This is a genomic window from Streptomyces sp. A1277 (assembly GCF_004795015.1).
GTDB lineage: Bacteria > Actinomycetota > Actinomycetes > Streptomycetales > Streptomycetaceae > Streptomyces.
The window spans coordinates 1-57145 of the sequence record NZ_SSBI01000032.1 but is presented as its reverse complement, the minus strand read 5'-3'; the positions used below and the strand labels follow the sequence as shown (position 1 = coordinate 57145).

Genomic DNA, 57145 nt, shown 5'->3' with positions numbered 1-57145 from the left:
CACAGCAGCGGGGTCGCCTTCAGCAGCTGGATCAGCAGGTTGGTGAACGAGGGGATCATCTGCACCCACGCCTGCGGCAGGATCACCTTGCGCATCCGGTGCAGCGGCGACATGTTCAGCGCGAGCGCCGCCTCGTACTGCCCGCGCGGTACGGAGTTGATCGCGCCGCGCACCACTTCGGCGCCGTACGCCCCGTAGTTGAGACCGAACGCCAGCACCCCGCAGACGACCGGCGTCAGTTCGTACCCGGTCAGCTGCGGCATCGCGTAGTACAGCCAGAACAGCTGCACGTACAGCGAGGTGCCGCGGAAGAACTCCACGACCACGCGGGAGACCCCGCGCGACAGCAGGAGCCGGCTGAGCGACATCAGGCCGAGGACGAACGACAGGAGCAGCGCCACCAGGGCGCCGAACACCGTGGCCTCCAGGGTCACCCACAGGCCGGACCGCAACTGCGGCAGATCGTCGGCGAAGGCCGAGAAGAAATCATTCATGCGGTGGGTACCGTCCCTGTCAGCCCTTGCACAGATCGGCCGTCTTCAAGGTCGCCGGCGGAATCTCGGTCGCCCCGAAGCCGTAGTCCCGCAGCAGCTGCACGTAGCGCGACTTGTCCGAGACGATCTTCTTCAGCTCGCGGTTGAAGGCGTCGCGCAGCTCCTCGTTGCCCTTGCGGAAGACGGCGCCGCCGGGGCTGTACTGCTTCGTGCCGTCCAGCTCGGGCAGGAACGCCTCGGTGACCTCGGTGCCCGCGTTGGTCTTGGCGAGCCAGCGCAGCGAGATGCCGGTCAGCAGGAACGCGTCGACCCGGCCGCCCTTGACCGCGTCCGCCCCGTCCTGCGGCTTCTGGAGCGTCTTGATCTTGCTCTCGGGGATGCCGGCGCCCTTGGCGTACGAGCCCTCGACCGCGCCCGCCATCACACCGATGGTGATCCCGGCCTCCTTCGCGGAGGCGAGGTCGGTGACCTTCTTCGGGTTGCCCTTCTTGACCATCAGCGCGGTCGGCGAGATGAACTCGGGCTCCGAGAACAGGGCGTTGGCGCAACGCTCCGGGGTGATCGCCATGCCGGCGCTGACCACGTCGTACTTGCCGGCCTGGAGGCCGGGGATCAGGCCGTCCCACTCGGAGAGGGTGGGCTTCAGCTCGTCGACGCCCAACGCCTTGAAGATCTCCCGGTGCAGCGCGGGGGCCTCGCCCTTGAGCTCCTTGCCCTCCATGTAGCCGTACGGGGCCTCGTCCGCGTACGCGACCCGCACGAACCCCTGCTTGCGGAGCTTTTCGAGCGCACCCTCGCCGTCGGCGGAGTCGGAGCCGGTCTTGCTGCACGCGGCGAGCAGGCCGGGGACGACGAGCAGACCGCCCACCGCTGCCGATCGGTTGAGGAATCCCCGGCGGGACAGGTTCGGGAAGTCAGCCATGGTTCGCAATCTCCTGAAGGGGTCGAACAGTCCGGACAGGCTTGGCGCCTGCCCGATCCCCTGTGTCTATTCAGGAAGAAGGCGCATGTAATCGAACGGTGGCCGGAGGGTGACCTTCCCGTGTCCGGTGGCAGGCCGATAGGCGGGGTTTACGCCGGATGTCCGCTACCCCGCCCCCGTACCGCGACGGCTTCCCTCCGGGCCGCCGTTCATGCGCCCGGCCGCGTGTCCAACTGCCGGCCGGTCCTGCCCGAGGCGATAACCGGGGCGGATGGCGGAATACTGGAACAGGAGCGGGGAAACCGGTCAGTGCCGCCGCGGGTTCACGCGGCGGGCGCGACGGCGGACCCGCCGCAGCGCAGGACCAGGTGCAGAGAAAGGGTGGACATGACGACCGTCGGATTCCTCTACCCGGGCCACTTCGCCGAGGACGACTACCCGCGCATGGAGGTCCTTCTCGACAGCACCATCAGACTCGTCGTCCACCACACCGAGAGCCCGGACGCCGCCTACCGCGAGGAGGCCCTGCGCGCCCTGGGCACCTCCGGCCGGCTCGCCGCCGGGATCGAGGAGTTGCAGCGCTCCGGGGTCCAGTCCATCGTCTGGGCCTGCGACGGAGGCAGCTTCCTGTACGGGTGGCAGGGCGCCCACGACCAGGTCGCGGGCCTCGCCCGCGCGGCGGGCGTGCCCGCCTCCAGCACCTCCATCGGCTTCGTCCACGCGGTACGCAAGCTGGGCGCCGAGCGCGTCGCGGTGGCCGCGACCTACCCCGAGGCCGTCGCCGCGCACTTCACGGCCTTCCTCCGGGAGACCGGCATGGAGGTGGTCGCCACGCACGCGGCGGGCGTCACCGATGCCGCCGAGGCCGCCGCATGGGGCCCGGAACAGGTGCGGGAGCTCGCCGAGGCGGCCGACAGCCCCGAGGCGCAGGCGATCCTGCTGCCCGACACGGCCCTGCACACCATCGCCGACCTGCCCGAACTGGAGGAGGCGCTCGGCAAGCCCGTCCTCACCGCCAACCAGGTGGCGGTCCGCGAGGCCCTGCGCCTGGCCGACCGCCCCGCCTGGGCCCCGAGGCTCGGCACGCTCTTCGCCCACCGCGAGCAGCCGCCGGCCCCGGTGACCTGGGGCAGCGGACGGGCGTACGCGCACGGGAAGAAGAGCTGAGGGGATGGGGGCCGGAATAAGCGGAGCCATCCTCCTGTTCTTCCTCTCCGGACATACGAGCCGCTGAGCGCACCACCGGAGAGGCCAGGACGTGGACGAGATTCGAGGCGACGAGATCCAGGGCGACGAGATCCGCGGCGACGAGATTCGCGGCGACGAGATCCAGGGCGACGAGATCCGCGGCACGGCCCGGGGCACCGCCCCCGTGCCGCTGTCCGTGCTGGACCTGGTGACCGTGGGCCAGGGCCGCACGGCGGGCCAGGCCCTGCGCACCGGCGTGGAGATCGCCCAGCTCGCCGAGCGCAGGGGCTTCGACCGCTACTGGGTCGCCGAGCACCACTCGATGCCCGGCGTCGCCTCCTCCTCGCCGGCCGTGATCCTCGCGCACATCGCCGCCCACACCGAGCGCATCCGGCTCGGCTCGGGCGGCGTCATGCTGCCCAACCACGCCCCGCTCGTCATCGCCGAGCAGTTCGGAACGCTGGAGGCGATGGCCCCCGGCCGCATCGACCTGGGCCTGGGCCGCGCCCCGGGCACGGACGGCGCCACGGCCGCCGCCCTGCGCCGCACCGACCGGCTCAACGAGGGCGCAGCGGGGTCTCCCCTGGCCGAGCGAAGCCGAGACCTTGGGGATGACTTTCCGCAGCAGCTCATGGAGCTGACCCGCTTCCTGGACGACGACTTCCCCGACGGCCACCCCTACGCCCGCATCCACGCGGTCCCCGGACCCGTCCAGGCCACCTCCGAGGGCGGCGTCCAGTCCCCGGCGCGCCCGCCCCTGTGGCTCCTCGGCTCCTCCGGCTTCAGCGCCCGGCTGGCCGGCGTGCTCGGGCTGCCCTTCGCCTTCGCCCACCACTTCTCGGCCCAGAACACCGTGCCGGCGCTTGAGCTGTACCGCGACTCCTTCAAGCCGTCCACGGTCCTGGACGCCCCGTACGCCCTGATCGGGGTCGCCGCCCTGGCCGCCGACGACGAGCGCGAGGCCCGCCGCCAGGTGCTGACCGGAGCCCTGTCGATGCTCCGGCTGCGCTCCGGGCGCCCCGGTCTGGTACCGACGCCCGAGGAGGCGGAGGCGTACGCCTTCTCCCCGATGGAGCGCGAATTCGTGGACAGCTGGCTGGTCAACATCGTCCACGGCACCGCCGACGAGGTCCGCACCGGCCTGGACGACCTGGCCAAGCGCACCGGCGCCGATGAGCTGATGATCACAGCCAACGCCCACAGCGGCGAGGCCCGGCTGCGCAGCTACGGCCTCATCGCGGACGCGTACGGGCTGCCGGGCGCCTGAGCCGGGGACGCGTGAGCCGGGCGCGCTCGTGAGGTGGGGCGCTCGTGAGGCGGGATGCTCGTGAGCCGGCGCGCTCGTGAGCCGGGATGCTCGTGAGGCGGCGCGCTCGTGAGGCGGGGAAGCGTTACGCCTCCAGCGTGCGCGTCCCGATCAGCTCGGCGATGCGCTCCGGGGCGACCGCGCGCGAGTAGAGCCAGCCCTGCCCGGTGTCGCAGCCGATCCGGCGCAGCCGCTCCGCCTGGCCGGCCGTCTCCACGCACTCCGCGGTGACGGTCAGGCCCAGCCGGTGCGCCAGCTGGACCATGGCCTCGACGATCGTCTCGTCGGCGGGGCTGGGGTGCGTGCCGTCCTCGTAGCGGAAGCCGCGTACGAACGCGCCGTCCAGCTTCAGCACGGACACCGGCAGGCGGCTCAGGTAGGCGAGGTTGGAGTAGCCGGTGCCGAAGTCGTCGATGGCGATGCGCACGCCCATGTCGCTGAGGGCCTGAAGCGCCCGCAGCGGCCGGCCCGCCGAGCCCATCACCGCGGACTCGGTCAGCTCCAGTTGCAGCAGCGCCGGGTCGAGCCCGGTCTCGGCCAGGATCTCCGCGACATCGGTGACCAGGTCGGAGTCCCAGACCTGGCGCACGGCGACGTTGACGCTGATGAACAGCGGCGGCTTCGCCGGGTGGTCGAGCTGCCAGCGCCTGGCCTGCCGGCAGGCCGAGCGCAGCACCCACCGGCCCAGCTGCACGATCGAGCCGTCCTCCTCGGCGATCGCGACGAACCGATTCGGCGAGAGCAGGCCGAACTGCGGGTGGTTCCAGCGCACCAGCGCCTCCACCCCGCGCACCATCCCGTCGGCCATGCCGACCAGCGGCTGGTACTCGATGGTGAACTCGCCGCGCTCCACGGCCGGGCGGAGGTTGGACGACAGGGCCTGGCGGGTCATCCGGTGGGCGTTGCGCTCCGGGTCGAAGAGCGTCCAGCGGGCCTTGCCGTCGGCCTTCGCCCAGTACAGCGTCGTATCGGCGGCCTGCATCAGCCCGGTGGCCGTCGTGCCCGCGACGGGCCGCTCCACCACCCCGATCGACGCCGAGACCGAGAGCCGCTGACCGGCCAGGTCGAAGGGCTGCTGGAGCGCGCCCAGCACCGTGCGCGCCAGGTCGGTCAGCTGCTCGGTGCCGGTGGACTCCTCCACCAGGATCGCGAACTCGTCGCCGCCGAGCCGCGCCACCAGCGGGGCTCCGGCCGGGTACGCGCCCTCCTGCTCGGCGCAGTCCGTGAGCCGGGCGGCGACGGCCGCGAGCAGCCGGTCGCCGATCCGGTGGCCCAGGGTGTCGTTGACGGCCTTGAAACCGTCCAGGTCCAGGTAGCAGAGCCCGATCCGGCCCCGCTCGGGCACGTCGTCGTCCTGGTGCGGCGGGGTGCGCAGCACCGTCGAGAGCCGTTCGAAGAAGAGGGCGCGGTTGGGCAGCCGGGTCACCGGGTCGTGCATCTGGAGGTGGTGCAGCCGCTTCTGCAGCTCACGCCGGTCGCTGACGTCCGCGACCGAGAGCAGCACCTGCCCGGGCGCCCCGCCGCCCTCCGGCTCCGGGCCGCCGGGCATCGGTACGACGGTGATCTCGGCCCACAGCGCGCGCCCGTCCGGGTGCTTGAGCCGACGGGTGCAGCGGAAGCGGGAGCGCCGGCCGTGCAGCACCTCGCGGTACGCGTGCCAGGCGCGGGCGTCCGCCGCGAGGTCGACCAGATCGGACGCCGACTGTGCGGTGAGCGCCGCCGCGCCGACGCCCGTCAGGGCGCCCAGTGCCTCGTTGGCCGTGACGATCAGGCCCTCGTGGTCGACCACGGCCATCGGCAGGGTGGCGGCCCGGAACGCGGCGCGGTAGTCGTGCGCCTCGGTCGGCGAGGCACCGGGCGGCCACATCTCGTGACCCTTTGTGACCGTGGATCGCGGTGCAGAGGGTGCTGTGCCTGCCGTGGGCCTCGGCCCCTCGGAGGTTGAGCTCACCGTTCGCTCCCGCCCTGCAGTTCTGTCCCGGACACATCTGGTCGGACTGGCCCGCCGCGCGGAGTGCCGTGTCAGAGGCGGAAACCGCGCAGGAAAGCGAGGTGAAGCATAGAGGCTGCGGCCTCGGCCGTTCCAGCGCCCCGCCTCTCGCGCACCGCGCTTCCGACACGCTTGGGCCATTCGCGCACCGATCCGGTTTGTCCCTGCCTGATTGTTTCTGCGCGCCTCTGTTCTCTCTCGTTGCGCGGGTGATCGATTGTGACTGTCCGTGAAGGGTGTGGGTGGTGCGGCGGCTGACCCGAGTGGCACAGCCCGATGTGACGAACCGGACGGAACGTCACAAAGTAGACGGAGGGTTCCGGAGTCCGCACCCGCACCGGAGGTATCCGCACCCCGCGCCGGAGGTATCCGCTCCCGTACCGGAGGTAGATGTGCCGCGTCGTCAGCCCGGACCCGGAGGGGTGGAGAGGCCGAGTCCGCGCGGACTGACGGCCGGGCTGATCTCCCTGCTGGCGCTCGTCGCCACCTCCCTCGTCACCGGGCCCGCCGCGGCCGCCCCCGGCGACGCCGCGCCCTGCGCGCTGCCCCGGACCGCGGCCCACCACTCGCTCGGCGTCGACCGGTGGAACGGCGCCTACCCGCGCCCCGACCACCCCCTGGACGCGGTGATGGTGTTCCTCTCGTTCCCCGACGCCCAGCCGGTCACGACTCCGGCCGAACTCACCGCCGACTACTTCCCGGCCACCACCGAGTTCTTCGAGCGCGCCTCGTACGGCAAGTTCACCCTGCGCCCGCACCCGCAGCGGCACTGGGTCCGGATGCCCGAGCCGTCCTCCTGGTACGGCATAAAGCGCGACTGGGCCAACGACCGGCGCAGCGCCTACCTGCGCGACGCGATCCGGGTGGCCGACCCCCAGGTGGACTTCTCGCGGTACGACATCGTCTACCTCGTCGCGGACCCGGACGCCCCCGGCGTCGACTCCGACGCCACCAAGGTCGTCAACTTCGAGCGGCCCCTGCACGCCGACGGTACGGACATCAGGCGCGTCGTCACCGTCTTCGAGCAGCACCCGCCGGACCACAACGTCCTGGCCCACGAGACCGGACACGTCTTCGACCTGCCCGACCTCTACCACCGGCCGTCCGACGGCAAGGGCGACTGGGACACCTACGTCGGCGACTGGGACGTCATGGGCAGCCAGTTCGGGCTCGCCCCCGACCTCTTCGGCTGGCACAAGTGGAAGCTGGGCTGGCTGGACGACCGGCAGGTGGTCTGCGTCCAGAGCGACCGGGTCGTCACCCTCGAACCGATGGCCGCCGTGCCCGTGCCCGGCGCCTCCCTCGGCACCCGGCTCGCCGTGATCAGGACCGGCGAGGGCAGCGCGGTCGCCGTCGAGGCCCGCAGCTCCACCGGCCACGACCGCTCGACCTGCGCCGAAGGCGTCCTGCTCTACCGGGTCCGCAACGAGACCCCGTCCGGCGGCGGCCCGGTCGACGTCCTCGACACACATCCCGAGACCGACGCCTGCTGGGACCGGTCGGTCTACCCGCCGCTCGCGGACGCACCGCTGCGCGTCGGCGAGACGTACACCGTCCCCGGCGCGCACACCACGATCGAGGTCGCCGACCGCACCCCCTCGGGAGCCTGGACGGTCCGCATCACCACGGGCACATGACACAGGGGCCGCCCCCTCGCACACGAAGAAGCCCCCTCGCTCTCGCGAGGGGGCTTCTCCCGTCTGTGCGCCGCCAGGGACTCGAACCCCGGACCCGCTGATTAAGAGTCAGCTGCTCTAACCAACTGAGCTAGCGGCGCCTGCTGACGTCGTAGACCTTAGCACCCGGATCGGTGAGAGGAAAAATCGAAATACGAGGAGTCGGAGCGGGCGCCGAGCGGGCCACCCGGACACACGCCCAGAGCAGCACGTCGGGCCCCGGCAGCCACGGGCTGCGCGTGTCCGGGGCCACCAGCCAGCGGGGCCCGGAGTAGTTCGCGCCACAGGTCAGGGGCGGGACCGTCACCGCGTCGCCGGTGCCGTGGCAGAGCAGCGGGGGCACCTTCGCGGCCCCGCCGTCCGGGCTCTGCGGTCCGGCGCCCCACTCCTCCCAGCCGAGGAGCGAGGGCAGCCGCTGGGCCGTGCCGGGGGAGGCGAACAGCAGCATCCGGCCCCGGTGCGAGGCGACCGGACCCGAGCCCGGGCCGTCCGCCCACAGGTGCTCCAGCATCCGGCGCCCGAACAGCGTGGGCACGTTCACCACGTCGAAGGCCGAACCGCACGGCAGCACCCCGGGCGCGGTCGGGCGCGACTCCCACTGGGCCAGGGTGCTGCGCGGATACGCCGTCGCCCCGGCCAGCCACGCGGCACCGGCCGCGGTGACCTGAGCCGTCTGATGCCTCGCCTGCTCGCGCAGGACGGAGAAGAGATCGGCTTCGTGGCCGGCGCGGAGGCAGGGTCCGTCGCCGTGGTGCAGGGTCGTTTCGTCGGGCAGCCATGCGGTCATGCAGACAGGTCTACCCGGAGTGATCAAGCGGATTCCGAGAGTTGCCGGAAATCGGGACAGGCGAGGGCCGCAAGGCGTAAGGTGCACCCGGGCATATGCCAGTGGTTGTACCGGGAGTCACGACCCGGCCCGGCGAGCCCCGGAACCCCTAGGTCTGGGGGGTGTTCAACAGCGTCCGGCCGAACTCCACCATCTTCTTCGCGTAGTCCTCGGTCCACTCCGCGCGCCGCGCGATGTCCGCGGTCGTGAGCCGGTCGAACCGGCGCGGATCGGCCAGCTGGGCCGCCGCCATCGCCTGGAACTCCACCGCGCGGTCCGTCGCGGCGCGGAAGGCCAGCGCCAGTTCCGTGGCCCGGCCCAGCAGCTCCTTCGGGTCCTCCACCGACTCCAGGTCGAAGAAGTGCTCCGGGTCCGCGACCGCCGCCGACGGCTCGAAGAGCAGGGGTGCGGGACGCAGCCGCTGCTGCTCGCTCCGCTCGGGTTGTGCCATGTGGTCTTCCTCCTCCGGTGGACCGCCAGACGGCCACCCTCCATTCTCCAGCCCCCCGCAAGGGCGCCAGGAGCGCGAACCCGCCGGGGCGCACCGCGCCCCGGCGCACTCAACAAGCCCAGCGCACCCGGTGTTCCGCCAGATGCGCCAGCACCGCGTGGTTCGCTTCCCAGCCGTCCGGGAACTTCACCGTGACGCCCAGCTGGACCGGCTCCGTCGAGGGGTGCTCGTCCAGCAGGTCGGTGACGCCCTCGCGGCAGACCACGATGCAGGCGTGCCGGTGCCGGGAGGCCAGGACGCAGAGCCGGCCCGTCTCCAGGTGGAACGCGGTGGCGTCCGGGCGGCCCGACAGCGGGTGGAGTACCACCGTCACGTCGAACTCGCGGCCCTGGAGCCGGTTCGCCGTGTCCACCGCGACCCCCGTCACGCCCAGCTCCGCCAGCGCCGCGCGGACCGCCGCCGCCTGGTCGCGGTGGGCCGTGCCGACCGCGACCCGGTCCGCCGTGACCGGGGCCGGCTCCGGGGCCCGCTCGCTGGTGGCCGCGCCGCCCCGGTCCAGGAGCCGGCGCACCACCAGGGCGACCGCCCGCACCGCCTCCGGGTCGGTGCGCGGGGTGCGCCGGGCCGGCAGTTCGAGGAGCCCCCAGCCCGACTCCGCCGCCTCGTCCAGCACCCGGTCCGCCGCCGAACCGTCCGACGCGACCCCGAACGACAGCCGCCGGTCGCCGTGGCCCGTACCGCTGCGGAATGGCGTGTACGGGTAGAACGCGTCCGACACCAGCGGCGCCGCCGAGGCCGGGAGCCGCCAGGAGACCGGCAGCCGGTGCTGCGGCAGCTCCGGATTGTGCGCGAGCAGCGTGCTCACCGCACTGGCCGACGGGTCGTAGCTCAGCCCCGCCCACTGGTCCGCGCCGACGATCGAGAACGGGTCCAGCTGGCCCGGATCACCGACGAACAGCGCCCGCTCGAAGAGCCCGGCCACCGCCAGCAGAGCGTCCGAGCGCATCTGGTACGCCTCGTCCACGATCGCGTGCCCCCACGGCTCCACGTTCTTCACATGGGCCCATTTCGCCGCCGTCGAGATGACGACGTCAAGACCCGCCAGGTCCGCCGCCTTCGCCGACTTGCGCACGTTCTCCAGGCCGTCCAGCACCTTGTCGTAGGGGTCGGAGTCGCTGCTGTGCAGCCGGCCGACCGGCAGGCCGGGGTCCTTCTCGGCGAGCCGCACCACCAGGTCGTCCACCTGCGCGTTCGTCTGGGCGACCACCATCAGCGGGCGGCCCGCCGCGGCCAGCTCCAGCGCGGCGCGCACCACCAGCGTCGACTTGCCCGCGCCCGGCGGGGAGTCCACCACGACGCCCCGGGCCGTGCCGTTCAGCGTGTCGTCCAGGATCTTCGCGGTCGCCAGGCCCGCCGCCGCGCCCGGGTCGAATACGGCCGTCACAGCAGGTCCTCCGAGGTCACGGGGTCGGGGCGCTCGGCCGCTTCGACGGCGCCCGGCGGGCCGCCGTGGGTCCACGGCGTCTCCTCCGCGTCCGGCAGCTGCGGCCCGCCGCGCTGGTCGTGCTCGAACAGGGTCCAGGCGATCCGGTCGCCCGGCTCCGGGACCGACCCCGGGGCCGGCTCCTTGCCGCGCCCCATCCGGTCGGTGATCCGCAGCACCAGCGAGGGCGCGCCGCCCTCCTCGTCCGCCGGGCCGTGGCGCACGAACTGGGCGGTCTGCGGCTTGCCGTCCAGCGAGCGGTAGACCTTCACCCGCTCGCCCAGCTGCGGCCGCTCGTCGGTGCGGACCGTGACCAGCGGGCGCGGCGAGGGCCGCTTCGACTCGCTGTACGCCATCTCCACCGCGCTCACCTCCCCGATGAACGCCTCACCGGCCAGCCGGCGGCCCGCCAGCACCAGCGGGTCGTCCAGCGCCTCCTGGGCCTCCAGCTGTGCCTGGGCCGTCTCCCGCGCGGCCAGCTTGCGGGCGGCCGTCACCGCGTCGTCCCGGCGCGGCTGGGGCGGCTCACCGGCCCGGACCCGGTCGCGGTGGGCGGTGAACGACCAGCGGTCCCGGGTCCAGCGGTCCTCGGTCCTGGCCCCTTCGGGCAGCTCCCGCAGCAGGTCCAGGCCCCGCCACACCGCGTCCCAGGTCGGCCGCAGCACCCCGGCCAGCAGCGCCCTGATCTCCCGCTCGGCGCCGGTCAGCTCGGCGAGCCGGGCGTCCGCCGCGAGCCCGTCCTGCGCCGCCGCGAGCGAGGAGCGCGCCCGGTCGTACTTCTCGATCGCCGGGGCCAGCAGCCGGTTGTCGAAGTCCGGGTCGGTGGCGGGACCGGCCGGCGGGCACAGCAGCTGGCCCGCCGCGTCCCGGGCCAGCTCGGCGCGGAGCGCCGCCTCGGCGCCCGATTCACCGGCCGGCGGGTCGATCCAGGCGAGCAGGGCCCCCAGGTGCTGGTCCTCAAGCGTGGACTGGCCGGTCGCCCAGTGCCGGTTGAGGAGATCGGTGCAGGCGAGCAGGAGCGAGGAGCCGGGGACCCGGGCCCGCTCGCCGTAGTGCGTCAGCCAGCGCCCCAGCAGCGGGACCCGGGCGGGCGCCGGATACGGGGTGTCGGGGTCGTCCTCGGCGGTGCGCCGGAACCGCATGGAACGTCCCAGCAGCCGGACGAACTCGATGCCCGCCCGGCTCGGCACCACGATCTGCGCCGCGTCCACGCACAGCTCGGTCTCGACCTTGACCCGCTTCCCGGTCGCGGGGTCGGTCTCGTTGCGCTCGGCCGGCTCGATGACGTCGGCGTACGCCTCGATGTGCGGCAGGACCGCCTCGGCCAGCTCGGCGAGGAAGGCGAAGCGCAGGTCGCGGTCGCGCGGCTGGGGCACGGCCAGCAGCCGGGGCGCCTCGCGGTCGGTGCCGACGAGGGCGCCGAGCGGGGCGCCCGCCTCGCCCGCGGTGGTCAGCGGCACCAGGACGAGCGGCCGGTCGGTCAGCCGGCGGTGGCGGACGGTGGCCGTGGGCCGGGCCCGGCCGCTCTCCACGGCCTCCAGCCGGGCCAGTGTGCTGATCAGTGACATGTGACGCGGCCCTCCAGTGCCTCGGCGCGCAGGGCCGCCGCGCGGCGCAGGGCCGCGACCGCGGGATCGGCCGGGTCACCCTCCTTGCCGGCGGCCGCCGCCAGCACGTCGCCGACCGTCCTCAGCCCGCCCAGCTCCCCGCGCACGCCGCGCCCGAGCGACTCCACGGCCCCCTCGGCGCGGGCCCGGGACCGGCAGTGGAACGCCAGCTCGCAGGAGGACAGGCACTCCGGCGCGTAGGCCGCGGTGACCGACTCGACGGCCGTCTCCAGGTCCTCGGGGGAGCGCTCCGGGTCGAACGTGGTGCCCTCGGGCAGGGCCGCCGCGATCTCCTCGATGCGGGTGAGCCTGGTCAGCTGCCGGCGGGTCACCGCGCGCTGCTTGCGTACGTCGACGACGGAGGCGGCCGGCAGGTTGGAGAAGTCCTTCGGGCACACCAGCAGCACCCGGTGGCCGACCCGCGCCCCGTCCGTGACCTCAGCGACCCGCTCAAGCGCCAGCGCGTACACCGCGGACTGGCGGGCCGCCGCGCCCACCTTCGCGGCGTCGGCCGAGCCGTCGATCATCGGGAACGACTTGATCTCCACCACGGTCCAGGTGCCGTCGGGGTGCACCACCACCGCGTCCGGCTCCAGGTAGGCCGGGGAGCCCGCCACCTCCAGGGCCAGCATCGGGTGGTCGAGCAGCGCCCAGCCGCCCGCCTCCGTCGCCTCCCGCAGCGCCAGCGCGGTCCTGGCCGCGCGGCCCTCCGGCCCGGCGGCCGTCAGATCGGGCACCCGGACATCGCGCGGCGGCTCGCCGGGGCCGCCGAGCCGCTCGTACAGCAGGCGCATCAGCTCCGTACCGCCGTCGCCCTTGACCCTGGCCTCGAAGGCGTTGCCCCGCATGAAGGCGAACTGGGACTGCCCGAAGGGTGCCGGGGAGCCCAGCGCGGTGGCGAGCGCCCCCTTGTCGACGCCCGCCCCGTCGAGCAGGGCGCGGCGCTTGCAGCCGGGGTTGGCGGCGAGGGCCGCGAGCGCGCGGGCGTCCAGCGGGCGCGGGAGCGCCGGGCCCCTCAGCTCAGCGAGCCGCCGTCGCAGGGTCCGCGTCGGGGGCCCGTCCGGCCGGGGCGGCGGCGTCTGCCCGGGCAGGCGGGCCGGACGCGGCTGCCGCGTCGGATGGTTCTGCGGAGGAGGTCCGCTGGCCGGGGATTCGCTCACCCGCCGAAGTCTTGCACCCGGCACTGACATCCGGGGACCCCGCGGTCGCGGACATCCGGGCGAAGCGGGCGAGTACCGCCTGCTTGACCCGGTCGGCCAGGCGCATCACGGGCCGGGCCAGCAGGGCCCCGACGCCCATCACGGCGGCGCCGGCGACGGCGTCGAGCAGGTAGTGGTTGGCGGTGCCCATCACCACGAACGTCGTGATCAGCGGGTAGGCGACACCCGCCGCCCTCACCAGCGGGTGCTTGGCGTGGCGCCACAGCAGGATGCCGCACCACAGCGCCCAGCCGACGTGCAGGCTCGGCATCGCCGCGTACTGGTTGGTCATGCCGCCCATGCCGCGCGGGGCGCTCGCCTCCGTGCCCCACCACCCGTACGAGCTGTACTGGGCCATCGTGTCGACGAAGCCGTGCCCCGCGGCCAGCAGCCGCGGCGGGCAGGTCGGCATCAGCGTGAAGCCGATCAGCCCGAGCATGGTCGAGGTCATCAGCCAGGTGCGCGCCCTGCGGTACGCGGCCGAGTGGCGCCGGAACATCCAGATCAGGACGGCCGGGGTGACCACGTAGTGCAGGGACGCGTACGCGAAGTCCGCGGGTACGCCCAGGGAGGCGTGCGCCGTGAAGAGGCGGTTGAGCGGGTGCTCGGCGTTGAGGAACAGGGCCTTTTCCACGCGCAGGATGCTCAGCCCGTGGTCGACGGCCGTCGACACGTCGCCGCGCGCCAGCAGCCGGCCGCCGGAGTACGCCGCGTACACCAGGGCCAGGAGCGGCAGCTCGGTCCACCAGCGGGGCCGGTGGCGCGGCGCGGGCGCGGTGGTGGCATGCGGCATCCGGAACTTCTCCATCACGTGTTCATGCGGCCGACTGCGGGCGTTCAACCGTACGGTGCGCGTCGGCCGAGTGTCCCCCGGGGGTGTGGTCGGCACCCCTCAGCTGCTCGGATTCGTCTGTGGACTGTGGGACGCCGCTGCGGCCCCCCGGGTTGCCTCGCGGGCAGGTGCGGGATGATGGAAACCAGGACGATCCGTTCGCCGCCGCTCCGTTGCTCCGCTCCGTACCAAGATCTCAGATTCCGCATCTCAGGTCTCAGCTTTTCAGGGAGAACCCTCTTATGGCACCGCGCATCCTGCTCGCCCGGCACGGGCAGACGGAATGGTCCCTCAACGGCAGGCACACCGGCAGGACGGACATCCCGCTGCTCGACGCCGGCCGCGACGGGGCCAAGCTGCTCGGCGAGCGGCTGCACCGGGGGCCGTGGACGGAGCTGCCCGGCCTGGAGGTCCGCACCAGCCCGCTCGTACGGGCCGCCGAGACCTGCGAGCTCGCCGGCTTCGGCGACCGGGCCGAGCCGTGGGACGCGCTGATGGAGTGGGACTACGGGGCGTACGAGGGGATGACGCCGGCCGAGATCAAGGCGGGGCGGCCGGACTGGTTCATCTGGCGCGACGGGGTGCCGGACGGCGAGAGCACCGCCGAGGTCGCCGCCCGCGCCGACGAGATCGTCGCCTGGGCGCGCTCGGCCGACCGCGACGTGCTGGTCTTCGCCCACGGCCACATCCTGCGGGCGCTGGGTGCGCGGTGGCTGGGCGAGGACATCTCCTTCGGCGCCCGCATCTGGCTGGCCCCGACGTCCCTCTCCGTCCTCGGCTGGGCGTACGGGGAGCCGGCGATCCAACGCTGGAACGACACGGGTCACCTTGAGCGGTGAGCGAACCCAGCCCGTCCGGCGTTTGAGGACGGAACCGGTCGCCCCGGGCGGGGCAAGACTTCTGGGGCCCCGGGCCGGAGGGCCAAGAGGCGCGCCCCGGACCGGGGCCGAGGGTTCCGTCCTCAATCGCCGGACGGGCTGGGTTGGGCGGGTCGAGGGTTCCGTCCTCAGCCGTCGGACCGGCTGGAATGGGCGGGCCGAGGGGGCGCGTCCTCAGCCGCCGGACGGGCTGGAATGGGCGCCGGACCGGCTGGAATCGGCCCGGCAGGGCCGTTACGTGGTGGCCGTCGCCACCTGGTAGCGGTCCAGGAAGTCCGCTACCTCCGCCGAGCCCCCGGCCCGCGGCCCCAGGGCCGCCACCGCGTCCGTCAGCATGGCGCGGATGCGCGTGGACCGGACCTGTTCCAGGAGGTCAAGGACCTCGTGGCCCGTGGCCGCCGCCTCCTCCGCGCGACCCGCGCGGGCCAGGTCCGTGGTGAGTTCGGCCCGGTACAGGGCGAGGTTCCGGGTGAAGTGAGGGTCCTGGAGCCGTACCGCCCGCCGCGCGTGCCGCGCGGCACGCGACCAGTCGCCCAGCGCCGCCCAGCACTGCGCCTCCAGCATCTCCAGCTCCGCCTCGCGGAAGAAGCTCATCCACTCCGGGTCCGCCCCCGACGCCCCCCGCGAGAACGCGGTGTGCGCCCGGCCGAGCGCCCGCTCGCAGCCCGTGCGGTCCCCGAGCCCGGCCCGGCCCCCCGCCTCCCGCAGCGCGAGCAGCGCCCGCAGCCGGGGGGAGCCCAGCGGCTGGGCGGCCCGCTGCCCCGCCTCCGCCGCGCGTACCGCCTCGCGCGGCCGGCCCGTGTCGCGGGCCAGGAACGACGCGTTGCAGAACGCGTGCGCCTCCAGGGCAGGGTCCCCGGCCACCCGCGCCGTGGCCAGCGCCTCCGCGTAGTGCGAGCGGGCGTCCTCGAAGCGGCCGGAGTCATGGGCCAGCCACCCCACCGAGATGGCCAGCTCACCGGCGCCGGAGTGCAGCCGGTCCGCCGTGCCGCCCCGGCTCGCGGTCCCGGCGTCGAGCAGCGCGTACGCCGCGCGCAGCGGCTGCGCGGCACGCCGGTAGAGCCAGTCGCCGCCGTGCCGGTCGTCCAGCAGCCGGATCTGCCGCACCGCCCTCTCGACGGCGCTCACCTCCGCCTCGCCGAACCGGCGCTGCGTGGGCAGGGAGGCGGCCGCCGGGCCACCGAGGCCCAGGCCCAGGGAGGTGGCGGCCACCGCGGTGGTGCCGCTCGTCATGAATACGCGACGCAGCACGTCGCTCTCCTCGTCGGTGTCGCTGCCGGGCGCGAGCAGCGGGGCAGTCGGGGGCTGCGGGACGCCCGCCGCGGGCCTGGCCGCCCGGCCGCGTACCGAAGCGCGCGGCGAGAAGCCGAGGTCCTCCAGGGTGGTCCCGGGGAACATGTGCAGGAAGACCCGCTCGTACGCGTAGTTGGGACAGCGGATCTCGCCGGACTCCACGCGTCCGATGTACCGGGCGTCGCACGCGACCTGCTCGCCGATCTCGCGCGCGGCCCTGCGTACCGCGGCGGCGAACTCCCCGGCGGAGCGCGGGCCGCGCAGCCGCCGGAAGGCGAGGTTGGGAACGGCCGGTGTCGACACCATGGCGGGGCCCTCTCTGGTGCGAGCCGGGCGTCGTTTCCGGTGTCCCGGCGGAGCAAGAACGTACCCGCTGTGACGGGGCGCACACGCAGCGTTTACCTACATACCGGGCATCTCGGTCGCGATCCGCCATGAACTGCCACCCTTTGCGGCGGTGCTGCACCGTAGCCCTTGACGCGGTTGGGGCGTTGGTCCATGCGGAGACGGAGTCCGGCTCCGCCCGGCGATGAGAGGAGAGGTCCCTTGTTGCATCTCGACATGGCGACCGGCTCGCGGACGACCGCGACGACCACCGCGACGACGACCACCGCGACGACGACGGCCGCGGCCGGCGGTACGGCACCCGCCGACGAACCCTGCGATCTGGTGACCGTGCCCGCCCGGCAGGGTCTGGAGGCCGTCGACATCCTGCGCCGGGGCGCGGCGCAGGAGGCCGTGGGCCCGGTCATCCACGACGGCACCTGCGACACCCTCGGGTTCCTGGTGCCGCCCGGCACCGCCCAGGGCTGGGACGTACCGGGCAGCGCCTGTACGCGGACCGACGGCCGCGGGCTGCGCATCCCCGCCGAGCCGCCGGTCTCCGGCAGCGGCTGGCTGCTGCCGCCCGCCGAGGACACCCCGGTCACCGACCCGGCCGCGCTGCGGGCCGCGCTCGACCAGGCGGCCCGGCTGATCGAGGCGGCCGACAACTGCCACTGAGCCCATAATGACCGGACGGCGGGTCGCACGACCGGCCCGTCACCGGACGCGATGAGCAGTGAGCAGGGCGAGAAGCAGTGGCACGTCGAGGAGCGGCCGGCGGCGGCGACCGCAAGCAGCGCGCGGACCGCAAGGCCGACCACAAGGGGGCGCGCGGCACGGCGGCGGGCAACGTCTCCGAGCAGGTCGGCGGCGGCCTCGCCGAACTCGTCCCCGACCGGGAGCGCCGGCGTGCCTGGACGCTGACGGTCGACGGCGCCCCGCAGTCCCACGTCGACCTCGACGACCCGGCGTACCTCTCCTTCGAGTACCAGCGCCGGATCGGCCACATCGCGGACCTGGCCGCCCCCGCCGGGCAGCCGCTGCACGTGGTGCACCTGGGCGGCGGGGCGTTCACGCTCGCCCGGTACATCGCCGCCACCCGCCCCCGCTCCACCCAGCAGATCATCGAGGTGGACGCCGCCCTCGTGCAGCTGGTGCGCCGTGAACTGCCGCTGGACCCGCAGGCCAGGATCAGGGTCCGGTCCACCGACGCCCGCGCCGGGCTCGGCAAGGTCCAGGACGGCTGGGCCGACCTCGTCATCGCGGACGTCTTCAGCGGGGCCCGCACCCCCGCCCACCTCACCTCCACCGAATTCCTCGCCGAGGTGCGCCGCGTCCTGAAGCCGGGCGGGAGTTACGTCGCCAACCTCGCGGACGGGCCGCCGCTGGCCCACCTGCGCGGCCAGATCGCCACCGCCGCCACGGTCTTCCCCGAACTCGCCCTCGCCGCCGACCCCACGGTGTGGCGGGGCCGCCGCTTCGGCAACGCAGTCCTGCTCGCGTCGGACACGGCCCCGAAGGTCGCGGAGCTGACCCGCCGGGTGGCGACCGACCCGCACCCCGGACGCGTCGAACACGGGCGGGCGCTCGCCGACTTCACCGGCGGCGCCGCCCCGGTGCACGACGCGGACGCCCGCCCGTCACCGCCGCCGCCCCCATCCGCCTTCCACTGACGGCTCCACCGGCGCTACGACTTGACGATGTCCACCAGCGGCGGATGGTCGTTCCAGGTGCAGAAGACGGAGACCGTCGTGCCGTCGTCCCTGGCGAAGTCCACCCGGATCCAGGTGGTGTTCGTCCACACCTGCATCGACCAGCCCGGTTCCGGGGTCGCGGACACCAGCCGCGCCGAGTCGGCGCCGATCTCGAACACGATCCGGCCGCCCTCCGTCGCGTAACTCTTCGCCGTCCCGGCGGAAGCGGTCCCCCCGGACGCCGGACGGGGCGTGTTCGCCGGGGTGCGCGACGGCGAGGGCGTACGGGACGTGGGCGCGGCCGGCTTCGGGGTGGTGGCCCGGGGCGTCGGGCTGGGGGAGGCCGGCGGGGGCGGGGCGGGGCGGTGCGTCGAGGACGCCAGGGTCCGCGCGGTCGGCGACGAGATCGGCACCGCGCGCGGCGGGTCGTACACCGTCCCCGCCAGGACGGTGTGCACACCCCACCACGACACCGTGACCGCCGCGCCGGTGGCGAGCGACCACGCCAGCGCGTGTACGAGTCCTCGTTGCATCGGGCACATCCTGCACCACGGCGGGGCCGCCTGCCCGAGTAGGGTCACCCGCCGGACCGGAGCGCGTCCGATGGCGTACGGTGCCGCCCATGCCAAGTGTGCTCGTGGTCGAGGACGACCAGTTCGTACGATCCGCCCTCATCCGGCACCTGACGGAGGCCGCCCACACCGTACGGAGTGTGGGCACCGCCCTCGAAGCGCTGCGCGAGGTCGCCCACTTCCGCTTCGACGTGGTCATCCTCGACCTCGGACTGCCCGACCTCGACGGGTCCGAGGCGCTGAAGATGCTGCGCGGCATCACCGACGTACCGGTCATCATCGCGACCGCGCGCGACGACGAGAGCGAGATCGTCCGGCTGCTCAACGACGGCGCCGACGACTACCTCACCAAGCCGTTCTCGGTGGAACACCTCTCGGCCCGGATGGCCGCCGTGCTGCGCCGCGCCCGGGCCAGCGGCGGCGAGGCACCGCCCTCGCGCGTCATCCGGGTCGGCGGCCTCGCCATAGACCCGCTGCGCCGGCAGGCCGAACTCGACGGCGCCGCACTCGACCTCACCCGCCGCGAGTTCGACCTGCTCACCTTCCTGGCCGGGCGCCCCGGCGTCGTCGTCCCCCGCAAGGAACTCCTCGCCGAGGTGTGGCAGCAGTCCTACGGCGACGACCAGACCATCGACGTCCACCTCTCGTGGCTGCGCCGCAAACTCGGCGAGACGGCCGCCCGGCCCCGCTATCTGCACACCCTGCGCGGCGTCGGCGTGAAGCTCCAGCCCCCGGCCCCGGAGCGGCCCGCATGAGATGGGCGCTGGTCAAGGTCTGCCTGGCCGTCACCGCGATGGTCGTGGTCGCCTTCGCCGTGCCGCTGGGCCTCGTCGTCAAGGAGATGGCCCGCGACCGCGCGTTCTCCGACGCCGAACGCCAGGCCGCGACGATCGCCCCCACCCTCTCCATCACCACGGACCGCGCCCAGCTGGAGACGGCCGTGATGACCACCGAACCCGGGGCCGCCGACCGGATGGCCGTCCACATCCCGGCCGCGGGCGAGGCCGACGGCGTCCCCGTGGAGATCGGCCGCCGCCGCGCCACCCGCAAGGACCTGGAGACCGTACGGGAGACCGGCCGCGCCTCCATCACCGAAGTGCCCGGCGGCTCCGCGCTGCTCCAGCCGACCGCGCTGGGCCCCGACAACATCGCCGTCGTCGAGGTGTTCGTGCCCGAGGACGAGGTCTCCCACGGGGTCGCCACGGCCTGGCTGATGCTGGCGGCCGTCGGCATCGCGCTGATCGTCGGCTCGGTCGCGGTCGCCGACCGGCTCGGGGTGCGCATGGTGGAGCCGGCCCGGCGCCTCGCCCGCGCCGCCCACGACCTGGGGGAGGGGCGGCTCGGGACCCGCGTCCCGGAGGACGGGCCGACCGAACTCCGGTCCGCCGCAACCGCGTTCAACTCCATGGCCGACCAGGTCGTCCAACTCCTCGCCAACGAGCGGGAACTGGCCGCCGACCTCTCGCACCGGCTGCGCACCCCGCTCACCGTCCTGCGCCTGAACGCCGCGTCCCTCGGCGAGGGCCCGGCGGCCGAGCAGACCCGGGCGGCCGTCGAGCAGCTGGAGCGCGAGGTGGACACGATCATCAGGACCGCCCGCGAACAGCGCCCGCAGACCCAGCCCGGCGGGCCCGGGACCGGCTGCGACGCCAGTGAGGTGATCCGCGAACGGATGGCCTTCTGGTCCGCGCTGGCCGAGGACGAGGGCCGCGAGGTGCGCCTCGCGGGGGTGGACCGTACGGTACGCATCCCGGTCGCCCGCCCCGAACTGGCCGCCGCCCTCGACGCGTTGCTCGGCAACGTCTTCCGCCACACCCCGGAGGGCACCGCCTTCGCGGTCGACGTGCACCACAGCGGTGACGCGGTGATCGTGCTGGTCTCGGACGCGGGAGACGGCATCGCGGACCCGAAGGCGGCCCTGGCACGCGGCGGCAGCGGGCGCGGCGGGGCGCGGGGTGCGGTGGGCTCGACCGGCCTCGGCCTCGACATCGTCCGCCGGGTCGCCGAGTCCACCGGCGGCGACGTGCGCATCGGCCGCTCGGTGCTCGGCGGCACCGAGGTGCGGGTCTGGATCGGGCTCGACGGACAGCGGCCCGAGCAGCGCGGACGCGGCCACCGGGTGGGCCGGCAGCGACGCGGCGCCAAGCGGCGCGGCCACCAGGGCGTGGCCTGAAACCCTGAAACCCGGTCTGACCCGCCCTGTTCCGCGCCCCGGTCTGACCCGCCCTGTTCCGCGCCCCGGTCTGACCGGCCCTGTTCCGCGCCCCGGTCTGACCGGCCCTGTTCCGCGCCCCGGCCTGACCCGCCCTGTTCCGCGCCCCGGCCGGTCCGCGGGGCGGTCGGAACCTTTAGCGGGGCCGATGCGCTCCTTAAGCGAACCCTAAGAACATCAACTCCGGCCCGGCTCGCCCCATTCGCCCCTTTCGCTGCCGCTAGCGTGCTCCCGCATCCCCCACTTCCGTATGACGAGGCAGGAACGCGATGGGCACCAGCACGCACCGGCGCACGGTGGGCACCAGGACCAAGGCGGTCGGCGCGGTCGTCGCCGCGGCCGTGATCGGCGGAACGGTCTTCGCCCTCACCGGCACGGCCCAGGCCGCGGCGGTCGGCGCCGCCTACACCCGGACCAGCGGCTGGACCGGCGGTTACACCGGGCAGTACGTCGTCACCAACGACACCGGCACGGCGAAGACCGGCTGGACGCTCGAATTCGACCTGCCCGCCGGCACGAGGATCAGCTCCCTGTGGAACGGCGAGCACACCGTCAGCGGCAGCCACGTCACGGTCAAGCCGGCGAGCTGGGACAAGGAGCTCGCCGCCGGCAAGTCCGTCACCATCGGCTTCGTCACCAGCTCCGACGGCACGGCCGCCGACCCCACCGGCTGCCTCATCGACGGCGCGAAGTGCTCCGTCGACACCGGAGCGACCCCCGAGCCCAGCGGCCGCCCCACCGAGACCGCCACCCCCGTCCCCACGGCCACCCCCACCGGCAAACCCACCGGGCAGCCCACCGGCACGGCCACTCCCACCCCGACCCCCACGCCCACCAAGACCGGCGACGGCGGCACGGCGAGCGGCGCCCGCTTCGCCCCGTACGTCGACACCTCGCTCTACCCGGCGTACGACCTGGTCGGCACCGCCGGCAAGACCGGGGTCAAGGAGTTCAACCTCGCCTTCATCACCTCCGGCGGCAGCTGCGCCCCGCTCTGGGGCGGTGTCACCGGCCTCGGTGACGACCACGTCGCCTCCCAGATCGGCGCTCTGCGCGCGGCGGGCGGCGACGTCCGGGTCTCCTTCGGCGGAGCCGCCGGCTCCGAACTGGCCCTGCGCTGCTCCTCGGCCGCCGACCTCGCCGCCGCCTACGGCAAGGTCGTCGACACGTACAAGCTGACCAAGGTCGACTTCGACGTCGAGGGCGGCGCGCTGCCCGACACCGCCGCCAACACCCGCCGCTCGCAGGCCATCGCCCAGCTCCAGAAGTCCCACCCCGGCCTGGACGTCTCCTTCACCCTGCCGGTGATGCCCGAGGGCCTGACCCAGCCCGGCGTCGACCTGATCGCCGACGCCAGGAAGAACGGCGTGGACGTCGGGGCCGTCAACATCATGGCGATGGACTACGGCGCCTCGTACAGCGGCGACATGGGAACGTACGCCGTCCAGGCGGCCACCGCCACCCAGGCCCAGATCAAGGGCGTGCTCGGGCTCTCCGACGCGGACGCATGGAAGGCCGTCGCCGTCACCCCGATGATCGGCGTGAACGACGTCAGCACCGAGGTCTTCAAGGTCGAGGACGCCACCCAGCTGGTGGCCTTCGCCAAGGAGAAGGGCCTCGCCTGGCTCGCGATGTGGTCGGCCACCCGTGACAAGGAGTGCGCGGGCGGCGCCAAGCCGACCGCCGACGCCACGTGCAGCTCCATCACGCAGGAACCGCTCGCCTTCACGAAGGCGTTCGGCGCCTACGAGTAGCCCCGCCCGACGCCACCCCAGGAACCACCTCCCCCCGCGCATCCCGGCCGGTCCCCATTCCCCCCACCCCCGGCCGGGGTGCGCCCCCTTCGTCTCCCGGTGGCCGCTACCCCCGCGCCCGGTTCACCGCCGACAGCACCGCCGCCACCGACGCGGCGACGCCCGAGTCGTCCCGGCCCGCGCCCCAGCTCTCCTCGCCGCCGACCCGGCAGCGCGCGTACGCCGTGGTCACCCCGGCCGGGCCCGCGGGCCCCTGCTCCGCGAGGTCCAGGACGCCCGCCTCCACCCCGGCCGCCGCCAGCGCGTCCGCGAACGCGGTGACCGGGCCGGTGCCCGTGCCCTCGTAGTCGCCCTCCCGGTCGTCCACCCGCAGCGTGCAGACGAACCGGTGCTCACCGGCCGGCCCGGTCTGCGCCGACCAGGACGTCAGCGCGACGGACCCGTCCCGCCCGGGCGCCAGATAGGCGGCCTCGAACAGGTTCCACAGGTCCTTGCCGGTGGCCTCGCGGCCGCTCTCGTCGGTCGCGTGCTGCACCGCGCGGGAGAAGTCCGCCCGCATCCCGGCCGGCAGGTCCACCCCGTGCCCGGAGCGCAGCAGGTGGGCGATGCCGCCCTTGCCCGACTGCGAGTTGACCCGGATGACCGCCTCGTACGTACGCCCCACGTCCGCCGGGTCGATCGGCAGGTACGGCACCTCCCACCGGTCGGACGCGCTGCTCGCGCGGTGGGCGAAGCCCTTGCTGATCGCGTCCTGGTGGGTGCCGGAGAACGCGGTGTACACCAGGTCGCCGCCGTACGGGTGGCGCGGCGGCACGGGCAGCCGGTTGCAGTGCTCGACCGTGCGGCGGATCTCGTCGATGTCCGAGAAGTCGATCATCGGGTCCACGCCCTGGGCGTGCAGGTTCAGCGCCAGGTTGACCAGGTCGACGTTGCCGGTGCGCTCCCCGTTGCCGAACAGGCAGCCCTCCACCCGCTGGGCGCCCGCCAGCACGGCCAGTTCCGCGCAGGCCACGCCCGTGCCCCGGTCGTTGTGCGGGTGGACGGAGAGGATCACCGCGTCGCGGCGGGCCAGATGGCGGTGCATGTACTCGATCTGGTCCGCGTACACGTTGGGCGTGGCGATCTCCACCGTGGCGGGCAGGTTGTGGACGACCGGCCGGTCCGGCGAGGCGTCCCACAGCTCGGTCAGGCTGTCGCAGACCTCCAGGACGTAGTCCGGCTCGGTCAGGATGAAGACCTCCGGCGAGAACTGGAACCGGATGTCCGCCCCGGGCCTGGCCCGGGCCAGCCGGCCCATCTGCCGTGCGGCCTCCAGCACCACGCCGTGCACCCCGGCCCGGTCCCGGCCGAGGACGACCTCGCGCCAGACGGGCGCGGTCGCGATGTAGAGGTGGACGACGACCCGGTCCATGTCGGCGACCGCCTCGAAGGTGCGCTCGATCAGGTCCGCTCTGGCGGGGGCGAAGACGACCACCGTGACGTCGTCGGGCACCGCCCCGCTCGTCGCCAGGTGCCGGACGAAGTCGAAGTCGGTGCGGCTCGCGGACGGGTAGCCGATCTCGATCTCCTTGAAGCCCATCGCCACCAGCAGATCGAACATCCGCCGCTTGCGCGGGGTGTCCATCGGCTCCGCCAGCGCCTGGTTGCCGTCCCTGAGGTCGACCGGTACCCACAGCGGGGGCCGTTCGACACGGGCCTGCGGCCAGCTCCGGCCGGTCAGCGGGATCGCGACGCGGTCGAAAGCGGAGCGGTAGCGGTGCGACGGCATGGAGCTGGAGCGCTGGGGGTTCCAGCGGGGCGCGCCGTCGGGGACCGGGCCGCGGGGGGTGCAGATGGTGGGGAAGCCGTGCAGGGGTGACCGGGCGTCGGGCGCGGCCGTGGCCGTGGACATGGACTGGGACATGAACTCGGGCATGAACTCGGGCATGAACTCGGGCATGAACTCGGGCATGAACTCGGGCATGAACGGTGTCTCTTCTCGCATCGCCGGATGCGACCGGCCCAGCACGGCACCCCGCGGCGGGGTGCCGATCGCTTCAGGCCCCGCCGCGGCAGCCGAGAAGAAGGAGACCGCGGTACGTCATGGCCGGTACAGTAACCAGAACGCAACCCCTCAGACAACCTGACAGGTGAACGACGTGTCCCCGCTCGGCCCCCTCCGCCCCAGTCCCCTCGTCGAACAGGCCACCAGCCATCTGCGCACGCGGATCACCGAGGGGCACTGGCCGGTCGGCACGAAGCTCCCGGGCGAGACGACTCTCGCCCGGGAGCTGGGCGTGGGCCGCTCGACGGTCCGTGAGGCGGTGCGTACGCTCGCCACGCTCGGCCTGCTCCGCTCCCGGCAGGGCGCCGGTGTCTTCGTCGTCGCCGACCACGCCGTGGAGGACTGGCCGGTGCGGCTGCGGCGGGCCTCGGTCACCGACGTCTACGAGGTGCGCATGCTGATCGAGGTGCAGGCCGCCCGCCTGGCCGCGCACCGCCGCACCGACGAGGACCTGACCGCCCTGGACGCGGCGCTCACCGCCCGCCTGGCCGCCGGCGCCGGGACCGACGACGCCGGCTTCGTGGACGCGGACATCGCCGTGCACCGGGCGGTCGTGGCGGCCGCGCACAATCCGGTGCTGAGCGACCTGTTCGCCGAGTTCGTGCCCGCGCTGCGGCAGGGGCTCATCGACCTGGTGGAGCTGCTCGGGCTGCGCCGGGAGGACCCGCAGCACGGCCACGCGGGGCACCGGGCGCTGGTCGCGGCGGTCGTCTCGGGCGACGCGGAGTCGGCGGCACGGGCGGCCCAGGAGGAGCTGGAGGGCACCCTGGCCCGCCTGCGTGCGGCCTGACCGCTCATCCGTAGGGCAACGTTCCGGCCACCGTGCCGACTTCGTTCCGGCCGCCGCGCCGACTTCGTCCCGGCCACCGCCGCAATCCCCGCTCCGGCCACCATGCGGACATCGAGTTCGGGCAAAGAACGCGTGAGTGGGCTCAAGCGCCCCCACCGCGTGGTGCCCCGTTCACTTCCCGGCGGGCCCCTCAGGGGGGTTCGGGGGTCCGGAAAAGTGTTTCCGGGGGATGCCGAGAAACCGGCGCACTCGCCGGTTTCTCCCGGCCACCACTCCATGATCCACCCCCAATACGCCTCTCACCTGCGGGAATTCGGGAACCTCGGCTTCCGCACCCGAGGGCGTTCCGCTTTGGCAAGCCTTCGGCCGGACACGGTCTCGTGACTTGCAGGACACGCTCGCGCAACGGAAGCGTCTTCAACTCTTGACACCCACCCCTCCCAGGCAGCAATCTTCCGACATCGACGCATGGGAGCGCTCCCACATCGCACGAGGATTTCTCGCGTGAACGGCACTGCCCGTGTCCTCCCCCCTGACCCATCCGGCACCCGCACTCACCAGCGCGTATGCCACGCAGTGAGCCAGTCCCACCCTGGAACAAGGAGTAGTGGAATGCGTATCACCCGCACCGTCGCCGGCCGGAGCCGCAGAGTCGCGGTTCTGGCCACCACGGGCCTGACCGCTTCGGCCCTGCTGCTGACCGGCTGCAGCAGCGACGACTCCGACTCGTCGAACGAGTCCTCCGATGCGAACGGGAAGATCACGCTGACCGTCGCCGACTTCGGCCAGTTCGGCTACAAGGAGGCCGGCCTCTTCGCGAAGTACCACGAGCTGCACCCGAACATCACGGTCAAGGAGGACACGACCGCCGATGAGAAGGTCTACTACCCCAAGCTGCTCCAGCAGCTGAACTCGGGCAGCGGCCTCGCCGACGTCCAGGGTCTCGAGGTCGGGCGCATCAAGGAGCTCGTCGACACGAAGGCGGACCAGTTCGCCGACCTGAGCAAGGTCATCGACGTCAACGAGTGGGTGTCCTGGAAGGAGAAGCAGGCCACCACCAAGGACGGCAAGGTGATCGGCGCGGGTACCGACATCGGCCCGATGTCGCTCTGCTACAACACCGATCTCTTCAAGAAGGCCGGCCTGCCGACCGACCGCAAGGAGGTCGCGGCCAAGATCTCCGGGGGCTGGGAGGACTACCTCAAGCTCGGTGAGGAGTACAAGAAGAAGGCCCCGGCGGGCACCTTCTACATGGACTCCGCCAGCGCCATGTACAACGCCGTCGTCAGCTCGAACGCGGAGCAGTACTACGACGCGAGCGGCAAGCCGATCTACAAGGACAGCCCCAGCGTCAAGCAGGGCTGGAACCTCGCGGCCGAGGCCGCGGACAAGAAGCTGACCCAGGGCCTCGCCCAGTTCAGCGACCCGTGGGCGGCCGCTCTGCGCAAGGGCACCATCGCCACGGTGGCCTGCCCCGCCTGGATGGCCGGCCAGATCTCGGTGAACGCCGGTGACGGCAACAAGGGCAAGTGGGACATCACCACCGCCCCCGGTGAGACCGCCGCCAACTGGGGCGGTTCGTTCCTCGGCGTCCCGACGGCCGGCAAGCACGTCAAGGAGGCCGGCGAGCTCGTCAAGTGGCTGACCGCCCCCGAGCAGCAGGCCGCCGTCTTCAAGGCGATCGGTGTCTTCCCGTCCAACAAGGGCGCGTACGACCTGCCGGACGTGAAGAACGCCACCCTGCCGTACTTCAACGACGCGCCGATCGGCCAGATCTACGCCGACGAGGCCAAGTCCATCCCCGAGACGGTGCTCGGCCCGAAGGACGCCTCGATCAAGGACACCATCTCCACCCAGATCAACAACATGGAGCAGCGCGGCACCAAGCCCGACAAGGCGTGGGAGGCGGCGACCAAGTCGATCGACAAGGTGATCGGCTGACCGTCGCAGCGGCGGGCGGCCCCAGGGCCGCCCGCACCTGCGTGTCCCCAGGGGGCGTCCTGTCGATCAGGGCCGGGTCCGATCGACGGACACCCCCCGCCCGCGGGGTGGCCCGTGCCGTTCCGGCGGGCTTGCACGGGGCGACCGGGTACCTTCCCGGCCGCCCCGTGGAAGCCCACCGCGCACGCCTTCGGCCCATGCCCCGTACCCGGGTAACTCAAGCAATCCAGGGAAGGACTCCCGCTCGTGGCCACCTCGACTCCCACCCGGGACGCATACGCGCCGCCACCCCGCGGCTCCCAGCGCAAACCGGTGAGCACCCGCCGGCAGACGTGGCGGAGCCGGCTCTGGCGGTTCGACGACAAGGCGTCGCCGTACGCCTACATCGCCCCGTTCTTCCTCATCTTCGGCGCCTTCGGGCTCTACCCGCTGATCTACACCGGCTGGATCGCCCTGCACCGGGTCGAGATGACCGGCATGGACCAGATGGAGTGGGTCGGCTGGGAGAACTTCGACAGGATCCTGCACGACTCCGAGTTCTGGACGGCCGTCAGCAACACCTTCCTGATCGGTGTCATGTCGACGGTTCCGCAGCTGCTCGTCGCGCTGGGCCTGGCGCATCTGCTGAACTACAAGCTGCGCGCCAGCACCTTCTGGCGGACGATCATCCTCACCCCGTACGCCACCTCGGTGGCCTCCGCGGCGCTCGTCTTCGCCCTGGTCTTCCGGGCCGACGGCGGTCTGCTGAACTGGGCGCTGCACTTCGTCGGCCTCGGCGACACCAACTGGGCCAACGGCCACTGGACGTCCAAGATCGCCATCTCGGTCATCGTGATCTGGCGCTGGACCGGCTACAACACCCTGATCTACCTGGCCGCGATGCAGGCGGTCCCGTCCGACCTGTACGAGGCGGCCTCGCTCGACGGTGCCTCGCGCTGGCAGCAGTTCCGCAAGGTGACCATCCCCTCGCTGCGGCCCACGATCCTCTTCACGATCGTCATCTCGACCATCGGTTCCATGCAGCTGTTCGGTGAGCCCCTGCTGCTGGAGGGCGGCACGCTCGGCGCGACCGGCGGCAACGAGAATCAGTACGAGACCCTCAGCGTCTACCTCTACAACTACGGCTGGAACCTGCAGCATCTCGGCCCGGCCGCCGCAGTGGCCTGGGCGATGCTCGCCCTCCTGCTGATCATCGCCGCGGTCAACTGGCTCATCGGCCGCTTCGTACGCAAATCCGCGGTCTGACCGGGAGCGATATCCAATGACCATGACCAGCCCCACCAAAGCTCCGGAGCTCGGCCTCCCAGTACGTTCCGCCCACCGCGCGGCGAAGCGCCCGAGCCGTTTCAAGCCCGGCGCCGGCCAGCAGCTGAAGGGCGGCCCGTTCGCCTACATCGCCCTGACCGTCGTCGGCATCGGCTCGCTGCTGCCGCTGTACTGGACCCTGGTGGCCGCGTCCCACACCCAGGACGAAGTGCTGGCCACCACCCCGCCGTTCCTGCCGGGTGGCCGGCTCTTCCACAACCTCGACGCCGCCTGGACCCAGGCCCACCTGGGCAAGGCGATCGTCAACAGCATCATCGTGGCCGGCTGCATCACGGCGGCGACGCTCTTCTTCTGCACCCTGGCCGGCTACGCCTTCGCCAAGATGCGCTTCCGCGGCCGCGGTGCCCTGATGACCGGCGTCATCCTGACCCTGACGATCCCGCCGCAGCTCAGCGTCGTCCCGCTGTTCATGATGATGGCCGACCTCGGCTGGGGCGGGAACCTGGAGTCGGTGATCTTCCCGACCCTGGTGAGCGCCTTCGGCGTGTTCTTCATGCGCCAGTACCTGAGCGAGGCACTGCCGTACGAGCTGATCGAGGCCGCCAAGATCGACGGCGCGAACAACTTCCGCATCGTGCTGAGCGTGGTGCTGCCGGTGGCCCGCCCCGCGATGATGGTGCTCGGCATGCTCACCTTCGTCCAGGCGTGGAACGACTTCTTCTGGCCCTACCTCGCCCTGAACCAGCAGAACCCCACCCTTCAGGTGGCCCTCGGCCAGCTGAGCGCCTCCTACACGCCCGACACGAGCATCGTGATGGCCGGCGCGCTGATCAGCACCCTGCCGCTGCTCGTGGTGTTCGTCGTCTTCGGCAAGCAGATCGTCGGCGGGATCATGTCCGGCGCCGTCAAGGGCTGACCCCCGCCCGCCTCTTCACCGTCCCGGACGCCCCGTACGGTCCTCGCCCGCACCGCGGACCGTACGGGCTCCGGAGCCCCACCCTGTCAGGCCCCTGTCCGTCACTTCCTGGGAGCGCTCCCGCATGACTGCTGTACGACCCGACACCGCACCGAAGCCGGCGCCCGAGACCACGAAGTTCCCGACGGGCTTCCTCTGGGGAGCGGCCACCGCCGCCTACCAGGTCGAGGGGGCCGCCGCCGAGGACGGGCGCACGCCCTCCATCTGGGACACCTTCAGCCGCACCCCCGGCAAGGTCCGCAACGGCGACACCGGCGACATCGCCGCCGACCACTACCACCGCTACCGCGACGACGTGGCCCTGATGAAGCAGCTGGGGCTGAAGGCGTACCGCTTCTCCATCTCCTGGTCCCGGGTCCAGCCCACCGGCCGCGGCCCCGCGGTCGAGCGCGGCCTGGACTTCTACCGCAAGCTCGTCGACGAGCTGCTGGAGGCCGGCATCACGCCCGTCGCCACCCTCTACCACTGGGACCTGCCCCAGGAGCTGGAGGACGCGGGCGGCTGGCCCGAGCGCGCCACCGCCGAGCGGTTCGCGGACTACACCGCGATCATGGCGGGCGCCCTCGGCGACCGCGTCGGCACGTGGACCACCTTCAACGAGCCGTGGTGCTCGGCCTTCCTCGGCTACGGCTCCGGGGTGCACGCCCCCGGCCGCACCGAGCCCGCCTCCGCCCTGCGGGCGGCCCATCACCTCAATCTCGCCCATGGCCGGGCGATCGAGGTCCTGCGCGGTCAACTCCCCGCTACCGCGCAGACCTCGGTCACCCTCAACCTCCACCAGGTGCGCCCGCTGACGCCGAGCCCGGCGGACGTGGACGCCGCCCGCCGCATCGACGCGGTCGGCAACCGCGTCTTCACCGGCCCGATGCTGCACGGCGCCTACCCGGAGGACCTGCTCACCGACACCGCGCACCTGGTGGACTGGTCGAAGCTGGTCCAGGAAGGCGACCTGGAGGCCATCTCGCGCCCGGTCGACGTCCTGGGCATCAACTACTACACGCCGACCCTGGTCTCCACGCCCGCCGAGGGCACCGGGGACACCCGCAACGACGGCCACGGCGCGAGCGACTACTCGCCGTGGCCCGGCTCCGAGCACGTCGCCTTCCACCTCGCCGAGGGGAAGGCGACCACCGCCATGAACTGGTCGATCGACCCCAACGGGCTCTACAACCTCCTCATGGACGTCACCCGGGACCACCCCGGCATCCCGCTGATGGTCACCGAGAACGGCGCCGCCTTCGACGACTACGTCTCGCCCGAGGGCCGGGTACAGGACCCCGAGCGCATCGCCTACCTGCACGGCCACCTCGACGCCGTGCAGCGGGCGGTGGCCGACGGCGCGGACGTGCGCGGCTACTTCCTCTGGTCGCTGATGGACAACTTCGAGTGGGCGTACGGCTATTCGAAGCGGTTCGGTGCCGTGTACGTGGACTACGCCTCCCAGCGCCGCATCCCGAAGGCCAGCGCCCACTGGTACGCCGACGTGATCCGCCGCCACGCCCTGCCCCCGCAGGACGGTCGCGCCTGACACCACCCCTCCCTCTCCGGTACGTCCTGACCCGTACCGGCCCGCTGAGACCCGGCACCCGTGCCGGGTCTCAGCCGTTTCCTCCCCATCAGCGGTCCGCGGCGCCCCGGCCTGTGCGTCCCGCTTGACCACGCGCGTAGAGTGGGAGCGCTCCCACGGAACGGAGCGGGGGAGCGGCCGACCGGTCCCGCAGAGTGTCAAGGGAACCAACACCAGGACTTGGTTTGGTTATCCGACTGTGAGAAATTGACCGCGAACGGGAGGCAGCCATGACGGCAGCGCGAGTACGGAGCGGGGGCCGGCCCACGCTCGAAGAGGTCGCGGCACGGGCGGGGGTGGGCCGGGGCACGGCCTCACGCGTCATCAACGGATCGCCCCGGGTCAGCGCCCACACCCGGGAGGCGGTGGAGGCCGCCGTCGCCGAGCTGGGCTACGTACCCAACCGCGCGGCCCGCGCCCTGGCCGGCAACCGCACGGACGCCATCGCGCTCGTCGTACCCGAGTCGGAGAGCCGCTTCTTCGCGGAGCCCTACTTCTCCGACATCGTGCGCGGGGTCGGCGCCGCCCTGGCCGACACGGAGATGCAGCTGCTGCTCACCCTCGTCGGCAGCGACCGGGAGCGCCGCAGGCTCGCCCAGTACCTCACCGCGCACCGCGTGGACGGCGTGCTGCTGGTCTCCGTGCACGCCGACGACCCGCTGCCCGACCTGCTCGAACAGCTCGGCATGCCCGCCGTGATGAACGGCCGCAGATCCGCCGCCGAACCGCTCTCCTCGGTCGACTCGGACAACTTCGAGGGGGCCCGCGGCGCGGTGGAGCACCTCGTCTCGCGCGGCCGCCGCACCATCGCCACCATCACCGGCCGGCTCGACGTCTACGCCTCCCAGCGCCGCCTGGACGGCTACCGCCAGGCCGTTCGCGAGGCCGGCCTGGAACCCGACGAGCGGCTGATCGCCCCCGCCGACTTCTCCGAGGAGGGCGGCGTCCAGGCCATGCGCGACCTGCTCGCCCGCCGCCCCGACGTGGACGCCGTCTTCGCCGCGTCCGACGTCATGGCCGCCGGCGCCCGCCAGGTCCTGCGCGAGGCCGGCCGCCGCATCCCCGACGACGTCGCCCTCATCGGCTTCGACGACTCCGCCGTGGCCCGCCACATGGACCCCGCCCTCACCAGCGTGCGCCAGCCGATCGAGGAGATGGGCCGCACCATGACCAGGGTCCTGCTCGACACGATCGCCGGCGAGAACGCGGACCGCCCGCAGATCGTGCTCCCCACGGAACTGGTGGTCCGCGACTCGTCGTGAGGGCCGCCGTGTCCAGCCTGCGCGGAGCCCGCGACCGCCCGGCGCCGGGCGGAAGCGTTCACCGCACACCGCACTCGGCGCCGTGAGGGCACGGGCCCTGCGCCCGCACCCTCACGTGCCCCCCGGACAGGCCCTGGGCGTAGAGGGCTTCCGCCGCACGCACGGGCACCGCAGCACCCCCGCGATGGACCAGGGTGAGGGCCACGTGCGCTCAGGGTGCTCGTCGCGCGTCAGGCATGGTCCTCGGGCGCCGGGCCCGGCCCGGTGAGCAGGGCGGTGATCTCCTGGGCGAGGTGCGGGGCCAGCTCGCCCCAGCCGTCCTTGTAGCCGTAGACGCTCGCCAGGCCACGGGCGTCGTAGTCGCCGTTCATGACTTCGATGTCGGCGGTGGTGATGAGCCCGGGGTGGGCGACGCCGACGGCGCCGGAGACCTTCAGCAGCTCCCTGCGGAGGGTGCGCAGGTAGACGGCGGCACGTATCGCCTTCGAGGGCGCGTCGACGCCGCGCACCAGCCACGGGTCCTGGGTGGCTATGCCGGTGGGGCACTTGTCGGTGTGGCACTTCTGCGCCTGGATGCAGCCGATGGAGAGCATCGCCTCGCGGGCGACGTTGACCATGTCGGCGCCCAGGGCGAACGCGACGACGGCGTTCTCGGGCAGGCCCAGCTTGCCGGAGCCGATGAAGGTGATGTCGTCGGTGAGGCCCTGCTCGGCGAAGGTGCCGTAGACACGGGAGAAGCCCATCCGGAACGGCAGGGACACCGAGTCGGAGAAGATGAGCGGAGCCGCCCCGGTACCGCCCTCGCCTCCGTCCACGGTCACGAAGTCGACCCCGCGGTCGCCCCGCGCCATCAGGGCGGCCAGCTCCTCCCAGAAGCCCATGTCGCCCACGGCGCTCTTGATGCCGACCGGCAGACCGGTCTCCCCGGCGAGGAGCTCGACGAAGTCGAGCATCGAGTCGACGTCGTGGAACGCGGTGTGCCGGGAGGGCGAGGCGCAGTCCTCGCCCTCCGGGATACCCCGGATCTCCGCGATCTCGGAGGTCACCTTCGCCGCCGGCAGCAGCCCGCCGAGCCCCGGCTTCGCGCCCTGCGAGATCTTGATCTCGATCGCCCTGACCGGGGCCCCCGCGACGATCTCCTTCAGCTTGTCGAGGCTGAAGGTGCCGTCCTCGTTGCGGCAGCCGAAGTACGAGGTGCCGATCTGGAGGATCAGGTCGCCGCCGTTGCGGTGGTACGGGGAGAGGCCGCCCTCGCCGGTGTTCTGCAGGGCGCCGGCCAGTGCCGCGCCCTTGTTCAGAGCCGTGACGGCCGCGCCCGACAGTGAGCCGAAGCTCATCGCGGAGATGTTCACCACGCTCGCCGGACGGAACGCCTTGGCCCGCCCGCGCGGACCGCCCAGCACCTTGGCCGAGGGCAGCGGGGCCTGCGGGTCGTGGAGGCCGGGCAGTGGGCCGGCGAACGTGCGCTGCTTCACGTACGCGTGGCCCTGCACATGCTCCACGTCCATGTCCGTGCCGAACCCGAAGTAGTTGTTCTCCTCCTTCGCGGAGGCGTAGATCCAGGTGCGCTGGTCGCGGCTGAAGGGGCGCTCCTCCTCGTTGGAGGTCACGACGTACTGCCGCAGCTCCGGCCCGATCCTCTCCAGCAGATACCGGGCGTGGCCGATCACGGGAAAGTTCCTGAGCAGCGCGTGCTTCTTCTGTACGAGGTCGCGGGCTGCCACCAGCGCCAGTGCCGCCGCTGCGGCCGTGCCGATACTCCGGGCGCGCATGAGCGTTCCTCTCGTCGACTGTGGGATAGCCCGACCATAGAGAAGGGCCGGTTCGCCCAAGCGAACCGGCCCTTCTTCATCAAGGGTGAGTAACGGGACTCGAACCCGCGACATCCTGGACCACAACCAGGTGCTCTACCATCTGAGCTATACCCACCATGTCCGGTCGTTTCCGACCGGCCGAGAAAAAGTGTACAGGGTCGGGGAGGGTGCTCGCGCCCTCATTCCCCGGCCGCCGGTCCCGCCCCGCGGAGGGGCGGTGACCAGCGGCTTCCCGGAGGCGTCAGGCCCGGGGTCCGGAGACCCGTGCCGCGATCCCCTTCGCGCGTTCGGAGTCCGGGCCCGGCTGGGGCACGAAGACCGCCTCGCGGTAGTACCGCAGCTCCGTGATGGAGTCGCGGATGTCCGCGAGGGCCCGGTGGTTGCCGTTCTTCTCCGGGCTGTTGAAGTACGCCCTCGGGAACCAGCGGCGGGCCAGCTCCTTGACCGAGGAGACGTCCACGATCCGGTAGTGGAGGTAGCCCTCCAGCAGCGGCATGTCGCGGGAGAGGAAGCCGCGGTCGGTGCCCACCGAGTTGCCGCAGAGCGGGGCCTTGCCGGGCTCCTTCACGTGCTCCCGGACGTAGGCGAGGACCTGCTCCTCGGCGTCGGCCAGCGTCGTGCCGCCGGCCAGCTCGTCCAGGAGGCCCGAGGCGGTGTGCATCTGCCGCACCACCTCGGGCATGGTCTCCAGCGCCGCGTCCGGCGGGCGGATCACGATGTCCACCCCTTCGCCGAGCACGTTCAACTCCGAGTCGGTGACCAGCGCGGCCACCTCGATGAGTGCGTCTTCCGCCAGCGAGAGCCCGGTCATCTCGCAGTCGATCCACACCATGCGGTCGTTCATGCGCCCCACCCTACGGGGCGCTCCGCTGTCCGGGCAGGGCCGGGCGCCCCGCGGCGTACACGTCGGGGCCCGCCTTCGCGTGCTCCGCGCGGCCCGCGTCCAGCACCGCGGAAGCGGCGGCGGACGGGCCCGCGACGGCGGTCCGGCGGCTCGCGGCGGTCCCCTGGGCGGGCACCGCCACCTCCGTCACCGTCGCGACCGGCTCCGGCACCCCGCCCTGCGGACGGCGGGCCCGGTAGGCGGCCCGGTACGCGGCGGGGGAGGAGCCCAGCTGGCGGCGGAAGTGCCCGCGCAGCGCCACCGGTGAGCGGAAGCCGCAGCGGCCCGCGACCTCGTCCACCGAGTAGTCGGACGTCTCCAGCAGCCGCTGCGCCTGCAGCACCCGCTGGGTGATCAGCCACTGGAGCGGTGCGCTGCCGGTGAGCGAGCGGAACCTGCGGTCGAAGGTCCGCCGGCTCATGTAGGCGCGCGCGGCCAGCGTCTCCACGTCGAACTGCTCGTGCAGATGCTCCAGCGCCCAGGCGACGACCTCGGCGAGCGGGTCGGAGCCGATTTCCTCCGGTAAAGACCTGTCCAGGTAGCGCTCCTGGCCGCCACTGCGCCGGGGCGGTACGACGAGCCGTCGGGCGAGTGCCCCGGCGGCCTCCGTGCCGTGGTCCGAGCGGACTATGTGCAGGCAGAGGTCGATGCCGGCCGCCGTCCCGGCGGAGGTCAGCACATCGCCGTCGTCGACGAACAGCTCGCGCGGATCGACGTGGACCGACGGGTAGCGCTTGGCCAGCGTCGGCGCGTACATCCAGTGCGTGGTGGCCGGGCGGCCGTCCAGCAGGCCGGCGGCGGCGAGCACGAAGGCCCCCGTGCACAGCCCGACGATGCGGGCGCCCTCCTCGTGGGCGCGGCGCAGCGCCTCCAGGGCCTCCACGGGCGGCGGTGAGGTGATCGAGCGCCAGGCGGGCACCACGACGGTGCCGGCCCTGCTGATCGCCTCCAGCCCGTAGGGCGCGGTCAGTTCGAGTCCCCCGGTGGTGCGCAGCGGTCCCTCCTCGCCGCCGCACACGAGCAGGCGGTAGCGCGGAACTCCCGCGTCCTGGCGGTCGATTCCGAACACCGACAGCGGGATGGAGCTCTCGAAGATGGGGCCACCGCTGAACAGCAGTACGGCGACGACTTCCCGGCGTCGTCGTCCGCCCAGCTTCCGTACAGCCTCCGTTGCGGTGGCGGAGTCCTGGCTCATGACGCTAAGCCCCCCTCGGTGTTCGCGTCTTCCTGGTCCTTGCGGGCCTGTCGCACCTGCACTTGTCCCCTCGGTCGTGCACGAGTCCCCGGCCTTCGACGCCCAAGATCGAATCTACTGCGTCCCGTGGTGCCGTCGTGACAAGTTCACCAACCGGCTCATTGTCGACAAGGCAACCTGGCGGGAAGCGTTCGATCACGAAGCGTTTCACTCGTGAGTCGTGCAGGGAAGTGCGTCCGGCGTTCATGGCCCGTCCCCATTGGGCGGAAGCGTACCGGTCGGTCTCTTCCTGCCTGGTGGCAAGGGGGTTGACCGGCCATTTCGGCAAGGAACCGACCGGTCCCTGAAGTTGGCTGGAAATGTACGGTCGCGTGTGCGGAAATCAGTCGTTCTACCGGCGCACAACCCGGGGCGCCCATCCGCCCCCGCGCGCCCCCTCGCCGGGTCGTGCGGCCGGGTCGCACGGGCCGGAGCGCCGGGTCTGGCCGGCAGCCGAATACCGGCCACCGGGTCGCGGCGGCGGCCGGTCGCCCGATGGGTTCCGGACGCGGCCCCGGGCGTCGGCCCCGTCGCCCGGACGGGTGGCTTCCGGTTGGGCGCCGCGGGGGCCCGTGAGGCCGCCCCGGGCCGGGCCTGAGCGGCCGGGGCGGGGCCTCGGGCGGCGGCCGGGACGTCGGTGTACCGGGCAACCGGCATTGCCATACGGGGCCGGTCTCGGGCATGCTCCGGAAAACGTCGCATGCGCCGTGCGCGGGACGGGCAGTGGAGGAATGGCGCCGTACCCTTGGGGGTAAGGGGTTGGGAAGATGATTCCCGGACACCACGACACCACCCGCTGACGCATCTTCCCCACGTCGCTCTCCTCACGAGGACTCTCTTCGCCGAGACACCGATGGCCGGTCACGAAATCCCCGAACCCGCGGACCGCAAGCGGGTAGCCGACCCCATGTCGGACCCGCAGGCGGCCGAACAAGCGCGCCGTCCGTGCGATCCCGCCTTCCGGCATGGGGTCGTCGTCGGCTTCGACGGCTCGACCTCCAGCGAGCGGGCCCTCGCCTATGCCATCGGCATGTCCCGGAGGACGGGCTCCGGGCTGATCATCGTCCATGTCGCCAACCGGCTGCCGACCACGGTCTGGGCGGGCTGCGAGCCCCCCGTCTTCGTGGACGTGCCCGACCACCGCACCGAGGTCCTCGGTCTGGAGCTCGCCTGCGCGGACTACCTCGCCGAAGTGCCCTGGGTGCTCGTGGAGCGCGGCGGCGACATCTGCCACGAACTGGAGGAGGTCGGCCGCGAGTACTCGGCCGACGCGATCGTCGTGGGCTCCACGCACGGCATCGTGGGCCGGATCTTCGGCTCGGTGGCGGGCCGGCTGGCGCGCCGCGCACAACGACCCGTCGTCGTCATCCCGTAGCGCGCCCAGCCGCCCCGCGGGTCACTCGACGGTGACGGACTTGGCCAGGTTGCGCGGCTTGTCGATGTCCCGGCCCATGGCCAGGGCCGTGTGGTACGCGAAGAGCTGGAGCGGGATGCCCATGAGGATCGGGTCCAGCTCGTTCTCGTTCTTCGGTACGACGATGGTGTGGTCGGCCTTCTCCTGGACCTGGTGGGCCACGGCGAGGATGCGGCCGCTGCGGGCCTTGATCTCCTCCATCGCGGCGCGGTTCTTCTCCAGCAGGTCGTCGTCCGGCACGATCGCCACGGTCGGCATCGCGGGCTCGATCAGCGCGAGCGGGCCGTGCTTCAGCTCGGAGGCGGGGTATGCCTCGGCATGGATGTACGAGACCTCCTTGAGCTTCAGCGAAGCCTCGCGCGCCACGGGGTAGCCGCGCACCCGGCCGATGAACATCATCGACTTGGCGTCCGCGTACTCGGCGGCCAGCCGCTTGATCTCGTCCTCGCCCGCCAGGATCTCGCTGATCTGGGCGGGCAGCTTGCGCAGGCCCTCGATGATCCGCTTGCCGTCGGCGACCGACAGGTCACGGATGCGGCCCAGGTGCAGGGCGAGCAGCGCGAAGGCGACCACGGTGTTGGTGAAGCACTTGGTGGAGACCACGCACACCTCGGGACCGGCGTGCACATACGTACCGCCGTCGGCCTCCCGGGCGATGGCGGAGCCGACCACGTTGACCACGCCGAGGACGCGCGCGCCCTTGCGCTTCAGCTCCTGGACGGCGGCCAGCACGTCGTACGTCTCGCCGGACTGGGAGACCGCGACGTACAGCGTGTCCGGGTCGACCACCGGGTTGCGGTAGCGGAACTCGGAGGCGGGCTCGGCGTCCGCGGGGATGCGGGCCAGCTCCTCGATCAGCTGGGCGCCGATCTGGCCCGCGTGGTACGAGGTGCCGCAGCCGAGGATCTTGATCCGGCGCACCCCGCGCGCCTCGCGGGCGTCCAGGTTGAGCCCGCCCAGGTGCACGGTGGAGAACCGGTCGTCGATCCGGCCGCGCAGCACCCGGTCGACGGCGTCCGCCTGCTCGGAGATCTCCTTGTGCATGTACGTGTCGTGGCCGCCCATGTCGTACGACTCGGCCTCCCACTCCACGGTGGTCGGCGTGGCCGTCGTGGTCGAGCCCTCCGTGGTGTACGTACGGAAGTCGTCGGCCTTGAGGGTGGCCATCTCGCCGTCGTCCAGGGTGACGACCTGGCGGGTGTGGGCGACCAGGGCGGCGACGTCCGAGGCGACGAACATCTCCTTCTCGCCGATGCCGAGGACGACCGGGGAGCCGTTGCGGGCCACCACGATGCGGTCGTTGAAGTCGGCGTGCAGGACCGCGATGCCGTACGTGCCCTCGACGGAGCGCAGGGCCTCGCGGACCTTCTCCTCCAGGGTCTTGGCGTCCGAGCGGGCGATCAGGTGGACCAGCACCTCGGTGTCGGTCTCGGAGAGGAAGACGACGCCCTCGGCGGTCAGCCGGGTGCGCAGCTCGGCGGCGTTGTCGATGATCCCGTTGTGGACGACGGCGACCTTGCCCTCGGCGTCCAGGTGGGGGTGGGCGTTCTCGTCGCTCGGAACGCCGTGGGTGGCCCAGCGGGTGTGGGCGATGCCGGTGGTGCCGGCGAAGCGCTTGGGGACCCGGGACTCCAGCTCGCGCACCCGGCCCTTGGCCTTGACCGACTTCAGCGCGGCGGGCCTGCCGGCCGCCGGCTTCCCGGTGATCACGATGCCCGCGGAGTCGTACCCCCGGTACTCCAGCCGCTGGAGACCCTCCAGCAGCAGCGGGGCCACGTCACGCTTTCCGATGTAACCGACGATTCCGCACATAGAGCCTTCTGCCCTCCATCGACGTACAAGTAAGTGGTACCCGGCCGTGAGGCGGCCTCAGCCGTAGACGATGCGGCGCAGCTGACGGAGCGAGAGCTCCGGGGGCGCGACCGCCCGGTGCGGCAGTTCGGCCGCGATCCGTTCGAAGATCTCCGCGTTGACCAGGCCGCCGGACTGCAGTTCGCGGTGGCGGCGGCGGACGAATGCCTCCGTCGTCTCGTCGAAGTACGCCAGCACGTCGAGGATCACCCGGGCGGCTTCACCGCGGGGGAGCGCGGTGCTGCGCACCACGTGGTCAATGAGGTCGTCGTACGACGAGCGGCGTTCGAGCACCCGTCGATACTGCGGTGGAAGGGGCCTGAGTGCAACAATTCTGCCCGATATCGGGCAGGAAGGCGGGCGAGTAGCCCTCTTTTTCGGTCTTGGGTGGATTTCGCGGGGGGTGCTTCCGGTGTCGGAGGGGGTGGTGGAGCGGCTTGGCGCGGCACTGGTCGGAGCCGATGGGGTGAATTATCCGATCAGCCGCAAAGCGCTCACCGGGTGCCGGAGCGGCCAACGCCCCTGAGTGGTCTACACCTTGACCATCCATGAGGCACGCGGTACGCATGGCGGCGGTGCGAATGGTCCAGGACCCAGCAGAGCGAACCCGTAGAAAGGGAATCGGCTTGTGAGACTCCACACGGTCCGGCGCAGTGGTCTTCCCCGTGCTCTACCCCGGCTTCTCGGCTCGCTGCTCCTCGTCGCGGCGGCCGGTGTCTCCAGCGCGTGCGCGGCCCCCGCCGCCTCCGCCGCCGACAGCGCCGGAACGGTCTGGGCGCCCCGGCCCCTCGGCCAGGTGGTGCCCGCCCCCGCCTCGGTGAGACCGGGCGGCTCCCCGTACCTCCTCACCGGCGCCACCCGCATCCGGGCCATCGGCGTCTCCGGCGAGGCCCGCAAGGTCGGCGAATACCTGGCCGGCCTGCTGCGCCCCTCCACCGGGTACGCCCTGCCCGTCACCGACAGCGACGCCGCCGACGGCATCCGGCTCCGGCTCGACCCCCGCGCCGGCAAGCTGGGCGCCGAGGGTTACACCCTCACCTCGGGGAGCGGTTCCGTCACCATCACCGCCCGGCAGCCCGCAGGGCTCTTCCACGGCGTCCAGACGCTGCGTCAGCTGCTGCCGGCCCAGGTGGAGCGCGACAGCCCCCAGAAGGCGCAGTGGCGGGTCGCGGGCGGCAGCATCACCGACACCCCGCGCTACGCCTACCGCGGCGCGATGCTCGACGTCTCACGGCACTTCTTCTCGGTCGCCGAGGTGAAGCGTTACATCGACCAGGTCGCGCAGTACAAGATCAACACCTTCCACATCCACCTCTCCGACGACCAGGGCTGGCGCATCGCCGTCGACTCCTGGCCGAAGCTGGCCACGTACGGCGGCTCCACGGAGGTCGGCGGCGGGACCGGCGGCTACTACACCAAGGCCCAGTACCAGGAGATCGTGCGGTACGCGGCCTCCCGCTACCTGGAGGTGGTGCCGGAGATCGACATGCCCGGCCACACCAACGCCGCCCTCGCCTCGTACGCCGAGCTGAACTGCGACGGCGTCGCGCCGCCGCTCTACACCGGGATCAAGGTCGGCTTCAGCTCCCTGTGCGCCGGCAAGGACGTCACGTACGACTTCATCGACGACGTCGTGCGCGAGGTGGCCGCGCTCACCCCCGGCCGGTACTTCCACATCGGCGGTGACGAGGCGCACTCCACCAGCCACGAGGACTACGTCACGATCATGGAGCGGGCCCAGGCGGTCGTCGGGAAGTACGGCAAGACCGTGATGGGCTGGCACCAGCTGACCGGCGCCGACCCGGTCAAGGGGGCGGTCGCCCAGTACTGGGGCTACGACGCCACGAGCGCCGCGGACCGCCAGCAGGTGGTGGACGCGGCGAAGAAGGGCACCAAGCTGGTGCTCTCCCCGGCGGACCGGGTGTACCTCGACATGAAGTACAACGACCAGACCGAACTGGGCCTGAAGTGGGCCGGACTGGTCGAGGTCCAGCGCTCCTACGACTGGGACCCGGCGACCTATCTCACCGGCACGCCCGAGAGCGCGGTGCTCGGCGTCGAGGCGCCGATCTGGTCGGAGACGCTGACCGACAGCGACGACATCGACGCGATGGCGTTCCCTAGGCTGCCCGGCGCGGCCGAGCTGGGCTGGTCGCCGGCCTCGACGCACGACTGGAACACCTACAAGGTGCGGCTGGCCGCTCTCGGGGAGCGGTTCACCGCGCAGGGGATCGACTACTACCGCTCGCCCCAGGTCCCGTGGCCGGCGTCGGAGACGGCCGGGAAGTGACACGGCGCCGCCCGGCGGCCGGGAGCGGGTGCCCCGGCCGCCGCGGGGTGACATGACGGAGGCCGGGGGCCATGTGCCCCCGGCCCGCCGCACGGACTCGGTCCGCCGGTGTCAGGCGACCTTCCTGGCGTCCTCGATGGCCTTCGCGAGGTCTTCCAGGATCGGCGCGCACTTGTCGTAGCTGTAGATCGGCTCGGTGGTGCGCGGGACGACCTGGCCCGCCTTGACGGCCGGCAGCTGCGTCCAGGTCGGCTTGGAGGTCAGCGCGTCCGGCTGGAGGGCCGAGGAGCGGTTGTCCATCATGATGATGTCGGCGTCGTACTTGTCGACGTTCTCCCAGCTCAGGTTCTCGAAGAAGCCCGCCTTGTCCACCTTCGGCTCGACGAAGTCCACGCCCAGCTCCTGGAAGTACAGGGTGTCGGCGGACATCTTGGCGAGCGAGACGTAGAACAGGTCCTGGCTGGCCGAGCCGATCATGACCTTGATGTTCGGCTTGGACTTCGCGGCGGCGCGCAGCCGGGCCGCGGCCTTATCGAAGCGGGCCTTCGCGGCGGTGACCTTCGCGGCCTTGACGTCGGCGCCGAGCGAGGCCGCGAGGTCCTCGTGGCGCTGGATCGCCTTCGGGATCGTGGTCTGGGCGGCCCACAGGGCGACGCTCGGGGCCAGCTTGAGGATCTTGTCCTTGGACTGGTCCGGCACGTACCAGAGGGCGTCCTTCTCCCACATCGCGGTGACCAGCAGCTCCGGGCCGAGCGCCGCGTACTTCTCGACGTTGAACTCGCCCCAGACGTTGCCCAGGATCTCGACCTTGCCGATGTCCAGGTCGCCGGCCTGCACATCGGCCTTGCCGTCCTTGGTCTTCGTCGGGCCGAAGACGGCCTTGACCTCGATGCCGTAGTCGTGGAGGGCGGCGGCGACACCGGTGAAGGCGACGATGTTCTTCGGCACGGACTTCGCCTCGGCGGTCTGCCCGCGGTCGTCCTTGAACTTCCAGGTCCCGGCGGCGGCGCTCTTGGAACCGGTGGCGGCGGAGTCCTTCGAGTCGCTGTCGCCGCAGGCCGCGAGCGCGGCGCCGAGACCTATGGCGCCGCCCATGGCCAGCAGGCCACGGCGGGTGGGGCGGGAGGCTCGGGCAGTGCGCATGACGGAATCCGCTTTCGTACGAGCCGGAGACCGGCAGGTGACACGTTAAAGGGAAGGCTAGCCTAACCTCGTCACGGTTCGGTGCCGGGTGCCCCGCTCACGCCTCAGCGGCCGGGACGCCGGCCCCGCCCACGATGAGCCGGCTCGTGAACCCGGCCCGGCACAGCCGCTCGTACGCGGCGGCGACCTCGGCGGGGACGGGATCGGCGGCCATGAAGCCCCGGGCCGGGTAGATCAGCAGGCGCTGCAAGGCGCCGACCAGCATGTCGATGACCATGCGGTCGTCCTGCACGGAGGCCAGGTACTGCTCGAACGTGACCGGCTCCGACGCGCTCACGAAGGTGACGCCCGGCCAGAGCCTGCGCGCCGTGGCATGGGCGCGCCGTTCCTCGTACGGCTTGCTGACCAGCAGTACGGACGAGACCGGGACGCCCGCCTCGTCGAGGACCGCCCGCGAGAAGCGGATGTTCTCCCCTGTGTTGCGGGCGCGCGGTTCGATGAGCACCGCATGGTCGGGGACGCCGAGTCCGAGTGCCCGTTCCCGGTAGTGCACGGCCTCGCCGCGCGGCATGCGCGCCCGCGTGGTGGGGCTGGTGGCGCCGGTGAACAGGATGAGGGGCGCCATGCCGCGCCGGTAGAGGCACGCGGTCGCGTCGGCGACCCCGAGGTCATGGCTTCCGAGGCCGATCGCCACCGAGCAGGGGCGCGGGTCGTGGTGCATCAGGTGGTGCTCCCACAGGAGCCGGGCATCCGACCACGACTGGGAGGAGACGGTCACGCGGGGCGGCCTTCGCCGTGGGCCGAGTCCGGAACCTCGAAGTCGTACGACCAGGTGAATCGTGAGGCCGCGTGCACTCCTATCGCGAACTCGACGACGGTACCGTCGGCCGTGTACGCGGTCCTGTGCAATTCCACCACCGGCTCGCCTCCGGCCAGCATGAGCAACTTCGACTCCTCGGGGGTCGCGACGCGCGCGAAGAGTTCCTCGCGCATGCGGTCGATCTCGTAGCCCGCGTCGTAGAGCACGCGGAAGCCGCCGCCGCGGCCCGCGGGGCCCGGGACGGGGTCGACCAGGCGCGTGCCCTCGACATGCTCGGGGCGGTAGTAGCTGGTCAGCGTGTGCGTCGGTTGTCCGGCCTCTCGTACGACGCGTGCGCGGGCGTACACGAGGGAGCCGGGAGCCAGTCCGTGCGCGGCAGCGGCGGCGGGTGGCGCCTCGACCCGCTTCACCGTCTGCGTCTGGTCGTCACGTTTGTGGGCGCGCCCGGAAGCCACGCGGTCGGCGATGAACGCGACCTCGTCGCCGTCGCGCCACTCGGCCTTGTCGTACCGGCTGACGCCGAGACGCTTGAGCGGAGGCCGTTGCCGTACGACTGTGCCGTGTCCGCGCGACGAGGTGACCAGCCCCTCGGCCTCCAGGGCCCGGTATGCCGCGTGGACCGTGGACTTGGAGCCCTCACCCGCTTCGACGAGATCCCTGATGTGCGGCAGTCGGTCCCCCGGGGAGTAGGCGCCGCTCCGGATCCGGTCGGCCAGCCTGTCCGCCAACTCCCGCCACTTGGGCGCCATGCGCAACTCCTCTCGCGACGTCTCAAGGAGCAGTCAAGCACAGCACCGAGGAGGTTGACAGTCCCAGGACTGTGGACCACTATCGACCCCAATGGGGCGTAATCCCAGGACTGCGGTGCAATTGAGAGGTGTGGTGCCATGACGGCCGGCAGCAAGGCGTGACAGGGTCTGTCCCGGTTAACGGAGCGATTCGGGAGGGACGGCGTCCTCATCGTCCCGACAACCGATTCGGGGGCGGAGGGAGCCGACCTCGTGCCCGGTGCGGCGCTCCGCCGGCCTCCGTGCGAGTGCGGGCACTCGTTGTGCCCCGACTACGTGCCGGAGGACGAGGACTGAGGGGGCCGGCCCACGCGGGGCCGAATGGCCGATCGGGGGCCCGGTGCCGGACCCCCGACCGACGTGCTCGGCCCCGTTTCTCAGGCTTGGAGGCCCAGCTCGCGGGCGATCAGCATGCGCTGGACCTCGCTGGTGCCCTCGCCGATCTCCAGGATCTTGGAGTCGCGCCACATCCGGGCCACCGGGTACTCGTTCATGAAGCCGTAGCCGCCGTGGATCTGGGTCGCCTCGCGGGCGTTGTCCACGGCCACGGTCGAGGAGTACAGCTTGGCGATGGCCGCCTCCTTCTTGAACGGCTCGCCCGCCAGCAGCCGGGAGGCCGCGTCCCGCCAGCCGACGCGGGCCATGTGCGCCCGCGTCTCCATGTCCGCGATCTTGAACTGGATGGCCTGGTTGGCGCCGATCGGCTTGCCGAAGGCGTGCCGCTCGGCGGCGTACTTGACCGACTCGTCCACACAGCCCTGCGCCAGGCCCGTCGAGAGCGCCGAAATGGCGATCCGGCCCTCGTCCAGGATGCGCAGGAACTGGGCGTAGCCCCGGCCCTCCTCGCCCAGCAGGTTCTCCAGGGGGACGCGCACGTCGGCGAAGGACAGCTCGCGGGTGTCCGAGGCGTTCCAGCCGACCTTGGAGTAGGGGGCGGCGACCGTGAAGCCGGGGGTGCCGGACGGGACGATGATCGAGGAGATCAGCGGGGCGCCGTTCTCCTTGCGGCCGGTCACCGCCGTGACGGTCACCAACTCGGTGATGTCCGTACCGGAGTTGGTGATGAAGCACTTGGAGCCGTTGATCACCCACTCGCCCGTCGCCTCGTCGCGCACGGCCGTCGTCCGGGTGCCGCCCGCGTCCGAACCGCCGTCCGGCTCGGTCAGGCCGAACGCGCCCAGCGCCTCGCCCGAACAGAGCCTCGGCAGCCACCGCCGCTTCTGCTCCTCGGTGCCGAAGCGGTACACCGGCATCGCGCCCAGCGAGACCCCGGCCTCCAGCGTGATCGCCACCGAGGAGTCGACCCGGGCCAGCTCCTCCAGGGCGATGCCGAGCGCGAGGTAGTCGCCGCCCATCCCGCCGTACTCCTCCGGGAAGGGCAGCCCGAACAGGCCCATCCGCCCCATCTCGCGCACGATCTCGTACGGGAACTCGTGCCGCTCGTAGAAGTCGCCGATCTTCGGGGCGACGACGTCGTGCGCGAACTCCTCGACGGTGCGGCGCAGTTCCTCGTGCTCGGCGGTCAGCCGGTGGTCCAGGGACATGGGGACGTTCACTCCTTGTGGGACGGGACGTTCACGGCGTCGCGAGCGCGCGGACGGTACGGGACGGGCTGGGTCGGCCCAGGTGTCCGGCGAGCCACACGCTGGTGGCGGTGAGCTCGTCGAGGTCGACCCCGGTTTCGATGCCGAGGCCGTCGAGCATCCACACGAGATCCTCGGTGGCGAGGTTTCCGGTCGCGCTCTTCGCGTACGGGCAGCCGCCGAGGCCGCCGGCCGAGGCGTCCACCGTGGACACCCCGTGCCGCAGCGCCGCGAGGGTGTTGGACAGGGCCTGCCCGTACGTGTCGTGGAAGTGCACGCCGATCGCGCCGGTGTCCACCCCGGCCTCGTTCAGCCCGGTCAGCAGGGCCTGTACGTGGCCGGGGGTGGCGACGCCGATGGTGTCCCCGAGCGACAGTTCGTCGCAGCCGAGGTCCATCAGCGCCTTCGCCACCCGTACGACCTGGCCGACCGGGACGGGCCCCTCCCACGGGTCGCCGAAGCACATCGACAGGTAGCCGCGCACGTGCACGGCCTCGGCCTTGGCGCGGGCCACCACGGGCTCGAACATGGCCAGCGACTCGTCGACCGTGCGGTTCAGGTTGCGGGCGGCGAACGTCTCGGTCGCGGAGCCGAACACGGCGATGTGGCGGGCCCCGAGCGCCAGGGCCCGGTCGAGCCCGCGCTCGTTCGGCACGAGGACCGGCAGCGCCACGTCGCCCACGTCCCCGATGTCACCGAGCATCGGGAACAGTTGCTCGGCGTCGGCGAGCTGGGGCACCCACTTGGGGTGCACGAAGCTCGTCGCCTCGATCGTGGTCAGCCCGGCGACCGCGAGCCGGCGGATGAACTCCGCCTTCACCTCGGTGGGCACGACCGTCTTCTCGTTCTGGAGTCCGTCGCGGGCGCCGACCTCGTGGATGCGGACCCGGGCGGGCAGGCCATCGGCGGGCACGGTCATCGGCAGGGTGCGGGCGGTCGTCATGCGTCCTCCCCGGCGACGGGGACCACGACCGCCAGTACCTGGTCCATGGCGACCGTGGCCCCGGCCGTGACATCGAGTTCGGTGACGGTGCCGGCGTGCGGGGCGGAGATGACGTGCTCCATCTTCATCGCCTCCACCACCAGCAGGCTCTGCCCGGCGACGACCTCGTCCCCGACCGCCACCTTGACCACCGTGACGGTGCCCGGCATGGGCGCGGCGAGCGTGTCGGCGCCGGAGCGGGCCGCGCCGGTCAGCGACGCCTCCACCGGGTCGTGGTCCCGTACGTGCCAGCTGTCGCCGTCCCGGCCGAGCCAGTGCCCCTCCGGGGAGGCGGCGTACGCGAACACATGGGTGACCCCGGCGAGTTCGAGCGTGATGCGGCCGTCCTCCACCGCGAGCGTCCGGGCCGTCTCCGGGCCGCCGGGCAGCGGTCCGAGCGGGCCGCAGGCCCCCGATTCCGGGGCCGGGGGCTGCGCGCCCTCGCCGACATGGCCGAAGGTCAGCTCCGTGGACCCGCCGCCGCACGACCGCAGGCCCACCTGGACCGGGTCGTGGCCGGGGATGTGGAAGTCCCGCAGCGTCCGGGCCGGGGTGGAGCCGAGCCGCCAGCCGTCACCGGCCGAGAACGGGTCGGCCCAGGCGCCGGCGCGGGCGCGGGCGGCGGCGGACGCGGTGTGCTGCCGCAGCAGAGCGGCCGCCGCGTACACCTCCTCCGGCACGCCCTCGGGGACCAGCGCGGGCGCCTCGCGCTCCACCAGGCCGGTGTCCAGCTCGCCCGCCACCACCGCCGGGTGGCCGAGCAGCCGGCGCAGGAAGCCCGCGTTGACCGGGACGCCGAGGACGACGGTGTCCGCGAGCGCGGCCCGCAGCCGGCGCAGGGCGGTCGCCCGGTCGGGGCCGTACGCGATGACCTTGGACAGCATCGGGTCGTACAGGCTGCCGACCTCGCCGCCCTCGGCGAGCCCCGAGTCGGTCCGCACCCCGCCGCCCTGCGGCTCGCGCAGCGCCAGCACGGTCCCGCCCGAGGGCAGGAAGCCGCGCGCCGGGTCCTCGGCGCAGACCCGGGCCTCGACGGCGTGCCCGGTGAGCGTGATGTCGTCCTGCCCGTACGGCAGCCGCTCACCGGCGGCGACCCGCAGCTGCCACTCCACCAGGTCCAGGCCGGTGACCAGCTCGGTCACCGGGTGTTCGACCTGGAGGCGGGTGTTCATCTCCATGAAGTAGTACGAGGACGGGTCGCTGCCCGGGACGATGAACTCCACCGTGCCCGCGCCGACGTACCCGCAGGAGCGGGCCGCCTGGACGGCCGCCTCGCCCATCGCCGCCCGGGTCCCCTCGTCGAGCAGGACGGACGGCGCCTCCTCGATGATCTTCTGGTGGCGGCGCTGGAGCGAGCACTCGCGCTCGCCGAGGTGCACCACGTGGCCGTGGGCGTCGGCCAGCACCTGGATCTCGATGTGGCGCGGCCGGTCGATCCACCGCTCCACGAGCAGCGTGTCGTCCCCGAAGGACGCGCGCGCCTCGCGCCGGGCCGCCGCGATCTCGTCCGCGAGCAGCACCGCGTCCCGCACCAGGCGCATGCCCTTGCCGCCGCCGCCCGCCGAGGGCTTCAGCAGCACCGGCATGCCGATCCCGGCAGCAGCGTCCGCCAGCTCGCCGTCGCTCAGCCCGCTGCCGGACGACCCGGGCACCACCGGCACACCGGCCGCCGCGACCGTCTCCTTGGCCCGGATCTTGTCGCCCATCAGGGAGATCGCGGTGGCGGGCGGCCCGATGAAGACGAGCCCCGCCTCCGCGCACGCCCGGGCGAAGGCGGCGTTCTCCGCGAGGAAGCCGTAGCCGGGGTGGACGGCCTGCGCGCCGGTGCGGCGGGCCGCCTCCAGGAGCCGGTCCGCGCTCAGATAGCTCTCCGATGCGGGCGCGGGCCCGATCCGCACCGCCGTGTCGGCCTCCCGTACGTGCCGCGCCTCGGCGTCCGCGTCGCTGAAGACGGCGACCGAGCGCACGCCCAGCTCGCGCAGGGTCCGGATGACCCGGACCGCGATCTCGCCCCGGTTGGCGACGAGGACCGTGTCGAACATCGTCATCTCTTCCTCACATCCGGAAGACGCCGAAGCCGGCGTCGCCCAAGGGTGCGTTGGCGCACGCGGTCAGGGCGAGCCCCAGCACCTGCCGGGTCTCCAGCGGGTCGATCACGCCGTCGTCCCAGAGCCGGGCCGTGGCGTAGTACACGCTGCCCTGGGTCTCGTACTGCTCGCGGATCGGGGCCTTGAAGGCTTCCTCGTCCTCGGCGCTCCAGCCGTCGCCCAGCTGGTCGCGCTTGACGGTGGCGAGGACGGAGGCGGCCTGCTCGCCGCCCATGACGGAGATCTTCGCGTTGGGCCACATCCACAGGAAGCGCGGGCTGTAGGCCCGGCCGCACATGGAGTAGTTGCCCGCCCCGTACGAGCCGCCGACCACCACGGTCAGCTTCGGCACGCGGGTGCAGGCGACGGCGGTGACCATCTTCGCGCCATGCTTGGCGATGCCGCCGGCCTCGTAGTCCCGGCCGACCATGAAGCCCGAGATGTTCTGGAGGAAGACCAGCGGGATGCCGCGCTGGTCGCACAGCTCGATGAAGTGCGCGCCCTTCTGGGCGGACTCGGAGAACAGGATGCCGTTGTTGGCGACGATGCCGACCGGGTGGCCGTGGATGTGGGCGAAACCGGTGATCAGCGTCGTCCCGTACTCCGCCTTGAACTCCGCGAACCGCGAGCCGTCCACCACCCGGGCGATCACCTCCCGCACGTCGTACGGGGTGCGCGAGTCGACGGGCACCGCCCCGTACAGACCGGCCGGGTCCACCTTCGGCTCGTCCACCGGCCGCACCGACCACGGCAGCGGGCCCCGGTCCGGCAGCGTCGCCACGATGTTCCGCACGATCCGCAGCGCGTGCGCGTCGTCCTCCGCCAGGTGGTCGGTGACCCCGGACGTACGGGAGTGCACCTCGCCGCCGCCCAGCTCCTCGGCCGTGACCACCTCACCGGTCGCGGCCTTCACCAGCGGCGGGCCGCCCAGGAAGATCGTGCCCTGGTTGCGGACGATGACGGCCTCGTCGCTCATCGCCGGGACGTACGCCCCGCCGGCCGTGCACGAACCCAGCACCGCCGCGATCTGCGGGATGCCGGCCCCGGACATCCGGGCCTGGTTGTAGAAGATCCGCCCGAAGTGCTCCCGGTCGGGGAACACCTCGTCCTGCAACGGCAGGAAGGCGCCGCCGGAGTCCACCAGGTACAGGCACGGCAGCCGGTTCTCCAGCGCCACCTCCTGGGCGCGCAGATGCTTCTTCACGGTCATCGGGTAGTACGTGCCGCCCTTGACGGTCGCGTCATTGGCGACGATCACGCACTCCCGGCCGCTGACCCGGCCGATCCCGGCGATCACCCCGGCGGCCGGCGCGGCGCCCCCGTACAGCCCATCGGCCGCCAGCGGGGCCAGCTCCAGGAAGGGCGAACCCGGGTCGAGCAGGGTGTCCACCCGCTCCCGGGGCAGCAGCTTGCCGCGCGCCACATGCCGGGCGCGGGCCTTCTCACCCCCGCCGAGCCTGGCCGTGGCGAGCCGCTTGCGCAGCTCGTCGGCGAGCGCGTGATGCGCCGCCTCGTTGGCCTGCCAGGCCCCCGAGGCGGGATCGGCCGCGCTCGCCAGCACCGGTGCCTGCTGCATCCTGTCGAGCCCCCTTGCCCGTACCGCAGTGTGTGGATCGGCGTCAACGCGACGTGTTAATGACCGTTAACGTGTCCACAGGTTAACGACCGCTAACCCGCCTGTCTAGAATGGCTGCTCATGAGCACCCATGCCGCCGCCCGCGTCGCGGCTCCCACCCGGCGCGAGCAGATCCTCCGGGAGGCCGCCCGCCTCTTCGCCGAGCGCGGCTTCCACGGGGTCGGCGTCGACGAGATAGGGGCCGCCGTCGGCATCAGCGGACCCGGCCTCTACCGGCACTTCCCCGGCAAGGACGCGATGCTCGCCGAACTCCTCGTCGGCATCAGCGAACGGCTGCTGGCCGGCGGGGAGCTCCGGGTGTCCGAGGACGCCGCCTCCGGCGACGGATCGCCCGAGGCCCTGCTGGACGCGCTCATCGAGGGCCACATCGACTTCGCCCTCGACGACCGCCCCCTGATCACCCTGCACGACCGCGAGCTGGACCGCCTGCGAGACACCGAACGCAAGCGGGTGCGCCGCCTCCAGCGGCAGTACGTCGAGGTCTGGGTCGCCGTCGTCCGCGACCTCTACCCGGACCTCCCCGAGCACGAGGCCCGCGCCGCCGTCCACGCCGTCTTCGGCCTGCTGAACTCCACCCCGCACCTCGGGCGCCCCGGCGCCCTGCCGGACCGCACCGAGACGGCCGCCCTGCTGCACCGCCTCGCCCGGGGCGCCTTCGCGGCGGCGGGGGAGCGGGGTTAGGAAGCCCCTCCCGGGGCGCCCCTCCCGGGACGACACGGTGACCCGTGCGACCCGCTTCGGGTGCCCGGGTTCCGTGGCGGGGCCCGGCGTGGCACCGTCGGCGGCCGGCGGCGCGCCGCCCATGGCCACGTCCAGGATCAGGAACTGCCCGCGGTTCAGGGCCTCGTCCCAGGTGGCCGCGTCCATCGCGGACGCCTTCACCCGGTGGTACGGCCGGCCGTCCAGGGACCAGCGGACAGCCGGCGGGCGCGCAGGCTGTCGACCGACGAGAGCGCGAGCGCGAGGACGTGCAGGGAGAGCACCGCGAGAAGGGCCCAGAGGGCCGGGGTGCGCAGGGCGAAGGCGAGCATGGTCGCCGCCGTGAGCACGAAGGCGAGCGAGGAGCTGATCGGTACCCAGCGGCGCTGCGGCCCGAAGTGCCGATAGGGCTCATCATCGGACGGAGGTTGCGGCAAGTGACGCGTGGTCATAAAGCCCCCCCCGGCTGCGCATGTCCCGGTATCAGGCGCCCCACCCTGGCACCAAAGGTATAGACCACTTGCCGTCCGCCGGGGAATGAAACACCGGATTGGCGCAAAGTGAGTGGTCTGGACCTATTTCACGCCGGGGGCCGGGTGGAGCGGAAAGTGCCAGGTCACAGGCGGATGAACGGTCGCCCAACATCCAGGTACCGGACGCCGGGCACGCTGCGCACACGCCACGGCACAATGGGCCCATGCCGATACCCAGCCGCGCCGCCCTCGTCGAACACCTCGTCCGCACGCGCATCGCGGGAGACGTCGCCACCCCGCGCGACAACAACCTCTCCCACTACCGCAGGCTCGCCAACGGCGACCGGCACTACTGGCTGGGTCTCGAACTGGGCGACCGCTGGCGCGACGAGCAGGACGTGCTGGCGGTGATGGCCGAGCGGTGCGGGGTCAGCGACGACCCGGAGCACCGGTTCGGGCAGGACACCATCGACCCCGAGCTGACCGTCGCCGCCCTGGACCGGGCCGCCGCCCGGCTGCGGAAGGCCGCCGACGGGGCGCAGCGGGTCCTGTTCGCCACCGGCCACCCCGGCGGCCTGCTGGACGTCCACCGGCAGACGGCGGCGGCGCTGCGGGCGACCGGCTGCGAGATCGTACGGATTCCGTCCGGGCTTATGGCGGACGAGGGCATGGTCTTCCAGTTCGCGGACGTCGCCGTCCAGGAGCGCGGGGCCACCCTCTGGCACACCCACTCCCCGGCCCCGATGGCGGCGATCCTCGACGGCCTGGAGCGGGAGGGCCGGCCGCTGCCGGACCTGGTCGTCGCCGACCACGGCTGGGCCGGGTGCGCGGCGCAGCGCGGCCTGGACGCCATCGGGTACGCGGACTGCAACGACCCCGCCCTGTTCCTGGGGGAGTCCGAGGGCACCCTCCAGGTGGCCGTGCCCCTGGACGACCACGTCCTGGACCCGCGTTTCTACGACCCGATGACGGACTACCTGCTGGACGCGGCCGGGCTGCTCTGAGGGCCGTCCTCGGCGTGGGTGGCGCGGTGCACTGCCGCAGCAACACCCGCACCCGCCGCCGCAGCCGCGAGGGCGGCACCTGCTCCAGCTCGGCCCGGCTGAGCGGTCAGGGGCCCCGCTCCCCGTCCCCCTCGCCGGGCACGGCCGTCGGATCGTCTCCGGCGGCCCGGATCCGGCGCCGCTGCTCCCGCCCCGAAGTCGGGTCCAGGTACACCCGCTTGATCGACGCGTACCGCTCCCGCAGCCGCCGCTCGGCCAGCTCGCTGGCCGATTCGACCTGCTCGGCGCTGACCGTGTCCAGGAAGTCGACCTTCGCGGCGACCAGGGTCTCGTCCGGCCCCTGGATGAGCGTGGTCAGCTCCAGTACGGAGATGACGTGCGGCACCGAGAGCAGTTCTTGCCGGATGCCCTCCCGCATCGGCGCCGACACCGGCCGGCCGATCAGCAGCTGGGCGTTGGACCGGCCGAGCACCCAGGCCACGTACACCAGCAGCACCCCGATCAGCAGGGACGCGATGCCGTCCCAGACCCCGGAGCCCGTCAGCTGGCCGCCGAGCAGCCCGCCCGCCGCCAGGAGCAGCCCGACCAGGGCCGCCGAGTCCTCCATCACCACGGCCTTGACGGCGGTGTCCGGGGTGCGCCGGAAGTAGTGCCTGGCGGGCGCGCCCAGCCGGCCGGCCTCGCCGCGCACCTGCTTCAGCCCGGTCCGCAGCGAGAACCCCTCCAGCAGGAAGGCGACGACGAGCACCAGGTACGAGAGCAGCGGACTGCCGAGGTCCTCGCCCGCGAGCAGGGTGTGCACACCGTCGTAGATCGAGAAGACCGCACCGCCGACGAAGGTGGCCACGGAGGCGAGCAGCGCCCAGACGTACCGCTCGGGGCCGTACCCCAGCGGATGGTCCTCGTCGGCCGGCTTCTCGCTGCGCTTGAGCGCGGTGAGAAGCAGCACCTCGGTGACGGTGTCGGCGACGGAGTGGGCCGCCTCGGAGAGCATCGCGCTCGATCCGCTGATCAGCCCGGCGACCGCCTTCGCCACGGCGATGCCGAGATTGGCGAGCGCCGCGACGACGACGGTGAACGTGGACCCCCCGCCACTGCTTTTCGCGTCAGTCATGCTGGGGAGTATGTCCGCAGCCGGGCCGCTCATGTCCGACGCGCGGCCGGGGGCCCGGGTGACCGGTCACCGGGGGACGCGGACGACACCCTCCTGGATGACGGTGATCGCCAGGCGCCCGTCCTGGGTGTGGATGCGGGCCTGGCCGAGCCCGCGCCCGCCGGACGCGGACGGCGACTCCTGGTCGTACAGCAGCCACTCGTCGGCCCGGAAGGGCCGGTGGAACCACATCGCGTGGTCCAGGCTCGCCCCCACCACATCGCCGACCGCCCAGCCGCCGCGCCCGTGGGCGAGGAGGACGGAGTCGAGCAGCGTCATGTCGGAGACGTACGTGGCCATGCAGACGTGCAGCAGCGGATCGTCGGCCAGCTTGCCGTTGGTGCGGAACCACACCTGCGAGCGCGGCTCGCGCGGCTCACCGACCGTGCCGAACGGCGGCTCGTCCACGTACCGCAGATCGACGGCCGCCCGCGCCTCGATGAGCCGGTCCACGACCCCGGGGCCGCTGAACCGGTCGGCGTAGCGGGGCAGCATCTCGGCGGCCGTGGGCAGCGTCTCGGGATCGGGCGCGGCCGGCATGTCCGCCTGGTGCTCAAGCCCGTCCTCGTACGTCTGGAACGAGGCGGAGAGGTGGAAGATCGGCTGCCCGTGCTGGACGGCGACGACCCGCCGGGTGGTGAAGGACCGGCCGTCGCGGATGCGGTCGACGGTGTAGACGATCGGCGCGCCCGGGTCGCCCGCGCGCAGGAAGTACGCGTGCAGGGAGTGGGCGGACCTCTCGGCGGGGACGGTGCGGCCCGCGGCGACGAGCGCCTGGGCCGCGACCTGTCCGCCGAAGACCCGGGGCACGAGCGCGGAACGGCTGGTGCCCCGGAAGATGTCCTGCTCGATCTGCTCCAGGTCGAGCAGATCGAGCAGGGAATCGAGTGCGGTGCTCATGGAGGGAACGTAGCCGCTCTACAGACCCATGGACTTGGCGATGATCGACTTCATGACCTCGCTGGTGCCGCCGTAGATGCGGTTGACCCGGTTGTCCGCGTAGAGGCGGGCGATCGGGTACTCGTTCATGAAGCCGTAGCCGCCGTGCAGCTGGAGGCAGCGGTCGATCACGCGGTGCGCGACCTCGGTGCAGAACAGCTTCGCGGATGCGGCCTCGGCGGCGGTCAGCTCACCGGCGTCCAGCGCCTCCAGCGCCCGGTCTGCGACGGCCTGGGCCGCGTCGACCTCGGCCTGGCAGGCGGCCAGCTCGAACTTGGTGTTCTGGAACGAGGCGACGGTCTTGCCGAAGACGGTGCGGTCCTGCACGTACTCCTTGGCGAACCGCACGGCGGCCGCGGCCTGCGCGTAGGCGCCGAAGGCGATGCCCCAGCGCTCGGAGGCCAGGTTGGTGCCGAGGTAGCCGAAGCCCTTGTTCTCCTCGCCGAGCAGGTCCTCGGCCGGCACCTTGACGTCGACGAACGCCAGCTCGGCGGTGTCCGACACCCGCAGCCCCAGCTTGTCGAGCTTGCGGCCGACGGAGTAGCCCTCGGACTTGGTGTCCACGGCGAACAGCGAGATGCCGAAGCGGCGGTCGTCCTCGCGAGGGGCGGAGGTCCGGGCGCAGACGATCACGCGGTCCGCGTGCACACCGCCGGTGATGAAGGTCTTGGCGCCGTTGAGGACGTAGTGCGTGCCGTCCTCGGAGAGCTTGGCGGTGGTCTTCATGCCCGCGACGTCCGACCCGGTGCCCGGCTCGGTCATCGCGAGGGCCCACATCTCCTCACCGCTGACGAACTTCGGCAGCCAGCGCTTCTTCTGCTCGCCGGTGGCGAGCATCTTGATGTACGGCAGGCCGAGCAGCGTGTGCACGCCGGACCCGCCGAAGGAGACGCCCGCCCGAGCGGTCTCCTCGTAGATGACCGCCTCGTACTTGTGCGAGTCGATGCCCGCCCCGTCGTACTCCTCGTCGACCGTGATCCCGAAGACGCCCAGCTCCGCGAGCTTGAGATAGAAGTCGCGCGGCGCCTGCCCCGCGGCGAACCACTCGTCGTACACGGGCACGACCTCGGCCGCGATGAAGGCGCGGATGGTCTCCCGGAACGCCTCGTGGTCCTCGTTGAATACCGTACGGCGCACGGGGTGCCTCCCTGATCGGCGATCTCGGCTGCTGCGGTCTGCCGGACTCTGGTGCGGTCCATTTTCCGACATGGCTAAGCGCTTGCTCAGCCTTGGTTAAAAGTTACCCGGCGGTCACGGCGCTGTCCAGGGTGATGCTGAGCACGCGGGGTGAGGGAGGGGGCTGCCCCTTGATCGCGCAGGTGCGGCCCTTGCCCGCACTCACCCCTGCCGCAGCGCCAGCCACAACTCCGTGCGTACGTCCATCGCGTCCAGGTCCATCCCCAGCAACTCCCCGCACCGCGCGATCCGTTGGCGGACGGTGTTGCGGTGGACGGACAGGGCCACCGCCGTCCGGTCCCAGCTGCCGTGCAGGGCGAGCCAGCAGCGCAGGGTCTCGGCGAGCGGCGCGGTGAGCGGGGCGAGGAGCGCGCGGGCGTGGGCGGCCGCCGGGCCGGGCGGGAGGAGGGCGGCGAGGCCGGTGAGCGGGGTCTCCGTGTGCAGCGGGGCGCGGGTCGCCTCCGCGTGGGCCAGGGCGCGGGCCGCCCCGGTGTCGGCGTCGGCCCTGCGCATGCCGCGTTCGAAGGCGGGGACCGCGGTGTTGCGGCCCCAGGCGGCGTCGGAGTCGTATCCGGCGCAGCCGCCGGGAAGCTTGCCGGGGAACTTCGGGTTGTCGTAGAAGTCCGGGC

Annotated in this window: 47 protein-coding genes, 2 tRNA genes and 2 pseudogenes (1 of these 51 cut by a window edge); 19 read left to right on the top strand and 32 right to left on the bottom strand. The window is 72.5% G+C overall.

The annotated features are described in order from the left end of the window. Positions 1 to 494, bottom strand: the 5' portion of a protein-coding gene (gene ehuC / locus E6R18_RS21485) for an ectoine/hydroxyectoine ABC transporter permease subunit EhuC (protein WP_136318525.1). It extends 241 nt beyond the left edge of the window; only the first 494 of its 735 coding nucleotides appear in the window; its start codon is at positions 492 to 494; its stop codon lies beyond the left edge, outside the window. A gap of 19 nt (positions 495 to 513) precedes the next feature. Further along, the gene (ehuB, locus tag E6R18_RS21480) at positions 514 to 1416 is read right to left on the bottom strand and encodes an ectoine/hydroxyectoine ABC transporter substrate-binding protein EhuB (protein ID WP_136318524.1); all 903 of its coding nucleotides are present in this window, start codon (positions 1414 to 1416) and stop codon (positions 514 to 516) included. A 387-nt stretch (positions 1417 to 1803) separates the two neighbouring features. Here ehuB and E6R18_RS21475 point away from each other — a divergent pair, with 387 nt between their 5' ends. Next, a complete protein-coding gene (locus E6R18_RS21475; protein ID WP_136318523.1) occupies positions 1804 to 2583 on the top strand; it encodes an aspartate/glutamate racemase family protein in 780 nt (259 codons plus the stop codon). 130 nt (positions 2584 to 2713) lie between these two features. Next, positions 2714 to 3871 carry an LLM class flavin-dependent oxidoreductase gene (locus E6R18_RS21470; RefSeq protein WP_136318555.1) on the top strand — a complete coding sequence of 386 codons (1158 nt, stop codon included), beginning with the start codon at positions 2714 to 2716 and terminating at the stop codon, positions 3869 to 3871. Positions 3872 to 3995: 124 nt separating this feature from the next. Here E6R18_RS21470 and E6R18_RS21465 read toward each other — a convergent pair whose 3' ends face one another. Then, positions 3996 to 5861, bottom strand: a complete 1866-nt coding sequence (locus E6R18_RS21465; RefSeq protein ID WP_168712405.1) for an EAL domain-containing protein — start codon at positions 5859 to 5861, stop codon at positions 3996 to 3998. Between the two features lie 461 nt (positions 5862 to 6322). On the opposite strand from E6R18_RS21465, the gene E6R18_RS21460 reads away from it, so the two are divergent. Continuing rightward, a complete protein-coding gene (locus tag E6R18_RS21460) occupies positions 6323 to 7537 on the top strand; it encodes a M6 family metalloprotease domain-containing protein (RefSeq protein ID WP_136318521.1) in 1215 nt (404 codons plus the stop codon). A 66-nt stretch (positions 7538 to 7603) separates the two neighbouring features. Here E6R18_RS21460 and E6R18_RS21455 read toward each other — a convergent pair. The 7 genes from E6R18_RS21455 to E6R18_RS21425 form a co-directional block, all read right to left on the bottom strand. Beyond that, positions 7604 to 7677, bottom strand: a tRNA-Lys gene (locus E6R18_RS21455). Beyond that, the gene (locus tag E6R18_RS21450) at positions 7668 to 8363 is read right to left on the bottom strand and encodes a bifunctional DNA primase/polymerase (protein WP_136318520.1); all 696 of its coding nucleotides are present in this window, start codon (positions 8361 to 8363) and stop codon (positions 7668 to 7670) included. Before E6R18_RS21450 ends, E6R18_RS21455 begins: the two co-directional genes overlap by 10 nt. Positions 8364 to 8511: 148 nt before the next feature. After that, positions 8512 to 8853, bottom strand: coding sequence for a hypothetical protein (locus tag E6R18_RS21445; RefSeq protein WP_136318519.1), 342 nt, complete (start codon positions 8851 to 8853; stop codon positions 8512 to 8514). A 109-nt stretch (positions 8854 to 8962) separates the two neighbouring features. Next, on the bottom strand, positions 8963 to 10297 hold the full coding sequence (locus tag E6R18_RS21440) for an AAA domain-containing protein (RefSeq protein WP_136318518.1): 1335 nt from the start codon (positions 10295 to 10297) through the stop codon (positions 8963 to 8965). Continuing rightward, positions 10294 to 11904, bottom strand: a complete 1611-nt coding sequence (locus E6R18_RS21435) for a hypothetical protein (protein WP_136318517.1) — start codon at positions 11902 to 11904, stop codon at positions 10294 to 10296. The genes E6R18_RS21440 and E6R18_RS21435 overlap by 4 nt, the downstream gene beginning before the upstream one ends. Beyond that, positions 11895 to 13034: a hypothetical protein gene (locus E6R18_RS21430; RefSeq protein WP_136318554.1), complete on the bottom strand. Its 1140-nt coding sequence runs from the start codon at positions 13032 to 13034 to the stop codon at positions 11895 to 11897. The genes E6R18_RS21435 and E6R18_RS21430 overlap by 10 nt, the downstream gene beginning before the upstream one ends. Beyond that, a complete protein-coding gene (locus tag E6R18_RS21425) occupies positions 12964 to 13935 on the bottom strand; it encodes a phosphatase PAP2 family protein (protein ID WP_206308346.1) in 972 nt (323 codons plus the stop codon). The genes E6R18_RS21430 and E6R18_RS21425 overlap by 71 nt, the downstream gene beginning before the upstream one ends. A gap of 281 nt (positions 13936 to 14216) precedes the next feature. On the opposite strand from E6R18_RS21425, the gene E6R18_RS21420 reads away from it, so the two are divergent. Further along, on the top strand, positions 14217 to 14813 hold the full coding sequence (locus E6R18_RS21420) for a histidine phosphatase family protein (protein ID WP_136318515.1): 597 nt from the start codon (positions 14217 to 14219) through the stop codon (positions 14811 to 14813). A 273-nt stretch (positions 14814 to 15086) separates the two neighbouring features. Here the strand turns inward: E6R18_RS21420 and E6R18_RS21415 are convergent, their stop codons facing one another. Next, positions 15087 to 16451, bottom strand: a complete 1365-nt coding sequence (locus E6R18_RS21415; RefSeq protein ID WP_136318514.1) for a tetratricopeptide repeat protein — start codon at positions 16449 to 16451, stop codon at positions 15087 to 15089. Positions 16452 to 16691: 240 nt separating this feature from the next. Here E6R18_RS21415 and E6R18_RS21410 point away from each other — a divergent pair, with 240 nt between their 5' ends. Both E6R18_RS21410 and E6R18_RS21405 read left to right on the top strand, forming a co-directional pair. Further along, complete coding sequence (locus E6R18_RS21410; protein ID WP_206308345.1) at positions 16692 to 17147, top strand: hypothetical protein; 456 nt, start codon at positions 16692 to 16694, stop codon at positions 17145 to 17147. A 77-nt stretch (positions 17148 to 17224) separates the two neighbouring features. Next, a complete protein-coding gene (locus E6R18_RS21405; RefSeq protein ID WP_136318513.1) occupies positions 17225 to 18142 on the top strand; it encodes a fused MFS/spermidine synthase in 918 nt (305 codons plus the stop codon). Between the two features lie 14 nt (positions 18143 to 18156). On the opposite strand, the gene E6R18_RS21400 is transcribed toward E6R18_RS21405, so the two are convergent. Further along, positions 18157 to 18696, bottom strand: coding sequence for a hypothetical protein (locus E6R18_RS21400; RefSeq protein ID WP_136318512.1), 540 nt, complete (start codon positions 18694 to 18696; stop codon positions 18157 to 18159). 89 nt (positions 18697 to 18785) lie between these two features. Here E6R18_RS21400 and E6R18_RS21395 point away from each other — a divergent pair, with 89 nt between their 5' ends. The 3 genes from E6R18_RS21395 to E6R18_RS21385 all read left to right on the top strand — a co-directional run bounded on the left by E6R18_RS21395 (position 18786) and on the right by E6R18_RS21385 (position 22701). Continuing rightward, positions 18786 to 19490, top strand: a complete 705-nt coding sequence (locus tag E6R18_RS21395; protein WP_206308344.1) for a response regulator transcription factor — start codon at positions 18786 to 18788, stop codon at positions 19488 to 19490. Further along, entirely contained in the window at positions 19487 to 20908 is a 1422-nt protein-coding gene (locus E6R18_RS21390; protein WP_136318511.1) for a HAMP domain-containing sensor histidine kinase, read from the top strand. The genes E6R18_RS21395 and E6R18_RS21390 overlap by 4 nt, the downstream gene beginning before the upstream one ends. Positions 20909 to 21216: 308 nt before the next feature. Then, positions 21217 to 22701, top strand: coding sequence for a cellulose binding domain-containing protein (locus E6R18_RS21385; protein WP_136318510.1), 1485 nt, complete (start codon positions 21217 to 21219; stop codon positions 22699 to 22701). Between the two features lie 106 nt (positions 22702 to 22807). Here E6R18_RS21385 and E6R18_RS21380 read toward each other — a convergent pair whose 3' ends face one another. After that, positions 22808 to 24616, bottom strand: a complete 1809-nt coding sequence (locus E6R18_RS21380) for a 2-isopropylmalate synthase (protein ID WP_136318551.1) — start codon at positions 24614 to 24616, stop codon at positions 22808 to 22810. Between the two features lie 223 nt (positions 24617 to 24839). Here E6R18_RS21380 and E6R18_RS21375 point away from each other — a divergent pair, with 223 nt between their 5' ends. From E6R18_RS21375 to E6R18_RS21350, 6 genes are all read left to right on the top strand, one after another. Then, on the top strand, positions 24840 to 25535 hold the full coding sequence (locus tag E6R18_RS21375) for an FCD domain-containing protein (RefSeq protein WP_206308348.1): 696 nt from the start codon (positions 24840 to 24842) through the stop codon (positions 25533 to 25535). 612 nt (positions 25536 to 26147) lie between these two features. Continuing rightward, complete coding sequence (locus tag E6R18_RS21370; RefSeq protein ID WP_136318508.1) at positions 26148 to 27476, top strand: extracellular solute-binding protein; 1329 nt, start codon at positions 26148 to 26150, stop codon at positions 27474 to 27476. Positions 27477 to 27722: 246 nt separating this feature from the next. Next, positions 27723 to 28721, top strand: coding sequence for a sugar ABC transporter permease (locus E6R18_RS21365; RefSeq protein WP_136318507.1), 999 nt, complete (start codon positions 27723 to 27725; stop codon positions 28719 to 28721). Positions 28722 to 28737: 16 nt separating this feature from the next. After that, positions 28738 to 29658 carry a carbohydrate ABC transporter permease gene (locus tag E6R18_RS21360; RefSeq protein WP_136318506.1) on the top strand — a complete coding sequence of 307 codons (921 nt, stop codon included), beginning with the start codon at positions 28738 to 28740 and terminating at the stop codon, positions 29656 to 29658. A 124-nt stretch (positions 29659 to 29782) separates the two neighbouring features. Further along, the gene (locus tag E6R18_RS21355; RefSeq protein WP_136318505.1) at positions 29783 to 31246 is read left to right on the top strand and encodes a GH1 family beta-glucosidase; all 1464 of its coding nucleotides are present in this window, start codon (positions 29783 to 29785) and stop codon (positions 31244 to 31246) included. A gap of 269 nt (positions 31247 to 31515) precedes the next feature. Beyond that, positions 31516 to 32547 carry a LacI family DNA-binding transcriptional regulator gene (locus E6R18_RS21350; RefSeq protein ID WP_136318504.1) on the top strand — a complete coding sequence of 344 codons (1032 nt, stop codon included), beginning with the start codon at positions 31516 to 31518 and terminating at the stop codon, positions 32545 to 32547. A gap of 230 nt (positions 32548 to 32777) precedes the next feature. Here the strand turns inward: E6R18_RS21350 and E6R18_RS21345 are convergent, their stop codons facing one another. From E6R18_RS21345 to E6R18_RS21330, 4 genes are all read right to left on the bottom strand, one after another. Next, positions 32778 to 34319 (bottom strand): FMN-binding glutamate synthase family protein, encoded by a 1542-nt coding sequence (locus E6R18_RS21345; protein ID WP_136318503.1) that lies wholly within the window; start codon positions 34317 to 34319, stop codon positions 32778 to 32780. 84 nt (positions 34320 to 34403) lie between these two features. Beyond that, positions 34404 to 34476 (bottom strand) — tRNA-His (locus E6R18_RS21340). 126 nt (positions 34477 to 34602) lie between these two features. Beyond that, positions 34603 to 35205 (bottom strand): oligoribonuclease, encoded by a 603-nt coding sequence (orn, locus tag E6R18_RS21335; RefSeq protein ID WP_136318502.1) that lies wholly within the window; start codon positions 35203 to 35205, stop codon positions 34603 to 34605. 10 nt (positions 35206 to 35215) lie between these two features. Beyond that, entirely contained in the window at positions 35216 to 36439 is a 1224-nt protein-coding gene (locus E6R18_RS21330) for a helix-turn-helix domain-containing protein (protein ID WP_136318501.1), read from the bottom strand. An 892-nt stretch (positions 36440 to 37331) separates the two neighbouring features. Between E6R18_RS21330 and E6R18_RS21325 the strand changes: the two genes are divergently transcribed. Continuing rightward, positions 37332 to 37853 carry a universal stress protein gene (locus tag E6R18_RS21325; protein WP_136318500.1) on the top strand — a complete coding sequence of 174 codons (522 nt, stop codon included), beginning with the start codon at positions 37332 to 37334 and terminating at the stop codon, positions 37851 to 37853. 21 nt (positions 37854 to 37874) lie between these two features. On the opposite strand, the gene glmS is transcribed toward E6R18_RS21325, so the two are convergent. After that, positions 37875 to 39704 (bottom strand): glutamine--fructose-6-phosphate transaminase (isomerizing), encoded by a 1830-nt coding sequence (gene glmS / locus E6R18_RS21320; RefSeq protein ID WP_136318499.1) that lies wholly within the window; start codon positions 39702 to 39704, stop codon positions 37875 to 37877. Between the two features lie 57 nt (positions 39705 to 39761). After that, entirely contained in the window at positions 39762 to 40037 is a 276-nt protein-coding gene (locus E6R18_RS21315) for a hypothetical protein (protein ID WP_136318498.1), read from the bottom strand. A 334-nt stretch (positions 40038 to 40371) separates the two neighbouring features. Between E6R18_RS21315 and E6R18_RS21310 the strand changes: the two genes are divergently transcribed. Next, positions 40372 to 42033, top strand: a complete 1662-nt coding sequence (locus E6R18_RS21310; RefSeq protein ID WP_168712404.1) for a beta-N-acetylhexosaminidase — start codon at positions 40372 to 40374, stop codon at positions 42031 to 42033. 111 nt (positions 42034 to 42144) lie between these two features. Here the strand turns inward: E6R18_RS21310 and E6R18_RS21305 are convergent, their stop codons facing one another. From E6R18_RS21305 to E6R18_RS21275, 7 genes are all read right to left on the bottom strand, one after another. Next, a complete protein-coding gene (locus E6R18_RS21305; protein ID WP_136318549.1) occupies positions 42145 to 43128 on the bottom strand; it encodes an ABC transporter substrate-binding protein in 984 nt (327 codons plus the stop codon). 145 nt (positions 43129 to 43273) lie between these two features. After that, complete coding sequence (locus E6R18_RS21300) at positions 43274 to 43897, bottom strand: YdcF family protein (protein ID WP_136318548.1); 624 nt, start codon at positions 43895 to 43897, stop codon at positions 43274 to 43276. Between the two features lie 53 nt (positions 43898 to 43950). Continuing rightward, positions 43951 to 44745, bottom strand: a complete 795-nt coding sequence (locus E6R18_RS21295; protein ID WP_136318497.1) for a GntR family transcriptional regulator — start codon at positions 44743 to 44745, stop codon at positions 43951 to 43953. A 416-nt stretch (positions 44746 to 45161) separates the two neighbouring features. Beyond that, positions 45162 to 46328 carry an acyl-CoA dehydrogenase family protein gene (locus tag E6R18_RS21290; RefSeq protein WP_136318496.1) on the bottom strand — a complete coding sequence of 389 codons (1167 nt, stop codon included), beginning with the start codon at positions 46326 to 46328 and terminating at the stop codon, positions 45162 to 45164. Between the two features lie 31 nt (positions 46329 to 46359). Beyond that, a complete protein-coding gene (locus E6R18_RS21285; RefSeq protein ID WP_136318495.1) occupies positions 46360 to 47310 on the bottom strand; it encodes a hydroxymethylglutaryl-CoA lyase in 951 nt (316 codons plus the stop codon). Continuing rightward, positions 47307 to 49397, bottom strand: a complete 2091-nt coding sequence (locus tag E6R18_RS21280) for a biotin carboxylase N-terminal domain-containing protein (RefSeq protein WP_136318494.1) — start codon at positions 49395 to 49397, stop codon at positions 47307 to 47309. Before E6R18_RS21280 ends, E6R18_RS21285 begins: the two co-directional genes overlap by 4 nt. 7 nt (positions 49398 to 49404) lie before the next feature. After that, a complete protein-coding gene (locus E6R18_RS21275) occupies positions 49405 to 51012 on the bottom strand; it encodes a carboxyl transferase domain-containing protein (protein WP_136318493.1) in 1608 nt (535 codons plus the stop codon). 120 nt (positions 51013 to 51132) lie between these two features. On the opposite strand from E6R18_RS21275, the gene E6R18_RS21270 reads away from it, so the two are divergent. Continuing rightward, entirely contained in the window at positions 51133 to 51753 is a 621-nt protein-coding gene (locus E6R18_RS21270; RefSeq protein ID WP_136318492.1) for a TetR/AcrR family transcriptional regulator, read from the top strand. An 18-nt stretch (positions 51754 to 51771) separates the two neighbouring features. Here E6R18_RS21270 and E6R18_RS34965 read toward each other — a convergent pair. Then, positions 51772 to 51990 (bottom strand): annotated as a pseudogene (locus E6R18_RS34965) (hypothetical protein); the annotation flags it as partial. Then, positions 51987 to 52223 (bottom strand): annotated as a pseudogene (locus tag E6R18_RS21260) (glycosyl transferase); the annotation flags it as partial. The pseudogenes E6R18_RS21260 and E6R18_RS34965, both read right to left, overlap by 4 nt. A 245-nt stretch (positions 52224 to 52468) precedes the next feature. On the opposite strand from E6R18_RS21260, the gene E6R18_RS21255 reads away from it, so the two are divergent. Further along, on the top strand, positions 52469 to 53248 hold the full coding sequence (locus E6R18_RS21255; protein ID WP_136318491.1) for a phosphatase: 780 nt from the start codon (positions 52469 to 52471) through the stop codon (positions 53246 to 53248). A 106-nt stretch (positions 53249 to 53354) separates the two neighbouring features. On the opposite strand, the gene E6R18_RS21250 is transcribed toward E6R18_RS21255, so the two are convergent. From E6R18_RS21250 to E6R18_RS21235, 4 genes are all read right to left on the bottom strand, one after another. Beyond that, the gene (locus E6R18_RS21250; RefSeq protein WP_168712402.1) at positions 53355 to 54362 is read right to left on the bottom strand and encodes a cation diffusion facilitator family transporter; all 1008 of its coding nucleotides are present in this window, start codon (positions 54360 to 54362) and stop codon (positions 53355 to 53357) included. A gap of 66 nt (positions 54363 to 54428) precedes the next feature. Next, positions 54429 to 55301, bottom strand: a complete 873-nt coding sequence (locus E6R18_RS21245) for an acyl-CoA thioesterase II (RefSeq protein WP_136318489.1) — start codon at positions 55299 to 55301, stop codon at positions 54429 to 54431. Between the two features lie 18 nt (positions 55302 to 55319). Next, a complete protein-coding gene (locus E6R18_RS21240; protein WP_136318488.1) occupies positions 55320 to 56477 on the bottom strand; it encodes an acyl-CoA dehydrogenase family protein in 1158 nt (385 codons plus the stop codon). Between the two features lie 201 nt (positions 56478 to 56678). Beyond that, the coding region (locus E6R18_RS21235; RefSeq protein WP_240799805.1) for a helix-turn-helix domain-containing protein at positions 56679 to 57145 on the bottom strand (467 nt) is incomplete at its 5' end.

Bases quoted from the DNA above. Each gene is read 5' to 3' on its own strand.
- ehuB (WP_136318524.1), bottom strand. From the start codon at position 1,416: ATGGCTGACTTCCCGAACCTGTCCCGCCGGGGATTCCTCAACCGATCG.
- E6R18_RS21475 (WP_136318523.1), top strand. From the start codon at position 1,804: ATGACGACCGTCGGATTCCTCTACCCGGGCCACTTCGCCGAGGACGAC.
- E6R18_RS21450 (WP_136318520.1), bottom strand. From the start codon at position 8,363: ATGACCGCATGGCTGCCCGACGAAACGACCCTGCACCACGGCGACGGA.
- E6R18_RS21445 (WP_136318519.1), bottom strand. From the start codon at position 8,853: ATGGCACAACCCGAGCGGAGCGAGCAGCAGCGGCTGCGTCCCGCACCC.
- E6R18_RS21435 (WP_136318517.1), bottom strand. From the start codon at position 11,904: ATGTCACTGATCAGCACACTGGCCCGGCTGGAGGCCGTGGAGAGCGGC.
- E6R18_RS21425 (WP_206308346.1), bottom strand. From the start codon at position 13,935: ATGCCGCATGCCACCACCGCGCCCGCGCCGCGCCACCGGCCCCGCTGG.
- E6R18_RS21420 (WP_136318515.1), top strand. From the start codon at position 14,217: ATGGCACCGCGCATCCTGCTCGCCCGGCACGGGCAGACGGAATGGTCC.
- E6R18_RS21415 (WP_136318514.1), bottom strand. From the start codon at position 16,451: ATGGTGTCGACACCGGCCGTTCCCAACCTCGCCTTCCGGCGGCTGCGC.
- E6R18_RS21400 (WP_136318512.1), bottom strand. From the start codon at position 18,696: ATGCAACGAGGACTCGTACACGCGCTGGCGTGGTCGCTCGCCACCGGC.
- E6R18_RS21395 (WP_206308344.1), top strand. From the start codon at position 18,786: ATGCCAAGTGTGCTCGTGGTCGAGGACGACCAGTTCGTACGATCCGCC.
- E6R18_RS21390 (WP_136318511.1), top strand. From the start codon at position 19,487: ATGAGATGGGCGCTGGTCAAGGTCTGCCTGGCCGTCACCGCGATGGTC.
- E6R18_RS21385 (WP_136318510.1), top strand. From the start codon at position 21,217: ATGGGCACCAGCACGCACCGGCGCACGGTGGGCACCAGGACCAAGGCG.
- E6R18_RS21380 (WP_136318551.1), bottom strand. From the start codon at position 24,616: ATGCCCGAGTTCATGTCCCAGTCCATGTCCACGGCCACGGCCGCGCCC.
- E6R18_RS21370 (WP_136318508.1), top strand. From the start codon at position 26,148: ATGCGTATCACCCGCACCGTCGCCGGCCGGAGCCGCAGAGTCGCGGTT.
- E6R18_RS21360 (WP_136318506.1), top strand. From the start codon at position 28,738: ATGACCATGACCAGCCCCACCAAAGCTCCGGAGCTCGGCCTCCCAGTA.
- E6R18_RS21355 (WP_136318505.1), top strand. From the start codon at position 29,783: ATGACTGCTGTACGACCCGACACCGCACCGAAGCCGGCGCCCGAGACC.
- E6R18_RS21350 (WP_136318504.1), top strand. From the start codon at position 31,516: ATGACGGCAGCGCGAGTACGGAGCGGGGGCCGGCCCACGCTCGAAGAG.
- E6R18_RS21345 (WP_136318503.1), bottom strand. From the start codon at position 34,319: ATGCGCGCCCGGAGTATCGGCACGGCCGCAGCGGCGGCACTGGCGCTG.
- orn (WP_136318502.1), bottom strand. From the start codon at position 35,205: ATGAACGACCGCATGGTGTGGATCGACTGCGAGATGACCGGGCTCTCG.
- E6R18_RS21330 (WP_136318501.1), bottom strand. From the start codon at position 36,439: ATGAGCCAGGACTCCGCCACCGCAACGGAGGCTGTACGGAAGCTGGGC.
- E6R18_RS21325 (WP_136318500.1), top strand. From the start codon at position 37,332: ATGGCCGGTCACGAAATCCCCGAACCCGCGGACCGCAAGCGGGTAGCC.
- glmS (WP_136318499.1), bottom strand. From the start codon at position 39,704: ATGTGCGGAATCGTCGGTTACATCGGAAAGCGTGACGTGGCCCCGCTG.
- E6R18_RS21305 (WP_136318549.1), bottom strand. From the start codon at position 43,128: ATGGGCGGCGCCATAGGTCTCGGCGCCGCGCTCGCGGCCTGCGGCGAC.
- E6R18_RS21300 (WP_136318548.1), bottom strand. From the start codon at position 43,897: ATGCACCACGACCCGCGCCCCTGCTCGGTGGCGATCGGCCTCGGAAGC.
- E6R18_RS21295 (WP_136318497.1), bottom strand. From the start codon at position 44,745: ATGGCGCCCAAGTGGCGGGAGTTGGCGGACAGGCTGGCCGACCGGATC.
- E6R18_RS21290 (WP_136318496.1), bottom strand. From the start codon at position 46,328: ATGTCCCTGGACCACCGGCTGACCGCCGAGCACGAGGAACTGCGCCGC.
- E6R18_RS21285 (WP_136318495.1), bottom strand. From the start codon at position 47,310: ATGACGACCGCCCGCACCCTGCCGATGACCGTGCCCGCCGATGGCCTG.
- E6R18_RS21280 (WP_136318494.1), bottom strand. From the start codon at position 49,397: ATGACGATGTTCGACACGGTCCTCGTCGCCAACCGGGGCGAGATCGCG.
- E6R18_RS21275 (WP_136318493.1), bottom strand. From the start codon at position 51,012: ATGCAGCAGGCACCGGTGCTGGCGAGCGCGGCCGATCCCGCCTCGGGG.
- E6R18_RS21270 (WP_136318492.1), top strand. From the start codon at position 51,133: ATGAGCACCCATGCCGCCGCCCGCGTCGCGGCTCCCACCCGGCGCGAG.
- E6R18_RS21255 (WP_136318491.1), top strand. From the start codon at position 52,469: ATGCCGATACCCAGCCGCGCCGCCCTCGTCGAACACCTCGTCCGCACG.
- E6R18_RS21250 (WP_168712402.1), bottom strand. From the start codon at position 54,362: ATGACTGACGCGAAAAGCAGTGGCGGGGGGTCCACGTTCACCGTCGTC.
- E6R18_RS21245 (WP_136318489.1), bottom strand. From the start codon at position 55,301: ATGAGCACCGCACTCGATTCCCTGCTCGATCTGCTCGACCTGGAGCAG.